The sequence below is a fragment of the Bowmanella dokdonensis genome (assembly GCF_017254865.1).
GTDB lineage: Bacteria > Pseudomonadota > Gammaproteobacteria > Enterobacterales > Alteromonadaceae > Bowmanella > Bowmanella dokdonensis.
On the sequence record NZ_JAFKCV010000007.1, the window covers coordinates 115,344 to 172,375 of the forward strand.

The following is a 57,032-nucleotide window of genomic DNA, read 5'->3' on the forward strand; positions in this document are numbered from 1 at the left end:
CCCTATTACGGCCAGATGCAACAGACCGGCCTGGATATGCTGGCCGTGGTCGGCGCCACATTGTACAAGCTGGAAGCCATTCACCGGGAAACTGACCGTGAGGAATTTTATGCCCTGACTGCGGGTTTTGAGTATACCAGTATCGGAGTGCTCAACTCAGTGTATGACATTGGCTGGCTGATGGAATACCAGTATGACGAAAGGGACGAACAGGCCACCAGCCTGGGCCAGAACGACCTGATGGTCGGCAGCCGTATCGTGTTTAACGATATCGACGGTACCGAGGTGCTCATCGCCTTTATCCAGGATTTGGACAACAGCAGCAGCCGCTCCGGCTATATCGAAGCCTCCAGCCGCATCAACAACAACTGGAAATGGCGGGTGGACGGTTGGTTCTTCAGCTCCGACCAGCCCACCGAACCCACCTATCTGCTGCGACGTGACGACTACGTGCAGCTCAGCCTGGAATATTATTTTTAGTGACAGGTGACAGGTGACAGGTGACAGGTGACAGGTGACACTGATTACTCGTCACTCGTCACTCGTCACTCGTCACTGGCTACTTCCCGACCTCTGATACGCTGATTTCAAAATAAGATGCAGGGAAGTAAACCCCTGCTTCCCGCCGTTTCCACCAGCGTCCGGAGTCTGCTTTTTCCGCAAAATCGGTAAATTCATAAATAAACAGACGGGCGCGGACAAACTGTGGTCGCCGTTCGGCAAAGGGGTTGTGCTTGAATAAGCCCAGTGCGTCCTGATTATTAAACAGCAGACTGATCATCAGGGTACGGAACCAGGCAGGGGGCGGCTGGCCTTCCAGCGCGGCAAACCAGAGCTGCCAGTCCAGTCTGGGTTGATGGGGCAGGATCCAGTCCGGGGGAGAGGCCGGGTCGCCAGGCTTGGCGGGCAGGGGGTAAGGCCGCCATTCCCGGCCGTCATGGGACCCTTCAATGATGATTTCAATTCTTTGCCTGGTCACAACGGCAAACAAGCCATAGGCATTGACCACCCGCCAGGGCGCTGCCAAATCCTGCAGGGAATAGACCCAGGTAGGGGGCTGCCGGCTGATGCTGCTCCAGCATTGGAGCAATCCCAATATCAGCAGCAGGCAGCTGAACACGGCCAGTCCCTGTCGGCGCCAACGTCGTGCGGACAGGCGTTCATGGCCGATAAACGACGGCATCCACCAGCGCAGGGCCCGATCGTCAAACAGGAACAGGCACAGCACCAGCGACAGCAGGTTGAAGAAGTTGTAGTTACCGGTAGCCAGGATTGCCGCCTGGAACAGCATAAACAACACGGCGGCGGCCTTTCTTGGCTTGCGCGGCAGGAAGAACAGCCAGGGCAGGAGGAGTTCCAGGCTCAGTACCATCAGCGTCATGGCCTGCAAACACCAGTCAGGCAACTGGTGGGCATACCAGGCAAAGCTGGTGGGCAGCGGTTGGGTCTGGAAATAAAACTCCAGGGCAGTCAGTCCGCCCCAGGCAGGGTCGCCACTTTGCAGTTTGGCCAGACCGGAGAAGAAGACAAAGCGAAACAGTAAAAAGCGATACAACCAGACAACCGGCAGATTGCCCTTGCCGAGGAAAATGGCCAGAAAGCCGGCTTCGAGTAGCAGCAGGTCCCACTGGTAGAGCATAAAATCCTGTCCGGCATGCACCAGTGACAGGTAAGCCAGGTACAGCAGTATCAGACTGAGCCGGGCCAGACAGTTGAACAGCAGCAACAGGCTGACCAGCATACCCCCCAGGCATAGCCAGCGGATGGTGCTATCCGAGGCGTCCCACCAGAACAGCATGGGCAATCGCCAGTATGCCGAGCCGCCCAGTTGCTGGCGGACCTGGTCCATAAACTCCGTTAGCGGTAACAGTCCGTTGCTGCCAATCAGTCCCTGGCTCTGGCTGAAAAAGGACAAAAATGCACAAAAATACACCAGGGCCAGTAAACGCAGGAACAGCCAACTGACCTTCTGGTACTGATCCCGGTGCAGGCTTTCCCCCCACAGGAGTTTCTGCCCGGTATAGGCCGCCCCTCTGTGCCTGGCAACCCAGTCGTAAATCCCCTCGCTGAGGGGGGCAAAGCCCGGGATGTTGTTGTACAGCCACCACCAACCACCTTTGCCGGGAATGCGCTTTTGTACCTGAAAGGCCGCTGCCGCGCCCTGATAGCGCTGACCCTGTTCGTCGAAGAATTGGATATGATTGCGAAACTGCGCTTCGTTCAGTTCAGGAAAGTCGCAGGCCACCTCCTGATATGGCCGGAAACGGATCAGATCACCGGTTTCATGGGCCCAGTACCGCACCCAACTGCGGCAGAAGCGGCAATCGCCATCATAAACGAGCAAAGATTGTTGTTTCATAACCACACTATAGCCAAGCTTTTGAAAGCAGGGCTAATTTGCCATAAAGTCCAGACTCGCAAGCAGTCCCTGCCGGCCTGTGGCAAAATAGGCGGCTGATATCAACAGGACAGGAAATCATGCAGCACAGCCACTCACTGCAATTGCTGGTGGGCTCCACCAATCCGGTCAAGATCAACGCAGCCAGCGAGACGTTCCAGGCCCTGTTCCCCGACACCGGGATTATCTGCCAGGGAGTCTCGGCCCCCTCAGGGGTGGCCGGGCAACCCATGAGTGAAGCCGAAACCCGCACAGGGGCCATTAACCGCGTGCGCTATTGCCAACAGCACCGGCAGGCCGATTTTTACCTGGCCATGGAAGGGGGCGTGGATCTGTTTGAGCATGGCCCGTCGACGTTCGCCTATGTGGTCATCGCCAACAGTCAGCGACAGTCAGTGGGACGAAGCGCCAACCTGCCCCTGCCAGCTCCTGTCTGGCAGGCTCTGCAGCAAGGCGAAGAGCTGGGGCAGGTGATGGACAGGTTGTTTAATACCCGCAATATCAAGCAGCAGGGCGGCGCCATCGGGCTGCTGACCAATGGTCGCGAGAGCCGTGAAAGTGCCTACCGGCAGGCCCTCACCCTGGCCATGGCGCCTTTTTTATATCCCGAACTTTACGAGGAATGACATGCAGTACCAATGGATCCTGTTCGATGCTGACGAGACCCTGTTTGACTTCGATGCGTTTAATGGACTGAAACTGGCCTTTGACCAGTTCGAACTGGAGTTTGCCGAGCAGGATTTTGACTTGTTTCTTGAAGTCAGCCTGCCGTTATGGCGTGACTACCAGGACGGGCGTATCAGCTCTACCGAATTACAGCGCCGGCGTTTTTTGCATTGGGCTGACAAACATGGCCTGGATGCCGAACACATTAACAGCCAGTTTATCCTGTCTATGGCGCACAGCAGCAAGCTGCTCCCCGGCGCTGCAGAATTGCTGGATACCCTGTCCGGCAGGGCTACCCTGGGCATTATCACCAACGGTTTTACCCAGATGCAGCAGATCAGGCTGGACAATAATAAAGTGAGTCATCACTTTACCCATCTGGTTATCTCAGAACAGGTGGGGGTGGCCAAGCCACACCCTGGCATTTTTGAGCATACCTTCCAATTGCTGGGCAATCCGCCCCGCGAACAGATCCTGATGGTGGGAGACAACGTTCATGCCGATGTGCTGGGCGGCATCAATGCCGGTATCCATACCTGTTGGCTGAATCATCATGGCCAGCCCAGGCCTGAGGGCATTGAGCCACACCATGAAGTGAAGGATCTGTATGAGCTCAATAACTTGCTGACCAGACTCTGCCGTTAGTCATATTGCAGGGATAGATTATTTTGGTGGTTTTATTCAGCCACGTCAGAAAGCTTTACAAAAGCATAAGTCTTAAATTAATGATTCAACATAAGTTACTGATAATAAGGTAAAATAAGTTTTGGCTCATCTTTTGCTTTGAGAGCTTTATCTTGAAAAAAACCTCAGTTTTTCAAGCCGTTCAATAGTAACTATTACACTTTTTGTTGGAGATATAGGTGATGAAGTCTAGTTATTTCAGAATAGCGCTGGCCGGTCTGCTTCTTTCGATTGCGGGTATGGCGAATGCCACTTTGATAGTCGGTAATTCCTATCTGGACGGCGAGGGTGTCGCCTGGGAATATGTCGGTTCATTCCAGGTCAGCGATGGACCAAACTGGAGCTCCACAGTAGAACTGTTTAACGGCCTGGAAGCAGCAGAAGAGGTATTTGGTGCCCTTGCCGATAACATGCGTTACGCAATCAGTACCCTTGACACCGGATTTGTAAACCATATGGCCAATTATGATGGTTACGGCCAGGCCAATCATGTACTGCCGGAAGATATCGTTACCGATATCAATGGAGACGGCTTCTACAACTGGGCAGGCAATGGCCTGGGGGACTGGTCTGCTTATATCATGGATCATAGTAACAATAATGTGAACTATGTATTCAAAGCCGCAGTGGCAGTTGCCCAGGTGTCCGAACCTTCTGCATTGGCTGTCATTGCCCTGGGTCTTATGGGTTTTGCCGCCAGCCGGGCAAGAAAGAAATAAGCCCATTGCACCAGACAAGAAAGCGCCGGTATCACCCGGCGCTTTTTTACTTGGGTTGCCTGATCGATACCTCTGTGTGTTCCGCTATCTGTGCCGATCAAATCTGTCCAGGTTCATCACCTTATCCCAGGCAGCGATAAAGTCACGGACGAATTTTTCCCTGGCATCGTCCTGGGCATAGACCTCACAAATTGCCCGTAACTGGGAGTTGGAGCCAAAGGCCAGATCCACCCGGCTGGCGGTCCATTTGGTTTCACCGCTATCGCGGTCGGTGCCGTTATACAGGTGCTTATTGTTTTCTTGCACCTTCCAGGCGGTACTCATATCCAGCAGATTGACAAAAAAGTCATTGGTGAGCTGGCCCACCCTATGGGTAAATACCCCATGCTGCTGACCCCCATGATTAGCCCCCAGCACCCGTAAACCGCCCAACAGCACCGTCATCTGCGGCGCTGACAGGGTCAGCAGTTGCGACCTGTCGATAAGCAGTTCTTCCACCGGCATCAGTTGTTCGGCCTGTACATAATTACGAAATCCGTCGGCTTTGGGCTCCAGGGGCTCAAAAGACTCGGCATCGGTTTGTTCCTGACTGGCATCCATACGGCCGGGACTGAAAGGGACGGTGACCTTATGGCCCGCGTCCTTGGCGGCTTTCTCCACCGCCGCGCAGCCACCCAGTACAATCAGGTCGGCCAGGGAAATTTTCTTGCCGCCGGACTGAGCCTGGTTGAATGTCTTTTGCAGCGCTTCCAGTTTGCCCAGCACCCTGGCCAGCTTGTCCGGTTCATTGACCTGCCAGTCTTTTTGCGGGGCCAGACGGATGCGGGCACCGTTGGCGCCGCCGCGTTTGTCGCTGCCACGAAAAGTCGAAGCAGACGCCCAGGCGGTACTGACCAGCTCAGAGACCGATAAGTCCGAATCGAGAATCTGTTTCTTCAGTTCGGTAATATCCTGCTCGCTGACCAGCTTATGATCGACCGCAGGAATGGGATCCTGCCAGATTAGATCTTCCTGGGGCACTTCAGGACCCAGGTAGCGGACTTTAGGACCCATATCCCGGTGGGTCAGCTTAAACCAGGCACGGGCAAAGGCATCGGCAAATTCCGCCGGGTTCTGGTGAAAGCGCCGGGAAATCTTCTCATAGTCAGGATCCACCTTCAGGGCCAGGTCCGTGGTGAGCATAATGGTACTGACTTTTTTGCTGCCGTCATGGGCATCGGGGGCTTGCTTGTCGGCCGGGGCATCTTTCGGCACCCACTGCCAGGCCCCCGCCGGGCTTTTGGTCAGCTCATACTCATAGTTAAACAGCATGTCGAAGTAACCCATGCTCCACTTTGTCGGGGTGGGCGTCCAGGCGCCTTCCAGGCCACTGGTGATGGTATGCCCGCCTTTGCCGCTTGCATGCTTGCTGGTCCAGCCCAGGCCCTGTTCGGCAATATCAGCCCCTTCCGGCTCCGGACCTACTAAAGAGGCATCTCCGGCGCCGTGGCATTTGCCGAATGTATGGCCGCCGGCAATCAGTGCCACGGTTTCCTCGTCATTCATGGCCATACGGGCAAAGGTCTCGCGAATGTCCACTGCGGCTTTGGCCGGGTCCGGCTCACCGTTGGGGCCTTCGGGATTCACATAGATGAGGCCCATTTGCACCGCGGCCAGGGGATTCTCCAGGGCCCGGCCTTCGCTGTAGCGCTTATCGCCCAGCCATTCCTCTTCGGTGCCCCAGTAAATATCCTTACCCGGCTCCCAGGTGTCTTCCCGGCCGCCGCCAAAGCCAAAGGTTTTAAAGCCCATGGACTCCAGGGCACAGTTGCCGGTGAGGATCATCAGGTCGGCCCAGGACAGGCTGTTGCCGTATTTCCGCTTCACCGGCCAAAGCAGCCGCCTGGCCTTGTCCAGGTTGGCGTTATCCGGCCAGCTGTTCAGCGGCGCGAAGCGCTGGGCGCCGGTGGACGAACCGCCGCGACCATCCGCCACCCGGTATGTGCCGGCACTGTGCCAGGCCATACGGATCATAAATGGCCCGTAGTGGCCGTAATCCGCCGGCCACCAGTTCTGGGAGTCGGTGAGCACGGCAATAATGTCCTCTTTGACGGTATCCAGATCCAGTTTCTGGAAGGCTTCGGCGTAGTTGAAATCATCACCCAGTGGGTTGGACGCCGGCGGATGCTGATGGAGGATGTCCAGGTTGAGCTGGTTCGGCCACCAGTCCCGGTTGGTTCTGCCACGATGGCCGTGCATGACAGGACATTGTTTTTCATTCTCCATGGGATCTCCTTTTGATAAACACAGACAGGGTTTCTTCGACACCTGAGTATAGAAAATCTGCAGGATTTACCCTTAATACGCGACCCTGGGGTAGGAGATCAATAGGGGGTTGGGTCTGGCAATTGTATCTGAATGGTCCCGGCGCTCTGATTAGTCAGCATCTGTATGCAGGCTTGTTGATCATTCTGGGCAATGTTCAGCCGGACACTGACTTGCTGGCCGTAGTCTATCTGTTCGTTGTCCGTATCGAACTGGCCAAGGATATGCCGTACCTGGGATTCAAGGGCATAATCAAATGTCAGCATCAGGGCCGAGCGGGGCACCCGCAGACGGGTGGGCAGATCCTTGAGTGCCCCGGTTACCGCATCGGAATAGGCCCGTTGCAGGCCGCCGGTACCCAGTTTGATACCGCCGAAATAGCGCACCACCGCCACAGCGATTTCCCCCAGCCCTGAATGCAGCAGTACGTTGAGCATGGGCCGGCCGGCAGTGCCGCTGGGCTCACCATCGTCGCTCATGGACATGACAGTGGTGTCAGGGGCCCCGGCGATATAGGCCCAGCACACATGGGCGGCCTGGGGGTGCTGGCGGCGCAAGTCCCGGATAAAATCCTCAGCCTGAGGCCTGCTTTGAGCCTGCCCGACAAAACAGATAAAGCGGCTGCGCTTGATATCAAACTCGTATTGATGAGATCCGGCGGGAATCGGATAAGTGGACATAGTATAGGTTGTTGAATCTGCCTGGCATTGATTATGCCATACTCGAATGGTGAGAATACCCATTGCATCCACAAGGAGCCATTTGATGAGACGGAAAACACGTTGGCCGATCAGCGGTGCAGTGCTGGCCGTGGTGCTGTCTGCCTGCTCAACCACCTCCCATGTGATGCTGGGACAGGCGCGGACCCCTGTGCCGGTAGAACAGGTGGTGCTGTATCGGAGTCCACCGCAACACTATGCTGAAATTGCCCTGATCAAATCCTCCAGCCGGCATTCCTGGACGGTGACGGAGCAGGGGAAGCTGAATAAGGCCATCGAGCGGATGAAGGCCGAGGCCGCTGCCTTAGGGGCCAATGGTCTGTTACTGCAAAGCACCCAGGATGAAGTCTCGGGGTCCCTCGGCTCGGGCTCGTCCGGTGTCAGCGGCAATGTGGGAATCGGCATCGGTTTGTCCGTGCCCATTACCAATATTGCCACTACCGCCCTGGCCATTCATGTGCATCCCGCCGACGAAGAACATCCGCCACAATGACCGCGGCTATACTGTGCAGTGCGTTGATTCCAATAGCTTCAACATGGAGGATGAACCATGAAACTTTCCCTGCTGGTTAGTATTTGTCTGAGCTGCCTGCTATTGCTCCCGCCGACCTTGGCGGCATCAACACCGGTGGCCAAGATTCAGGAGTGGCAGGTACCCTGGCCTGACAGCCGCCCAAGAGACCCCTATGTGGCAGGCCCGGATAGGATCTGGTTTGTCGGCCAGAAGGGCGATTATGTGGCCAGCTTCAAGCCTTCAGACGAAGACTTTAAGCGCTATGATCTTGCGCCCGGCACAGGGCCCCATAACCTGATAGTGGATAAGCGGGGTGTCTGGTATGCGGGTAACCAGGCCGCCCATATCGGCCTGCTGGAGCCGGATACGGGTAATATCGACAAGTTCACCCTGCCGGGCGAAGGCCGTCGCGACGTGCATACCCTGCACTTCGACAGCAAGGGCAATATCTGGTTTACCGTGCAATGGGGAAACCAAGTGGGCTATTTTGACGCCAACAGCAAGACCTTCAGGACGTATGAGGTGGCCACCGACAGTGCCAGGCCCTACGGCATCATCGTGCATCAGGACCAGCCCTGGATTGCCTACTTCGCCAGCAACAAACTGGCCACCATCAAAAATGACCAACTGGTGGAGCTCCCTCTTCCGCGCAAGCAGACCCTGCCACGCCGCCTTGCCGTTACGCCGGATAACAATATCTGGTATGTGGATTACGGGGCAGGGTATCTGGGCAGGGTTAACCCGGATTCAGGGGCGGTGAAGGAATGGCGCACCCCGGCGGCGCAGAATTCCCGGCCCTATGCCATGGCCTCCGACAGCAAGGGCTGGCTGTGGCTGGTGGAAACCGGTGTACAGCCCAACCGACTGGTGGGCTTTAACTCCCAAACTGAAACCTTTTCCGAGCCGGTGCCCATCCCAAGCGGCGGCGGCGCCATCAGGCATATGGTTTACGATGCCGACAGCCACAGCCTGTGGTTTGGCACTGATGCCAATACCCTGGGGCAGGCCAGGCTGAATAACTGACAGTCAGGGAATGGCCGTCTTGAGTGCGGCCTAATCCCGATGCTTATGCTCTTCTTCCTGCTTCATCAGCACGAAGGTCAGATACATCTTGGTGGGCAGGGAGAGGATCATGCCGATGGCCACACAGGCCGCACTGATCACAATGCCTTTGACCCCCAGCGCCGTGACGTGCTCGCTGAAATGCAGATAAACCCCCAGTAGGATCAACGAGATGCCGATAGTCATCAGGATCTTCAGTAGTCTTATCAGGCTGGTATCGGTCATACGCTTTACCCTGGGGCCGGAACGCTGGTAACAGTCTAACCTGCATGGCGTGGCCGGCATTTGATTTCTATCAACCCTGGCTGTTTATACCAATCGGATTAATCTTTAGTGCATTCAGAGCTGCCCAGGAAGGATTAGTTCAAGGCGCGGCTTCGAAGACATAGTGGTGCTATGTCGAGAAGTCGAAACGCAGAAATAATCCTTCCTGGGCGCTCGCTGTGGGCGAAGTCAAAATGCCCGCTACCTGTGTTGCTCGCATTCGATTTAGCGCCACTAGACCTTCATACGAGCGCCTTGGTATCGAACATTTTGTCTTTCGCTGAATGCACTAAAGATTAATCCGATTGGTATTACGCCTGGGCATCGAAAGGGGAGGGCTGGTGAAGCTCGGCGTCTTCCTCCTGCCAGGCCTGCCAATAGGCCGAGTAGCACTTTGCTGTTTGCCGGGCATTCAGCACAAAAACCTTGCGGCCCAGATTAAAAGCCCGACTGCGCAAAGCGGCGCGACGGCGGTCAATCATGCCAAACAGCAGTTGCAGGTCGGCAAACTGGCCAAACTCATGGGGGGAGGCCAGTATTGTGCCCCGCAGTACGGCCAAATCGTGCTCTTCCCCCAGGGAGTCGGACAACTGATGAACCTGTTCGGCCAGCGGTGCCAGTACCGGCGCCCAGCAAGGGGTCAGCAGACGCAAGTGATACCAGTGATACTTGCACCTTTTGCGCCACTGGTGAAAATTTTCCGTGCTGGGGCTGGCATGGGCCTTGGCCATGGCCTTGAGTCCCCGCTGGTAGGTTTTGGCAAGGCCGCCGCTCAAGGCTTTGGAGCCGGCTTGTTTCAGTTGCCAGTCACCGATTTCCTTGGCGGCTCTTTCGATACGCTTTTTAAATTTGGCCAGTTTGCTTTGGATGCCACGCTTATCTTTGCTCAGACGCTCGCGCCTGTTCAGTAAAACCTGCTTAACCGACGCGAAAGCAGGTCCCTTCAGTTGATTATCAAAGGCCTCCATCAACTTATCAAAGGTGTCGATAACCGACTGGGCATCCCGGAGGGGGGAAAGCAGGCGGGGCGCATCGCGAAATGCTTGGTTGGCTTGCTGATACTGCTCGAACTGCGGCCTGACCAGCCGCACCAGGCCGCGGATCTTCTTGCAGCGTTTACGTACCTGATGGACCTTGTCATGGTGGCTTAATGCCTCGTCAGACAAGTCAGCAAAGATCTTTTCTGTCTGCGCCTTTGCTATGCGTTTGATGCCATCTTCTACCGGCTCATCCACTTTCAGTTCGAATCCCATAGTCCCCCCTGCTTAGTCAATAAGGGTAGACCAGAGTTAAAGGCTAGGTCGTCTGTTGTGCCTGAACCACCACTTACGGGTTATGAATACGATTGCGGCTGGTTAACGAAATGTTATCCGTGCATTATGATTCTTCACTTGACCGCCATTGCCCGGCACAACTGATTGTATGCTGGGGCGCTTGGTCTGGGCGAAAACGTTCATGCCTGACAATAACAACAACAGAGGAATTTGCAGCTTGGAAAATCATCACCCCACCCCCTCCCATGACAGTGAGGCAGAGAACCGCCTGTTTATTGTCTTTATCAGCATTATCGCCACTATCGGCGGCTTCTTGTTCGGTTTTGACAGTGGCGTCATCAACGGCACGGTGGACGGCTTGCAGGCCGCCTTTAACTCCGAAAGCATTGGCACCGGCTTTAATGTGTCCAGCATGCTGCTGGGCTGCGCTATTGGCGCATTTTTCGCCGGACGTTTGGCTGACTGGTACGGCCGTCGTGCGGTGCTGCGGGTCGCGGCGGTGTTTTTTATTGTCAGCGCCTGGGGCTCGGGTATTGCCGGCTCGTCACTGGAGTTTGTGATCTACCGGGTGCTGGGCGGTTTGGCCGTGGGCGCCGCGTCGGTGATGGCGCCGGCTTATATCAGTGAAGTGGCCCCGGCCCGTTACCGGGGCATGCTGACCACAGTGCAGCAGATCGCCATAATCAGCGGGCTGTTTATCGCCTTTGTCAGCAACTATTCGCTGGCGGCCACCGCAGGCGCCTCCACCAACGCGCTGTGGATGGGCTATGAGGCCTGGCGCTGGATGTTCTGGATAGAGCTGATCCCGGCGCTTCTGTTTCTGCTGATGCTGCTGTTTATTCCCGAAAGCCCGCGCTTTTTGGTGGTCAAAGGCTACCGGGAACGGGCCTCTGTAGTGTTGACACGCCTGTACGGCGGCGGCATTGCGGTGCGTAAGGTGGAGGAAATTGAGCTGTCCCTGGCCAGCGATCATCACCGTCCCCGTTTTCGTGACTTGATCGACAAGCAAAGCGGCAAGGTGCGCAAAATCGTCTGGGTGGGCATAGGCCTGGCCACCTTCCAGCAACTGGTGGGTATCAATGTGGTGTTTTATTACGGCGCGGTACTGTGGCAAGCGGTGGGCTTTTCCGAATCCGATGCCTTGCTGATCAATGTAATCAGCGGCGGCCTGAGTATCGCCGCCTGTGTGATCACCCTGATGGTCATCGACAAAATCGGCCGCAAGCCCCTGCTTAAATGGGGTTCGGTGGGCATGTTCGTGACCCTGAGCCTGATGGTGGTGGCCTTCTCCAATGCCGGTCAGGATGCCTCCGGTCGCCTGATCATGGGTGACTGGGGCCCCCTGGCGCTGATTGCCGCCAATGCCTATGTGTTTTTCTTTAATATGTCCTGGGGTCCGGTGATGTGGGTGATGCTGGGGGAGATGTTTCCCAATCAGATCCGCGGCTCAGGGCTGGCGGTCAGCGGCCTGGCCCAGTGGGGCAGCAACTTTCTGATTACCATGACCTTCCCCATGCTGCTGGCCGGTATCGGCCTGGCCGGCGCCTATGGTCTCTATGCGCTTGGCGCGCTGCTGTCCATCTGGTTTGTGGTGAAGATGGTGCATGAAACCAAAGGCACGGAACTGGAGGATATGCAGGGGTGAAGCGAAACGAATGTCCGGTGGACATTCGCAGTTCGCTGAACGACATTCATGGATGAATGGCTGGACCCATGCCCCAGGGATGGGTGACACAGATCTGCCTCAACAAGAGATCTACGCGAGGACAGAGGACGTCCGAGCTGGGTGACATTCATCATGGACGTATATTAGACCAACCTGATATTAGCGCTGCACAGTTCCCAAAGATGACTATAGCTCTGGCAGAGTCGGCTTTAGCCGACTTTGTTTTTTGGTCGAAGACAAATAAAGAAGCAAAAAGGCAGCGCCGGATTGGCCTTCGCAGACACGCCGTAAACCCTTTTATTGCAGGCTTCCTGCCTTCATAAAAGCCCAGGTCGGGCTTCCTCTGCCCTTCCGTAAAAGGCTAAACGAGCTGTGCGCTCGCGCTCGTTTCGATACGCCTTTTACCCCTGTACGCTCTTCGTCGAAGTCCCTTTCTCCGAAGGTCAGCGAAGGCCAACCCGGCGCTGCCTCCCACCCATTTCTCTATCTGTCAGTAACGGGTTTCCAGTCAGACCGCCTGCTGAGGCAGACGGCAGTTGAAACTTTGCCGCTGGGTGAGAGATATTCGATCTTTATGACACTTATGGGGCAGCTATGAGCGAGTTTCGGTCTTTACTGAGACCAGGTGTGGCCGTCTGCTTCAGACAAGGAGCGGACATTAAACAGTCAAATGATGCGGACCCTAAGAACCGCATATTAATTTTACATGTTTTACGCCCACGTTACCCCCTGCGGTAACTCATAGCTAATGTATTCGAGGTGTATTACCCGCCTCTGTGACGGATTTGCCGCCTTACTCGATGAATGCAGTATATGTGGCCGCATCACCAAAGCAGAACCCGCCTTAGCTTCGCAACTCACTGGACTATGATCTATGACATACTGCTGTATTTCAGATTGTCTGAGTAAACCAAGATCATGACTCTTGGGAAAAATCTTTAGACACCCATTTTCAATTGAAGCGTCATCAAGATGGATGCGAATAGTGACCATCTGATTAAGTACAGAAAGGGGCGGTTGCACGTGATCTGTATTGTCTTTGACACTCCATGGCCCCCAGCCAGATTGCTCAAATCTTTTGGATACAGCCACGGTTCTATCTTGGTGCCATGTAACCAACCAGTTACTCTCTTCGGTTTTATTGAATAAGATTGCGCGAACCAATTTGGGTGTTCCGGTTAAATAACTCCCCACTTTGCGTAACAAGCTATCAGATAACGCAAGAGCACCAATGGAAGAAAATTTCTTCTCGGCATTACGAATACCACCTACCTTCGAAGGAAAGCTAACGGACGAAAACTCTTCACGAAAAGACTGTACCTCTCCTTCTGACAGGAGATCATTAATTAACTCAAATCCATTCTCAAGAACTGGCACAATACTTAATCCTTGGCCGACATGTAACGAATGATATGGACTCCCCCTTTCCCGGGGCTCTGCCAAGCTTATGTGGCAACCTATGAGGAGAACCGTCCATGTCAGATTTCAACTATTTCTATGGCATTGATTTGGCCAAACTGAGTTTCAGTATCCACGGCGAAGACCGCCATGGCAAGCCGCTTATCCACAAGACTGTGACCCGCGCCAAGGTGTTAAAGGAAATGGCCAATCTGCCTGCGGGCCTGGTGGGATTGGAAGCCTGCAGTGCCGCTCATTACTGGGCCAGGGAATTGGAGAAGCTCGGTCACAAGATGGGGATTATGGCGGCCAAGTACGTCACACCCTATCGCACCGGGGCCAAGAATGACCTGAATGATGCCAGTACTCATGGGGTCAGATCTTGCACCGTGCAGAATGGCCGTAACCATCGTACTCATGGGGTCAGATCTTGCACCGTGCAGAATGGCCGTAACTGCCACAAACCAACCCTTCCAATAAGTCCTCTAAAGACGACTCTCCCTGGGGCAGGCCGAAGTCTGGCCAGGGTGCTGGTGCATTTATTGGGGAAGGCGATAAACCCAAGGCTAGGAAACAGGGGCGATCCTTCGCCCCGATCCGTTAACGAAAATCCGGCGTTTCGTTTAACTGCCGTCGATACACCAGCTTGTACAAGGCCGGCAGGACCAGCAGGGTCAGCAGGGTGGAGGAGAGGATCCCGCCTATCACCACGGTGGCCAGGGGGCGCTGCACTTCGGCGCCGGTGCCCAGGTTAAAGGCCATGGGCACAAAGCCCAGGCTCGCCACCAGGGCGGTCATCAGTACCGGCCTGAGCCGCTGGCTGGCGCCCTGTCGGATGGCCTCCAGCAGGGGATGTCCCTCGTCCCGTAGCTGGCGGATAAAGGACAGCATGACGACACCGTTGAGCACCGCCACCCCGGACAGGGCGATAAAGCCCACCGCAGCGGAGATGGAAAAGGGCATATCGCGCAGGCTCAATGCCAGCACCCCGCCGGTCAGCGCCAGCGGCACGCCGCTAAACACTATCAGCGCATCCCGCAGCGAGCCAAAGGCGCTGAACAGCAGGCCCAGGATCAGCAGCAGGGTCAGGGGCACCACCAAAGAGAGGCGGCGGCTGGCCGACTGCAGTTGCTCAAAGGTGCCGCCGTAATCCAGCCAGTAGCCTGGGGGCAGGCCGAGCTGGGCGTTCATCACCCTTTGGGTTTGCTGGATAAAGCCGGCCAAATCCCGCTCTGGCACATTGGCGGTCACCACCACATTGCGCTTACCGCTTTCACGGTTGATTTGGTTGGGCCCCTCGACGATGCGGATATCCGCCACCTCACCCAATGGCACATAGGCCAGCTCCGGATTGGCTGATTGGGGTACCGCCACCGGCACCTGGGCCAGGCTGTCGGTATTGTTTGACCAGCGCTTGTCCATCCTCACCACAAGCTTAAAGCGCTTATCGCCCGCATAGATAAGCCCGGCCTGCACGCCGCCGACCGCTACGCTCACCGCCTGCTGGATATCGGCGATGCTCAGCCCCAGCAGCGCCATGTGGTCGCGCTGAGGCTCCACCACCAGGGTCGGCAGGCCGGATAACTGCTCCAGGCGAACATCGGTGGCACCCTCAATGCCGGCCAGCAGCGCGGTGGCTTTTTCCCCGTAGGTTTTGAGCCTGTCCAGGTCGTCGCCGTAAATGCGCAGGGCCACATCGGCCCGGACCCCGGCAATCAGCTCGTTAAAGCGCATTTCGATGGGCTGGGTGAACTCATAGTTATTGCCCGGCACATCCTCCACCTGCTGCCGGATTTTGTCGATGAGCGCGGCCTTGGACAACTGTGGGTCCGGCCACTGTGCACGGGGTTTGAGCATAATAAAGGTATCGGCCACGTTGGGCGGCATGGGGTCGTTGGCTACATCCGGGGTGCCGATTTTGGAAAATACCCGCTCGACTTCCTCGATATTACTGACCACCTGTTCCAGTTGCCGCTGCATGGCCACCGACTGGGCCAGGCCGGTGCCCGGAATCCTCAGGGCATGCATGGCGATATCCCCTTCGTCCAGTTGCGGCAAAAATTCGGCCCCCATCTTACTGGCGTGCCAGCCCACCCCCACCAGCAGTGCCAGGGCCAGCAGCACCAGCAGCGCCGATTGTTTGAGGGAGAAGCTAAGCAGCGGTTGATAGAGTCGTCTGGCCGCCCGCATCAGGCGGTTTTCCTGCTCCACCACTTTGCCGCGCACAAAGATGGCCAGGGCCGCCGGAACAAAGGTGAGGGCAAACAACAGGGCGCCCAGCAGGGCCGCTACCACGGTGAAGGCCATGGGATGGAACATTTTTCCCTCCACCCCGGACAGGGCAAAGATGGGCAGATACACCAGCATGATGATGAGCACCCCGAACACCGCAGGGTTGAAGACTTCCTTGGTGCCCAGGTACACCTCATGCAGGCGCTCCTGCAAGCTCAGCAGTCGCCCGGCCCTGTGCTGTGCCATGCCCAGGCGGCGCAGGGCGTTTTCCACCACGATCACCGCCCCATCCACGATAATGCCAAAATCGATGGCCCCCAGGCTCATCAGGTTGCCCGACACCCGGTTGGCGGCCATGCCGGTCACCGCAAACAGCATACTGAGCGGGATCACCAGCGCGGTAATAAGGGCCGCAGTGACATTGCCAAGCAGCAGAAACAGCACCAGGATAACCAGCACGGCGCCCTCGAACAGGTTTTTCTTTACCGTTTCGATGGTCTTGTCCACCAGGCTGGTACGGTCATACACCGCTTCCACCCGGATCCCGGCGGGCAGGCTCTGCTGAATTTGCACCAGTTTATCGGCCACCTGCTTTGCAACAATGCGGCTGTTCTCACCCAGCAGCATCATGGCGGTGCCCATCACCGCTTCTTCTCCTTCGTAGGTGGCTGCCCCGGTGCGCAGTTCCTCACCGAAATAGACCTCGGCCACATCCTTGATGCGCACCGGCGCATCGTCGCGCTTGGTCACCACCAACTGGCGGATGTCCTCCAGAGTGTGCAACTGACCCGGCGTACGTACCAGATACTGCTCACCGTTACGCTCGATGTAGCCGGCGCCGCGGTTAAGATTATTGCGCTCAAGAGCCTGCACCAGGTCGGTGATACTGAGCTTATAGGCCAGCAGCTTGCCGGGAATGGGGGCAACCTGATATTCCCGTTCAAAGCCGCCGACGCTGTTGATCTCCGTAACCCCGGGCACCTTGAGCAGTTGCGGCCTGACCACCCAGTCCTGCAGGGTGCGCAGATCCTCGGCGTTATAGGGTTGGCCGTCGGCTTTACGGACATCCGGTATGGCATGGATGATATAGGTGAATATCTCACCCAGGCCTGAGGCAATGGGCCCCAGGGTCGGCTCGATGTCATTGGGCAATTCGCCGCGGATGGCCTGCAGGCGTTCGCCTATCTGCTGACGGGCCCAGTAGATGTCGGTGTCTTCCTTGAAGGTTACCGTCACCTGCGACAGGCCATACCGGGACAGGGAGCGGGTATAGTCGAGCTTAGGCAGACCGGCCATGGCATTTTCGATGGGGTAGGTAATGCGCTGCTCCACCTCCAGTGGCGTATAGCCCTGGGCGCTGGTATTGATCTGCACCTGGATATTGGTGATATCCGGTACTGCATCAATGGGCAGGCGCAGCAGGTTATACACCCCCAGGGCGGCGATAAGGCCCGTTAGGGCCAGGATCAGCCAGCGCCTTTTTATGGCAAAAGAGACAGTGCTATCAATCATGGCTGACCTCAGTGTGCATGGCTGGCGCCGGCTTTGAGTACATCGGCCTTGAGCACATAGCTGTTGGTGGTGACATACTCGGTACCGGGCTGCAGGCCGTTCAGCACTTCCACCCAGTCCCCGTCCGCCTGGCCCAGTTCAAGGGGACGGGCCTCGAAGACATTGCCGTAACGGGCAAATACCACGGGTTTATCGAACAACTGCTGGATGGCCTGGCGGCTGACCCGCAGGGCCACGGCTTTATTGCCGGTGATAATATCGGCCTTCACATGCATGCCGGGGCGCCAGTGTCCCTGGGGGTTATCGATGGCCAGCCTGGCCCTGGCGATATGTCCGCCCGTCATCATGGGCGCCAGGTAAAATACCTCTGCCTCGGCTTCCAAATGGTGGTGCAGGTCATACACCCGGGCCACCTGGCCCACGGCCATCTGTTCGATGTTTTCCGGAAAGGCTGACAACTCCACCCAGACCCTGGACAGGTCAGTGATCTCCAGCAGGCCCTGGGTGCCGGCCAGTTCGCCGGCATTGACCCATTGCTCGGTCACCTGACCGCTGGCCGGACTGTCGATGGTGAAGCGCTGCAGGGTCTGGCTATTGCGCACACGCACCAGGGGCTGGCCTTTACGGACCTGATCGCCGACGCTGACCATCACCTGCTCCACCACGCCCTGGTAGGGGGACATCAGCACAAATCGCCGGTCTGTGGTGGGGGCAATGACGCCAAACAGGGTTTGCTTGAATTCCAGTTGGCCCGGCCCGGCAGATTCGGTTTGCAGTTGTGTGGCGCGGATCGCCCGGTCGGATAAGCGAGTGCGTCCCTCATACTGCTCATAGTCCCACTGGTAGCGCTGATCCTGCCAGTTGGCCGTCACTGTTACGTCGAAGGAATGGGGTTCCCCCACACTCTGGTTGCTGACCTGATAGTCCTGCTCGGCGTGAAAATCCAGGGTCTGAGGCTCACCGCCCAGCCGGTTGAGGACAACCGCCAGTCCGACCGAATCGGGGGGCAGCGGAGCCTCATCCTGATAGGCGTAGACGCGCATCTGGGGCGCCACGCCGATTTCATAGAAGGTGATTTCCAGGGTCAGTTCACCCTGGCTGAGCAGCTTGCCGCCATGGGGGCCGACCGGGGTTTGTTCTTCGTGTTCGTCGCCGTGCCCATGGTCACCGGAAGCCAGAGCCGGCAATGCCGGCAGCAGCATCAGGGCCAGCCACAGGCTGGTAAAAGCGTTTCGGATTAGGTTTGTCATGCTGATTGTCTCTTATTCATTGTCTGCGCTGCCAAGCAGGGACTGACCTGTGAGGCCCTGCATGGCCAGAAGGAGTTGCAACTGGCTGATACGGGTTTCCAGTAACTGACGTCTGGCCTCGAACAGGGCCTGCTGAGCATCGAGCAGTTGCAGTACGGAAATCTGCCCGTTCTGATAGCTTTGCCGGCTGTCCGTAAGCAACTGTTCGGCGCCTGGCAGCAGAGTCTGTTGCAGTTGTTCGGTCAGCCTTGCGGTGGTTTGCATCTGGGCGTATAGGGCGGCTACCTGGCTGCGCAGGGACTGGCGCAGCAATGCCTGTTGCTGCGTCAGGCCATCCATTCTGGCGCGGGCCGCGGCAATATTGCCCCGGTTGGGATCCTGCAAATGCAGCGGCATGGAAAAGCCCAGTACCAGAGCACTGTCGTCGCTACCGGCGTTGTGGCGAAGTCCGGCGCTGACCGTCATATCCGCCACTCCTCTGGCCTGCTCCAGGGCCAGTTGGGCCTGTTGCGAGCGGACCTGCTGTTCCAGCAGTAAAAAGTCAGGGGCGCGGTTTACCGCCTGCTGCCAGGTGGTCTCATCTGGAAGAGTTGGCAGTTGCGTGGTATCGCCCTCCACCTGCGAAAAATCCGCCGGGCTCAGCCACATCTGGCCCAGTTGAAAACGGGCCGCGTCGAACTCTCCCTGCAGCCGGGTATGAGCCAGTTGCATCCGGGCCAACTGGTAGGCCATACGCGAGACGTCGGCAGCCGAGACGGCGCCGGCATCTGCCCGTTTGCGGATAGTCTCCAGCAGTTCACGGGACTGCACCAGCCGTTGCTGATTCCAGTCCAGCAACTGCTGCCATTTCAGCACCTGATAGAACTTAGCGGCGGTGTCCACCAGTACCTGCAGCCGATCCGCCTCATAGCCAACGGCAGCTTCGCGCAGCCGTTGCTGAGCCAGGGTCAGGCGTTGCTGACGTTTGTCGCCCAGCTCAATCAACTGGCCAAAAGACAGGGTCAGTTGGGCCGAGGTCAGGCCCCGGCTGTCGCCTGTGCCCAGTACATTCTCAATCTCGGCACTGAGGGTGGAGTTGGGACGCAGATCCGCCTGCAGGCGTTCGGCCTCCAGTGCCCGCACTTCATAGGGGTAGGTCTGCAGTGTCGGGTGGTGCTGCAGGGTGTTTTGTAAGGCCTGTCTGAGGCTTAAGGAGGTATCTGCCAGTACCTTACCAGGTAGCAGCAGCCAGACCATAGTCAGCAGAGCCAGGCGGGGTCGCCCGGCACGTGAAAATATCCGTTGCATAAAGAATTCTTCGCTGTTGTTGAACGGTTGGGTTGGGCCAGAGGCCCGCCATCATCAATCAGGTCAGCGAAGTATCCGGCGGCGGCACCGGCGGCTGGTAGTAGAGATTCAGGTAGCTGAAGAAAACAGGAGCCGGCCTGCAGGCCGGCGCGAAGATCGGGCAAAGCTCGCTGCCATAACCGGTGTGACAACTTAAGTGCACATGGAGTTGATGTTCAGGGTCGCCGTCCGATGTACCCGACTGATGCTGTCCATGCCCTTCCAGATGCTGCAGGTGCGAATAGCCATCATGCTCGGCATCGGCAGCGGAAAACGGCGCACCGGCACAGGCAAAGAAGCTGTGCATGGTCATCAGCAGCAAGACATAGATCAGTGGTTTAATGTTCATCCCTTAGTGATTTATCCGCAGCAGGAGTCGGGGACCTTGTCAGATTCGTTTGTCGTCGCCTTGGCGGCACGGATAATACGCACCGCCGAGGTCATGATGATCAGCGCAATCACAGTCCCTATCAGCCAGTCCGGCCAGGCGGCGCCCAGCCAGGTGACCAGGAAGGCAGACAATATGACGCCGCCGTTGGCCAGCATATCATTGCGCGAACAGATCCAACTGGCGCGCAGGTTAATATCGCCCTGGCGGTGCTGGTAAAGCAGGGCAAAACATAGCACGTTGACCAGCAGGGCCACAAAGGCGATGCTGAACATTATGTCGGCATTGGGGCTGGCGCCGGTCAGGATATTTTGTATCACATCCACCAGCACCAGAGTACCCAGTGTCAGTTGCAGGGTGCCGTTGAGCATGGCGGCCCTGGCTTTATGTTGCAGGGACTTGCCCACCGCATACAGGCTGACCCCGTAGACCAGGGCATCGGCCAGCATATCCAGTGAGTCGGCCAGCAGGCCGCTGGACTGGGCCAGCCAGCCGGCACAAAACTCCACCACAAACATGACAGCGTTCAGGATAAGCACTGTCCAGAGCAACTGACGTTGTTGCCTGTCACTGGCTTTGGGGGCGCAACAGCCTGCCATAGATGAACCTTTTGATGTTAAAGCACTCACACAGGCCATAGAATAAAGGTTCCAGCAACTGGAAGGTCAAGATGAAAATCAATCAACTCGCCACCGCCAGCGGCATCCCGGCCAAAACCATCCGCTACTATGAGCAAATCGGTCTGCTTGAGCCCGCCGAGCGGGCGCAAAACGGCTACCGGCTGTATAGTCAACAGGATGTGGACTGCCTGGTGTTTATCCGCCGCTGCCGGGATCTGCAGATCCCGTTGGAGGAAGTCGGGCGTTTGTTGCAAGTGCAGCGTCAGCCCACAGACTCCTGTGACGAAGTGGAAAATATCATTAAACGCCAGCTGCAGCGGGTACAGCAAACCCGGGAGGAACTCAGTAAGCTGGAGGCCAGCCTGACGGCGCTGGCCAACTGTTGTGACAATAACCAGGTCAGCAAATGCGGCATCCTCAGTCAGCTTAAGCCTTAGCTTTGGTTACTCCATCGACAGCTCTGCCGCGAGCTGGCGCTTTTGTTGCTCTGAGAAGTCCGAGCATTGCTCAAATACCTCACCGACCGCCTGTTTGGCGGACTGGCCCTGGCTGCGTTTGGCCAGGGTATCGGCGATCAGTTGAGCGGCCAGGGAGTCGCTCTGTACCCCCATATTCAATACAAGTTCCTGTTCAGGCAGGCTGTATTGGTCAAACACAGCCCCCAGCAAGGTGGAACAGGCCATCAGCTGTACCTGGGTATTGCCGTCCTCAGCAAAAAAGCTTTGCTCTTTATCCAACTCTGCTGCGGGCAGGCTCTGGCAATGTTGATGCAGGGCCTGAGTTACAGCGGCCTCGTCCAGTCCCTGTTCCAGTCGGTCGAAGGCCAATCGCACCAATTGAGCATCTGTCCCTTCCCTGACCAATCCGAGCAGGTCAGCGCTGAGATTGGCCGGATAGCCCAGCTGATGATAGGTCAGTGCCGAGAAGGTCAGGTTCTGGGCCCGTTCTTCACAATCAAGCCAGGATACCTGGGCGAGAACAGATACTGGGCTTAATAAGGCAATCAATGAAAGACAAGCGAGTGGGGTGTTCATGCAATCCTGGCTCCTGCTTAACGTGGAATACAAGCTGTCCTTTGTGCTGCCGTCTGTTTTGAGCGCATTGGCAGACAGGCAAATCATACTCACTTGCTAAAGAAAGGGAATGGGCAGAGTGGGGGGCGGACCACAAAATTTGTTCCAGCCACACGCCGGCTATTTTGGCGGCACCCCGGGTATCCGCGCCAGAATGGCTTGTAGTTGTCTCTGACATTCCAGACTGGCGGATAAGGGCATGCCAGGGGCTTCCAGTCGTCCTTCGCGGATAGCCTCAGTGGCCGCCTGGATCTCAAACTCAAAGCCACTGCCCAGGCGGTTATCCTCAAAGTGCTCCACCCGCTGGTCCAGTACATAGAGGCTGGCCTGACTGGCACGGAAGAAATCCGGAATGGCGATATAGCCGTTGTCGCCAATAATAAAGGCCCAGTTGGGCAAGCGGCAGCGAAAGGAGGTACCCAGGCTCGACACACTGTCCGGGTATCGCAGTGTCCAATTGACATCATCTTCCACACCATTGGGGGCCTGGTGATAATCGACCGATAGGCTTTGGTAGGGTGCTGGTTTAAATAACAAGTTCAGGGCTAATGGATAGATCCCCATATCCAGCAGGCAGCCGCCGGCCAACTGTGGATTATAGGTGCGGGCATTGACGTCATAGGGCTGCGGATAACCAAAATCGGCTTTGATGTGCAGGATGCGACCAATACGACCTTCATCCACCCATTGTCTGGCTTTGCGGATAGCCGGCAAAAACCAGGTCCACATGGCTTCCATCAGGAACAGGCCCTGGGCTTTGGCCAGGGCAATCAAGTCTTCACACTGCTCTGCCGATACGGTAATCGGCTTTTCACACAATACGTGCTTACCGGCCAAAAGCGCCTCCCGGACCTGTCCGTAATGCAGATTATGGGGGGTCGCGATATAGACGGCATCCACCTGCGGGTGATCAAACAACTGCTGGTAACCTTCCAGGGGTACAGGAATCTGATATTGCCGGGCAAACTCCCTGGCATCCTCCAGGTTTCTCGAGGCCACTGCATACACTTGACTGTTGTCGACATGGCGCATGTCACTGGCAAACGTATGGGCAATGCGTCCGGCACCGACAATGCCCCAGTGCAGGTGTTTGTTTGTGCTCATGGCTGCTCCTTTGTTAAAACCCGTGATGCTTAAAAGGCCCGTATCTGCCAGGGTAGTGTTGAAGACAGACTAACCCTAAGTCTTGTCATTGACGACCCCACACAGAGATTTGATCAGGTGAATATGGGATAAAGTAAAAGCTCTGGCTTAGGGCGTGTTTATCTTTATATTGACGCTTTGCTGGAGGCCATTTTTTTGCCCAGCAAGGAAGAAGGAGTGCAGTTTAGTGAACCTAAATAAGCGACTGACCAATGGGAATGGAACCCATGAGAACAGCTTGGTTCACCGCTTATCGGCGAGTATCAGAGATGACATGAGTAAAAATGACCCCAGCCTGAAGGGTTGAGGCTAAAAAACCTCACTCTGCGTTGCTCCCAACTTGTTTAGATGACTAAAAGGCATTACTCGCGCATTGATTGAGGGGGGCTCTTAACAAAGACCAATATGAAAGATAAACACGGCCTAGGGAATCCCGGCCTGCCTGAGCTGATAATTCAGGAAGTCTGAGACGATTTCCTCGGGGAGGGCAGTTGGCAGGCGAAGCCTTTTTCATTCAGCCAGTCGATGGCGGCCCGGGGATTCTGGGTATAGAGCTGGGTCTGGGTATCATAGCTGGAGACTTCCCCAACGATGCGTTTTTGCATGTCGAATTTGCAGACGGTGGCCTCATGGGTCTGATTGTTGGCTGCGCACCATTCGTAGATTTGAGCAAAGCCCTGCTGAGCTTCCAGGGTGGGCATAATCCAGTTGCGCATATCCACATAGGCGGCCCAGGGTTTATCCTGAATGGGGGCGACCTTGACCTGCACTTCGGCAAACACTTTTCTGACGGTGGAGGCCGACCAGACCCCGGTCAGGCGGACAAACAACACTTGTCCCACCACTTCCAGTTTGTATAGATCTTCTTGCCGCATCGGTTAATAAGTTGTTAATGCTTGTCTTTATCGACTATACCCCAGCCAGACACAAACCCCAAATTCGAGCATAAAAAAGCCCGGCAAGCCGGGCAAAAGACACACACATCACCAGAAAGCGTCAGCCATATATTGCCTGGTTTACCAGATTCTCCAGCAGCTCCTGCCGGCCACTTACATGCCGGGGCGACAGACCCTTGTCATTGACGAGGGAGGCGAGGGATTCCAGACTGTGCTGGCCGCCCTGAATGGCCTTGCCCAAATCGCCATTCCAGCCCGCGTAGCGCTTGGCTTTAGCATTGCCGAGGAAGTCATTTTCCAGCATCGCGGCAGCGCGCTTGAGCGCCATAGCCAGATGGTCCATGCCACCGATATGGCCATGGAACAGATCGTAGCGGTCTGAGCTTTGGCGACGGAGCTTGGCGTCAAAGTTGAAGCCGCCGGTGGAGAATCCGCCGGATTTGAGGATCTCGTACATGACCAGGCTCAGCTCTTCCACTGAATTGGGGAATTGGTCCGTGTCCCAGCCGTTCTGTGCATCGCCGCGGTTGGCGTCGATACTGCCGAAAATGCCCAGGGAAATGGCAGTGGCGATTTCATGGTGGAACGAGTGGCCGGCCAGGGTGGCGTGGTTGGCCTCGATGTTCATGCGGAACTCATCTTCGAGGCCAAACTGCTTAAGGAAGCCATATACCGTAGCCGAGTCGTAATCGTACTGGTGCTTGGTGGGTTCCTGTGGCTTGGGCTCGATCAGCAGGGTGCCCTTGAAACCAATCTTGTGCTTGTGTTCCACCACCATCTGCATAAAGCGACCCAACTGTTCCCGTTCCTGGCGCAGATCGGTGTTTAACAGGGTCTCGTAGCCTTCTCGGCCACCCCACAGTACATAATTCTCACCGCCCAGGCGCTTGGTGGCATTCAGGGCATGGAATACCTGGGTAGCGCCGTAGCTGAATACTTCCGGATTGGGGTTGGTGGCGCCGCCGGCTGCGTAACGGGGATGGCTGAACAGGTTGGCCGTGCCCCACAACAGCTTGACGCCGGTTTCTTCCTGTTTCTGCTCCAGTACATCCACCATGGCAGCAAAGTTGTTGATGTAGTCCTTAATACTGTCTCCCTCGGGTGCCACGTCAATATCATGGAAACAGTAATAGGGGATGGTCAGCTTGCTGAAGAACTCAAAGGCCACGTCAGCCTTCTGCCGGGCCTTTTCCATGGGCTCACCGGCTTCCAGCCAGGGGCGGTTGAAGGTGCCGGCGCCAAACACATCCTGGCCGTTCCAGCAGAAGTTGTGCCAGTAACAGGCGGCCATACGCAGATGCTCTGCCATGGACTTACCCAGAATCACTTCCTCGGCGTTGTAATGTTTAAAAGCCAGGGCATTCTGGCTCTTTGGACCCTCGAAGGGAATCTTGTCTATCTGGTCGAAATACTGAGCCATGGGTGCTCTCCGGTTTAAAGTCGTGCCGTCATCTTGGCCTTTGCCAGGGGGGCGGACAATTATGTTTTTTCGGCTGCAACTTGTGCTTTTTGCCCGCCGGGAAGTTACATTAAAAATGCGCTGACAGGCTCTGGTAGAGGCCTTTGAAGCGGGCAAACCGTTCCTGCAGCATTGGGTGACGGAGGGGATCCGGCTGATGCACCTGAACCAGCTCCGGTGCAGGGCAGATGTCCTCCAGGGCGGTTTCGGGTTGTACCGCCAGTTGGGCCAGTCGAGCGGCCCCCAGGGCAGGCCCGACTTCGCCGCCGCGCCTGTAAGTCAGTGGTCGGTTAAGGATGTCGGCCAGCAGTTGACGCCAGTAGGCGCTGCGGCTGCCGCCGCCAATCAGGCTGATCTCATCCGGCACCAGCCCGCTGGCATGTAGGACCTCGGCGCCCTGTGCCAGGGCGAAACCCACCCCTTCCAGCACCGAGTAGGTCAGACTCTGCTGATTGCTGTCATGATCCAGGCCAAACCAGACACCTTTGGCTTCCGGCCGGTTATGGGGCGTACGTTCCCCTGAAAGATAAGGCAGGAACAGGGGGGCGGTGGCCGGTTCAGGCGGGCTTTTCTGCAGCGCATCGAGTAACTCGGCCACCGGAGCCCTGCAGACCGAATCCGCCAGCCATTGCAGACAACTGGCCGCACTGAGCGTCACCGACATCAGGTGCCAGGTGTGGGGCAGGGCGTGACAGAAACTGTGCACGGCCGATTCAGGATTGGCCAGAAAGCCGTCGCTGACTGCAAAGTACACGCCCGAAGTGCCCAGAGACAACATGGCCTGGCCGGGTCTGACCAGACCCACCCCCACCGCACCGGCAGCATTGTCACCGCCGCCGGCCACCAGCGGCACTGGGTTCATGCCCCAGCGACTGGCCAGTTCCGGCAACAGGGTGCCTGTGATCTGGTTGCCCTCAAACAGGGCCGGCATCTGTTCTGTGCCCAGACCACAGGCGTTCAGCATCTCGTCACTCCAGTCCCGTTTGCCCACATCCAGCCACAGGGTGCCGGCCGAGTCGGACATATCCGAGGCAAAGTCGCCGCTCAGACAAAAGCGCAGGTAGTCTTTGGGCAGCAGCACCTTGGCAATCTGTGCAAAATTGTCGGGCTCAAATTGCTTCAGCCAGAGCAGTTTGGGGGCGGTAAAACCCGGCATGGCCAGGTTTCCGGTAATGCGCCGGGCAGCCGGCACGGCGTCTTCCAGTTGCCGGCACTGGGCGGCACAGCGGCCGTCGTTCCACAGGATGGCCGGACGGATAATACGCTGTTGCTTGTCCAGCAGGGTAGCGCCGTGCATTTGTCCGGACAGGCCAATAGCCCTAACCGCGCCCAGGGACTGACGTGAGGCCAGTTCATCCAGGCATAGTTGCAGGGCCTGCCACCAATGCAGTGGGTCCTGTTCAGACCAGAGTGGATGAGGACGGGAAACAACCAGGGGCGCATTGGCCTGATCCTTCACATGACCGTCCTGCCCCAGCAGGATAACCTTTACTCCCGACGTGCCCAGATCGATTCCAAGATACATCAACGCTTACCTTTCACGCTTGAAAATATCCTGCAATCCTTGGTCACGGGAGCCTCGGCAGCAATTACGATATTTCATAATCCTCTGTCGAATTATGGTTCAGGTCTTTTCTGAAATGCTCTGGAAGCTATGATAGCAAAGGGTTGTTAATATTTGGTTAAAACCAAAAAAGGTAATCGCTATATGTTTAAGGCCAAACATAGCATCACGCTGTTATTCAATGCCAACAAGGTATACGACCGTCAGGTGATCGAAGGCATCGGTCATTACCTGCAGTCATCCAAAGTGGACTGGGATCTGTACCTGGAAGAGGACTTTCTCTGTCGTCTTGAGCAGATCCGAGACTGGAGCGGCCACGGCATCATTGCTGACTTTGACGATGTGGACATTCAGCAGGCGTTGCAGGACAGTGAGAAGCCAGTGGTCGGTGTGGGAGGCTCCTATGCCAATCCGGCAGACTATCCTGCGGTGCCCTATGTGGCCACCGACAACCTCGCTCTGGTGCGGGCCGCCTATGAGCATCTGAAACAAAAGGGCCTGGAGCGTTTCGCTTTTTACAGTCTGCCTTTTGATGAGCATCACCGCTGGGCCCGGGAGCGGGAAAAGGCCATCCTGGAACTGGTAGCGCAGGACGGTTACGACTGCCAGATTTACCAGGGCCACTGTACCCGGCCTGAAACCTGGCACTATGCCATGAACCGGCTGACTGACTGGATCCAGTCGTTACCCAAACCCATAGGCATCATTGCCGTGACCGACTCGCGGGCCAGGCATCTGTTGCAGGCCTGTGACCATATTGGCCTGGTGGTGCCGGATAATGTGGCGATCATAGGCATCGATGACGATGACATCGCCCGTTTCCTCAGCCGTATCAGTTTAAGCTCTGTGACCCAGGGATGCTTCGAGATGGGCTACCAGGCCGCCAAGCTGCTGCACAGACAACTGAGTGACAGCAGATCGGGTAACAAGCAGATACTGATCCCGCCAGCCGGGGTGGCGGCCCGTCAGTCCACCGACTTCAAGGCGCTCAAGGATCCCCATGTCATACAGGCGATGCATTATATCCGCCAGCACGCTACCCGTGGCATCAAGGTGGAACAGGTGACCGATTATGTGGGTATTTCCCGTTCCAATCTGGAACAGCGTTTTCGCGCCGAACGGGGACATTCCATCCATACTGAATTGCATAACCAGAAGCTGGGCCGGGCTTGCAAGATGCTGCTCGACACCCAGGTCAGTCCGGCCGATATTGCCAGTGTGTGCGGCTATCCGTCCTTGCAGTACATGTACGCCGTATTCAAACGGCACTTCGAGCAGACGCCCACCGAGTACCGCCATCAACATCAGTCTTCAGGGACAAGCCAGGTGGTAAATTTTTAGGGAATGACTGAGATTCTCTTATCCTGAGTTTTAAAGAGCCTTCCTAAAGTCAGGCACGTTCCTTGCCTAGGGTTTTCTGACAGACAAGAACTGACTTGAACGACCCTGCAAGGCGCTAAAACAGGGCCGTCAGTCAGGTGAGCCTGTTTAGGCTGTCGTCAGATGGCAACAACCCAGGGAGGGAGCATGACACAGGCAAGGGAAAACTGGATAGATGGGGTCAAGGGGCTGACCATCAGCCTCGTGGTATTGCATCATGTGTTGATGGGCATCAATGCCGGCCCTGGATTTCCCGAAGGTCTGATGGAAATCTATCTGCTGACCACTCCCATTCGTATGCCGCTGTTTTTTCTGGTGGCCGGCTTTTTTGCCCGTCAGGCGCTGACATCCGACCTGGCCGCCTTCGTTGATAAAAAGGTGCTGTATTTCGCCTATTTCTTTCTACTGTGGAATAGCATCAGTGTGGTCAGTCGTTATCTGCTTGGGAACTTTACCAATAACCAGGTCGAACTGGCTCAGTTGGGGCGTTTTCTGTGGGAGCCCTCCTATACCCTGTGGTTTCTGTACGCCCTGTTGCTGGCCTTTTCAGTTGCCCGGCTGACCCGCTCCGTTCCTTTCTGGCTGCAACTGGCAGGTGCGCTGTTGCTGGCTTTTGTGGTCGGATTTGGCCAGTCTGACGCTCTGCCTTATGTGTTTACCGGCACAATCCGGTTTTATCCCTTCTTTCTCTGTGGCTGTTATGGTTCAACCATGATCCGCAGGGCAGTGCGCAGTGGAACCTGGAGCGATATCCTGTGCTTCACTGTTGGCTACCTGGGTCTGGCGTTTCTTGCCTACCGCTTCTTTGCGGTTGCCAATCCGCTGCTCTACTACCCCATGGCGATACTCAGCAGTGCCGCCATCATGTGTCTGGTCTGCAAACTGGACCGCACTGCTCCGGGTCGTTTGTTGCAATACGTCGGGGAACGCAGTCTGCCCATCTACCTGATGCACTTTATTCCCGCCGCCGGGGTACGGGTGGTGGCCACCAAACTGGGTTTTGCCGACTATCCGGTGATGATCCTGTTGGTGGGAACGCCAGTGGCTATCCTGGCCTGCCTAGGGGTTAACGCCTGGCTGAAGCGAACCCCCAGGCTGACTTTTCTGATTCGGCGGCCCGATTGGTGTCATTACCGTCCTGCCTCCAGGCAAATGGCTATCTGAGCCGATTCAGATGGACCGCGTGGAAACGCAGGTGATCCTCAATAAAGCTGGCGATAAAGTAATAGCTGTGGTCATAGCCCTGGTGATAACGAAACTCGCCCGGGTAACCGCATTCGATACAAAGCCGCTCAAGAGGACGGGTCAGCTTCTGGCTGGCGAGGAAATTGTCTTCCAGTCCCTGATCAATCAGTATCGGCAGCCTGGTTTTCGGGTTTGACTTGCTCAGCAGGTAACAGGCGTCATATTGCTGCCACCTGCCTTTATCCTCGCCCAGATAGGCCGTGAAGGCTTTTTGCCCCCAGGGACAATCCGCCGGGTTGACGATAGGCGCAAAGGCCGACACCGAAGTGAACCGCTGTGGGTTACGCAGGGCCAGCACCAGGGCGCCGTGGCCGCCCATGGAGTGACCGGCAATGGCGGCTTTACCCAGCTTGAAACTGGCTTGCAACAGGGCGGGTAACTCGTCCATCAAGTAGTCGTACATCCGGTAATGCCGATCCCAGGGAGACTGGGTGGCATTGAGATAAAAGCCGGCACCTTTGCCCAAATCATAGGCTTCGTCGTCCGCTACCTCTTCCCCTCTGGGGCTGGTGTCAGGGATCACCAGCATGATGCCAAGCTCGGCGGCCACTCTCTGTGCCCCTGCCTTGGTGGAAAAATTCTCATCGTTGCAGGTCAGCCCCGACAGCCAGTAAAGCACCGGTAAGGGTTCATCCTGCTGTGCCTGGGGTGGCAAATAGACAGAAAACTGCATCTTGCAGTTAAGAACCCTGGAGTCGTGCTCGAAGCGCTTCTGCCAGCCACCAAAACATTTAAACGCGGATTTCTCACTAAGTTGGCTCATCCTTTTCTCCTTCCTCCTCAGTCTGTCAGTAATGGATCACGCTGCGGATGGACTCGCCGTTGTGCATCAGGTCAAACGCCTTATTGATGTTTTCCAGCGGCATGGTGTGGGTGATAAAAGTGTCCAACTCGAACTCGCCGTCCAGATAGCGCTGTACATAGTCGGGTAACTGACTGCGTCCCTTGACGCCGCCAAAAGCGGTACCGCGCCATACCCGGCCGGTCACCAGTTGGAAAGGACGAGTGGAGATTTCCTGGCCGGCCCCGGCGACGCCGATGATCACCGATTCGCCCCAGCCTTTATGGCAGCATTCCAATGCTGAGCGCATCACATTCACATTGCCGATACATTCGAAGGAAAAGTCCACTCCGCCGTCTGTCATTTCGACTATGACTTCCTGAATGGGTTTGTCATATTGTTTGGGATTCACCATGTCGGTGGCGCCCAGTTGTCTGGCTATCTCAAATTTGTCTTCATTGATATCGATGGCGATGATGCGACCAGCCCCGGCCATACGTGCACCGATAATCACCGACAAGCCTATCCCGCCTAAACCGAACACGGCTACCGTATCGCCGGTTTTGACCTTGGCTGCATTGACCACGGCGCCCATACCGGTGGTGACGCCACAACCGAGCAGACAGACCTTCTGCAATGGCGCTTCCTTGGGGATTTTGGCCAGGGCAATCTCAGGCACTACGGTATGTTCGGCAAAGGTGGAGGTGCCCATATAGTGATAGATGGGCTGGCCATCCTTGCTGAAGCGGGTAGTGCCGTCGGGCATAAGGCCCTTGCCCTGAGTGGCGCGGATGGCCTGGCACAGGTTGGTCTTGCCCGATTTGCAGAACTTACACTGGCCGCATTCCGGCGTATAGAGAGGGATCACATGATCCCCTACGGCCACGCTGGTCACCCCTTCGCCGACGGCTTCGACCACGCCTGCCCCTTCATGGCCGAGAATGGCCGGGAAAATGCCCTCCGGATCCTCTCCAGAGAGGGTAAAGGCGTCGGTGTGACAAACGCCGGTGGCAACGATGCGCACCAACACTTCGCCTTTTTGTGGCGGCATCAGGTCCACTTCTTCTATGGACAAGGGTTTGCCGGCTTCCCAGGCGACGGCGGCGCGGGTCTTGATTGGTTGCATGATATCTCCCTGCTCACTTTGGCATTAATTGGCGTATTTATGTTGAAGACTAAGTCTATCAAGCATGACGGCGTTTGGAACGCGACTAATCTGATGATTTGAAGGGTCTGCCAGTAATCTTTCACCTCTTTGGATGTCATGCAGGCCGATGCAATACAGCTTGAGGCTGGCGGACGGATTAATGGTGAACCCGATTTGCCTGTCATGTCCGCCCTTGGAGATGGTGCCGACATCTTTGTCGGCCATCAGGCTGGCGATATCGACCAATGAGGTACCGGAATCGCACCATTCGACTCCCTGATGCTTTGCGCCTCTTACTTTCATGCTGTTCGCCTTTTCACTGAAACAGGTGACTGAACATCAGGTTGAACACTTGGTTCAATCTTTCACTGGTAAGGTTATTAAAAACCGGCAGGCACTGCCCCGGGCTGTGCCTGCAGCACTGAAAATGCTGGTCTCCGGCTGGCTGAAGTTCGCTGAAAGGCAGCTACCTGTTTGGCCTCCCGGGAAGTTCTGTCGTCAGTGGTGGGACAGTGCAGGGCAACATGGGAAAGGGGAAAACACCATGGCCTTCCAGCCCCGTTAAGTAACTGTATCTTGGTGTTTTTATGTGTCTGCGGGCGGCTGCCGGTTGTTATTCCAGCGTCATCTGCGTATCATCCGCGACCTTGCAAAGATTGACAGAAGCCTGATTCGTGCTGCTTACGCCACCCTAGAACTGACCTTTCCTTTGGCTGCAAACTCTGCCCTGCGGGCAAAAATGCCAGCCGCACTTTGTCTCCGGACTATCCTTAGAATCGGCCGCCTGGTCGTGTTTTCAGTTAAAAAGAAGAGATTTATTATGCTATTACACTCAACCAAGCAGGATTGGCTGGGCAATATCCGTGGTGATCTGCTGGCCGGCCTGGTGGTTGCCCTGGCTCTGATCCCAGAAGCTATCGCCTTTTCCATTATCGCTGGTGTCGACCCCAAAGTCGGCCTCTATGCCTCATTCTGTATTGCCGTGATTATCGCAATAGTCGGCGGGCGTCCCGGTATGATCTCGGCCGCCACCGGCGCCATGGCCCTGGTCATGGTGACGCTGGTCAAGGAACATGGTCTGCAGTATTTACTGGCAGCGACCCTGTTGACCGGGGGGCTGCAGATACTGGCCGGTTATCTGAAACTGGGCAGTCTGATGTCCTTTGTGTCCCGCTCGGTGGTCACAGGTTTTGTCAACGCCCTGGCTATTCTGATTTTTATGGCCCAGTTGCCCGAGCTGACCAATGTGACCTGGCATGTGTATGCCATGACCGCAGCCGGCCTGGGCATCATCTATCTGTTTCCCTATCTGCCGGTGGTGGGTAAGGTGATTCCCTCGCCGTTGGTTTGTATTCTGGGGTTGACCCTGGTCGCCGTGTTCCTCGGCCTGGATATCCGTACTGTGGGGGATATGGGCCAGCTACCGGATACTTTGCCGGTATTCCTGTGGCCCGAGGTACCCTTGAACTTCGAAACCCTGGCGATCATCTTCCCTTATTCGGCTGGGCTGGCCGTAGTCGGTCTGCTGGAATCCCTGATGACCGCCACCATAGTGGACGATCTGACAGACACGGACAGCGACAAAAACCGTGAGTGCAAGGGGCAGGGGATTGCCAACATCGGCGCAGGTCTGTTGGGCGGTATGGCCGGCTGTGCCATGATTGGCCAATCCATTATCAATGTGAAATCCGGCGGAAGGGGACGCCTGTCGACGCTGGTAGCAGGGATATTTTTGCTGATCATGGTGGTTTTCCTGTCGGACTGGCTGAAGCTGATACCCATGGCGGCGCTGGTGGCGGTGATGATTATGGTGTCCATTGGTACGTTCAGTTGGGAGTCTGTGCGCAACCTCAGATCTCATCCTCTGTCCTACAATATAGGGATGCTGGCGACCGTGATGGTGACGGTGGCGACCCACAATCTGGCCTACGGTGTGTTTGTTGGGGTGCTGTTCGCCTCGGTGTTTTTTGCCAACAAAGTCAGCCACTTTATGTACATCGACAAAGAACTGAATGAACAGGGCACTATCCGGACTTACCGGGTCATCGGCCAGGTATTTTTCAACTCTGCGGATAAATTCAGCGCCGGCTTTGATTTCAAGGAGGTGGTTGATAAGGTGGTCATAGACCTGCATCGGGCGCACTTCTGGGATGTATCGGCGGTGGCGGCCCTGGACAAAGTGGTTATCAAGTTTCGTCGCGAAGGAGCCGAAGTGGAACTGATTGGTCTCAACGAGGCCAGCGAAACCATAGTGGATCGTTTCGGGGTGCATGATAAACCGGAAGAAATTGAGAAGGTACTGGGAGGACATTAATGACCGAATCAACTACCCCTGTGGTGTTGGCCGGAATCGACGGTTCCAACATCAGCCATGCGGTGGCGGATTATGCAGGCTGGATCGCCGCCAGGGTCGATGCGCCGCTCAAGCTGCTGCATAATCTGGAACGGCTCGAAACCCCCATGGTCGCCGATTTAACCGGCAGCATCGGCCTGGGCACCCGCGAAACCCTGCTCGAAGAACTGACTGAAGTGGAGTCCAGGCGCAGCAAGATTATGCTGGAGCAGGGCAAGCTGATGCTGGAGGAAGCCCGCAAGCGGGCCACGGCCTTTGATGTCCAGCATACCATTCTCTGCCAGCGTCACGGCGGCCTGCCGGAAACCCTGGTGGATATGGAAGAGGATATCCGCGTGCTGGTGCTGGGCGTCCGGGGTGAAGCACACGACAATCAGCAGGGTCTGGGCAATCAACTGGAAACCGTGATCCGTGCCTTGCACAAGCCGGTGCTGGTGGTCAACCGCAACTTTGAGCGGCCCGAACGTATTATGCTGGCCTATGATGACAGCGAAGCGGCGCAAAAGGCGCTGAATATGCTGGTCACCAGCCCCCTGTACAAAGGCATGACCTGCCATGTGGTACATGTTGGCAAGGATGATCAGCCGACCGAAGAGCTGCTGGGCAGGGCCAGGCAGCGGCTGGAACAGGCAGGCCTGGATGTACGCGTGGCGAAGCTGAAGGGCACGCCGGAGGAGGAGCTGATCGGCTATCAGGAGCAGCACGGCATACAGATGATAGTGATGGGCTCTTTCGGCCACAGCCGCCTGCGGGAAATGCTGCTCGGCAGCTTTACCCTGAAGATGCTGGAGAAGGTGAAAATCCCCTTATTGCTGTTACGCTGAGTAATCCAGCAATATAAATGAAAACGGCCCGGTAGGGCCGTTTTGCTGTCCGCGATCAGAACTGACCGATCAGACTTAAACCATAGGTCTTGTAATCTGAATCGTCGGTGGCACCACTGTAATTGACCGACATGGCCAGGTTTTCGGTGAAGTAGTGCTTGCCGGCCAAACTGAAGCTGTTGTCATCGCCGCAACTGACGCCGACCGAGCTGGTCTGGCTAAAATAGTAATCCAGCGTGGCTGACCAATAATCTTCATCCGAGTATTCGAGATCGGCGGTTGACAGCTCTATTTTTTGGTAGCTGAAGCCTACTCCCAGATAACGTTCGTCGCCTAGGTGGGTAAAGTAGCGGCTGCTGAAGCCAGGTGCATCCAGATCCTCATCCAGGGTTGCAGTAAAGCCGAGATAGTCTTTTCCCTGCAACTGGTGGGTATAACTGGCGGTGACACTGTAGTGGGTATCACTGCGCTCAGGTGCCACGGCCTGCAGTTTTACCAGCAGGTTGGGGCTGAGCAGATAACCCACAGAGAATGACTTGGTGTCCGCGCTACCCTGATCGTAATCTGACTTGTAGTACTGGGCGCCGAGCAGAAGGTTGCCATAAAACAGCTCACCGCCTACGTTCCAGGAATCGTAATAATCATTGTCCGCGTAACCAGCTTTGACATTGCTTTTGCTGTTGATGTAATCGAATTCGGCAAGGGGACCGAGGGTTTGCTTGGGGCTGAAGTAGTATTGACTGCCCACAGACCATAACTCGGTATCCTGATAATCTGAATCAATCTTCTGCACGTATAGTTGAGTGAACGACTGGTAGCTCTGGGCCGAGGCCAGGGTGGAGCAAAGCAGCATGGAAGCGAGTACCGTCAGTTTTTTCATGAGACTGTCCTTTGTCTTTTTAATCAGGCTGCGGATGTTACCCGCAGGGTCGGAGCAGGCAAAGGAGGCAATTGTAAAAAACTGTTCAGTTGATCTGAAATTGACGCGGATCAGTAAAAAAATACCTAAGTTGCTGATAATTAGGTTTCTTTGAGCGGGTTTGTACTATGCTGAATAAATCCAACGATTTCTTTGTGACAAGAGAAAATCAACCATGCTGAACCAATACTCAGTGAAGATCCGCCTGACTGTTCTGGTGGTTCTGCCCATTTTGTTTTACATCCTTTCCGCCACCAGTTATCTGACGACCCTGGGCGATATGAACCAGGGCATTGGTAGTCTGTATGACGACAGGGTGGTGCCCCTGAAGCAGATTAAGGTGGTGTCGGACAACTACGCTGTCGAGATAGTCGATATCCTCCATAAATACCGGGCCGGACTCATCACTGAGGGTGAACTCCGCCAGCGCATGGATGCGGCTGAGAAAAAGGCAGATGAGGAATGGAAAACCTACAAGGCGACCAAACTGACGGATAGGGAAGTGGAGTTGGCTAAACAGGCTGAAACCAATCTGGTGCCCGTGAAGCAAAAAATTGAGCAATATCGTGGCCTGTTGAGCGCCGGTACCCTGAAGAGTCAACCGGCTGAAACCTTTGTCAGGGAACTCTACCTGGCATTCGATCCGTTGAGCGCAAGCTATCAGGAACTGATTGAATTACAATTGGATGAGGCGGACAAATTCCGGCAGCAGGCCGATGCAAGCTATACCAGCACATTGAGCTGGATGATCGTCAAAATGGTCGCGCTGTTGTTGATTATGCTGGGAGTGGCGTGGTTTATTTACCGCTCCATTCAGAATCCCCTGACCGACCTAAAAAATACCATTACCCGAATCGCCGCCGATGCGAACCTGACCTTGCGGGTGAGGGCGGTGGGCAGGGATGAGTTTGCCGAAACCGCCGGTGGCTTTAACCAGATGCTGGAGCGTATCCACGCGCTGGTCAAGGATGTCGCGCAGGCCTCCACCACATTGTCGGCGGCCGCGGAAGAAATGCATTCCATCAGCACTCAGGTCGCCAGCACGGCGACGGAGCAGGAGCATCAGACTACCCAGATCGCCACGGCGGTGACCGAAATGACGGCAGCGATCCAGGAAGTGGCGCAAAATGCCCTTAACACCTCGCAAAAGGCCAATAACGCCGATCAACAGGCGCAACTGGGCCAGTCCAAGGTACAGGAAAATATCCAGTCTATCGACGAGTTATCTAAGGTGGTCAATGACTCCAGCGGGGTCATTCAGCAACTGCATAGCCAGGCCAATGAAATTAACCAGGTGGTGCAGTTGATCCAGAGCGTGGCCGAGCAGACCAACCTCCTGGCGCTGAATGCCGCCATTGAGGCGGCCAGGGCCGGGGATTCAGGGCGGGGATTTGCGGTGGTAGCCGATGAGGTGCGGCAACTGGCCCATAATACCCAGAAAGCCACCGAATCCATCAGCGACATGATTAGTAAACTACAGGTGGCCGCCAAACAGGCGGTAGACAGTATGGGTAAGGCTCAGGAACGGGCCGGCGACAGCGTCGGTCACGCCCAGGAGTCCTCCAGGGTATTGCAGGATATTCTGGATGCTGTCACCGAAATTGCCGATATGAATGTGCAGGTCTCCACCGCTACCGAGGAGCAGACCACGGTGGCCAATGAGATCAGCGCCAATGTCAACGAGTTCAGTCTCAGCATTGCCAGCGTGACGGAAAGCTCACAGCAAAATGCCGAGGCCAGCAGCGAACTGGCCAAGCTGGCGGAGCAGTTGCACCAGCAGGTCAGGGCTTTTCAGGTCTGAGATTGCAAAGAGACTTTCTCTGGTGCCCGTATACCGGGCACCAGGTACTCCACTATTACCACATCCAGCCATTTTCCGTTGAGCTGGCCATGGCGCTCGTACACTCCCACTTCACGAAATCCAAGCTTCTTGCAGAGGGCGCGGCTGGCGGCATTAAAGGTAAAGATACGCGACAATACCTTATGGAATCCCCAGGCTTTGGCGGCCACCAGCAACTCGCCCAGTAGCTTAGTGCCGACGCCTTGCCCCTGTGCGTCTTCGGCCAGGTAAATGGAAAATTCCGCAATGCCCTTATAGCAGTCCCGTGGACGATACTCGAATAACCTGGCAAAGCCCACAACCCGGCCTGCCATCTCCGCCACCAGCACCGGATACAAATCATCGGCCTGCAGCCAGGCGGCGATATCCCGGTGGCGGCGAAGGGCAGTATCGAAGGTGCCGGTGCCGGAGGTGATACCGGTATTGTAGATATCTGTAATGGCGGTGACATCTTCCCGCCCGGCGTAGCGAATCTGCATCCTGTTCCTTTTTTCGATAGCCGTACCCTATTTACAATCAGCGTATCCTTTCATGACAACTGACAACTGACAACTGACAACTGACAACTGCATTCAGGCAAACCAGTGGCGGGTCCGGTTGGCAAACCAGACCAGCGACAACATCACCGGCACTTCCACCAGTACGCCCACCACCGTGGCCAGGGCGGCGCCCGAGTGCAATCCAAATAATGAGATTGCCACGGCTACGGCCAGCTCGAAGAAATTGGACGTACCAATCATACAGGCCGGTGCGGCCACATTGTGGGGCAGCTTCATCTGCCTGGCAGCCACATAAGCGATGGCGAAGATACCATAGGTCTGTATCAGTAGGGGAATGGCGATAAGGAGTATGACCAGCGGCTTTTCCAGAATGGTCTGCGCCTGGAAGCCAAACAACAGCACTATAGTGGCCAGCAGGCCGATAATGGACCAGGGCTTGAAGGCGGCAATAAAGGCATTCAGGCGGCTGTGATCGTTTGCCTTGTCCAGTCTTTTGCGGGTTACGGCGCCGGCAACCAGGGGCAGTAACACATACAGTATCACTGAGAGCAAAAGGGTCTCCCAGGGCACCTGGATATCACTGATGCCGAGCAAAAAAGCGGTGATAGGCGCAAAGGCGAAAATCATGATGATGTCATTGATGGAGACCTGGACCAGGGTATAGTTGGCATCGCCCTTGGTCAGATGACTCCATATAAACACCATGGCCGTACAAGGAGCCACGCCCAGCAGGATCATGCCGGCGATATATTCTTCGGCAGATTGGGGCTCCACCCAGTCAGCGAACAGGCCCTTGAAGAACAGCCAGCCTAACAAGGCCATGCTAAAAGGCTTGATCAGCCAATTGATCACCAGGGTCAGGATCAGTCCTTTTGGCTTTTCGCCCACATGCCGCAGGGAGGCAAAATCGACCTGCACCATCATGGGAAAAATCATCAGCCAGATCAGTACCGCTACCACCAGATTGACGTGGGCATATTCGATTGCGGCAATCTGGCCGAAGAGATCCGGGGTCAGATTACCCAGCAATACCCCCGCGCCGATACAGAGTGTCACCCAAAGCGACAGATAACGTTCAAACAATCCCATTCTGCATAACCTCCAAAATGACAAACACCAGTTTTACATACCCCGTTGATTTACCCGTTGCATCAGTTGTTCTGCACTCTCGACCCGCTCAGAGTAGCGGTCGACCAGGTAGGCACTGTTGTCACGGGTGAGCAGGGTGAATTTCATCAGCTCTTCCATCACATCGACGATACGGTTGTAGTAGCCTGACGGCTTCATCCTGTCGTTGTCGTCAAACTCAAGGAAGGCCTTAGCCACCGATGACTGATTGGGAATAGTGATCATGCGCATCCAGCGTCCCAGGACACGCAACTGGTTTACCACGTTGAAAGACTGGGAACCGCCATTCACCTGCATCACCGCCAGGGTCTTGCCCTGGGTGGGACGCACTGCACCCAGGGACAGGGGAATCCAGTCGATCTGCGCCTTCATGATACCGGTCATGGCGCCATGGCGTTCCGGCGAACACCAGACCTGCCCCTCGGACCAGATCACCAACTCGCGCAGTTCCTGCACTTTGGGATGCTGCTCGTCGTCGCCATCGGGAAGGGGCAGTCCCTGGGGATCGAATATTTTCACTTCGCCGCCCATGCGGGTCAGTAGGCGGGCGCATTCCTCTGTGACCAGGCGGCTGAAAGAGCGCTTGCGCAATGAGCCGTAAAGCAGCAGAAAACGCGGTTTATGTGCTGAAAATTGGCTGCTGAGCCGCTCCATATCGGGGACCTTGAACTGGCTTTCGTCCGGATTGGGCAGGGAGAGATCGGTGACGCGCATTCAGTACGCTCCGTGCTTTTTCAGGGCATCGGCCCAGTCTTTCTTATCCAGCCCGGCAACCTTTTTCAGGGCTTCTACCCGTTCGCCAATCAGATGGATGGTATGACGAAATGCCTCGGCTTTTTGCGCGTCAGAGCCGGTCAGCTTGGAGGGATCTGCCAGTCCCCAGTGGACTTTAAGGGATTTGCCAAACCAAACCGGGCACGTTTCGCCGGCGGCGGAATCACAGACTGTCACCACGAGATCCGGGGCGAAGTCTTCAAATTCGTCCCAGGACTGGCTTTTCAGGCCTTCAGTGGAGATACCCGCCTCCACCAGATACTTCAGGGACAGTGGATGTACTTCACCGGATGGCTGGCTGCCTGCACTTCTGGCTTCAATAAGCCCCCTGGCCTTGTGATTGGTAATGGCTTCAAAGAGGATGCTGCGACAACGGTTATGGGTGCATATGTACAGAATTTTCATCTTATGACTCGCAGTTTGAATTACAGGAATGGGATAGCCGGGAGAGACAGTCAGCCAGATAGTCCTGATTGTGGGTAAAGGTCTTATCCAGCACCCCATGAATCCAGTCGGGCAGGGCTGGATGCAGACGGTAATAGACCCATTTGCCGCGACGCTCATCCTGCAGCAGGTCGCATTTTCTAAGCTCGGCCAGATGCCGGGAGACTTTTGGTTGACTGAGTTGCAGGGCATCCTGCAGATCACAGACGCACAACTGATGTTTATGCCGGATCAGCAGCAACGACTTAAGACGGGTGTCTTCCGCCAGACATTTATATAGGTTCAGGGGGTTCATGGCTGCCTCTTTAATACATGCGGAATATCATATATATGATATTCCGCATGTAAAGGGCATCCATACTGTTCCAGAACAGCAACGCCTTAACTCTTTGATATTTATATAGATCGAGCTATGTGTTAAAAATTTGTTGTGATATGACGACAGTCAATCCGGACGGAAAATGCCCCTTAACTTCCTTTTGTTCTGTAACTTTTTGATATTATTGATTTTTTAAATTCTGGCATTGTCCTTGATATACCTTAACCATGAACCTTACACAGCCAGGACGGCTGGTCGGCAGGAAGCCAGTAAAGGTTTCGAAGTTTCCAGTCCACAGGATGGTCAAAAGCGGCAGGAGGTCGCGGAAGTTTCAAAGCCTTTAATAAGCCAGGGACGGCAGCGGCAGGATGCCAGACAAGTTGAACATCTTCTATATCATCGTACAGGATGATGTGGCAGGAGGCCCGGGAAGATCAATACTTGTCATGACAGCTTGGATGCTGAGCCCGGCAGGATGCCGGGCAAGGTTCACCCAATCTGCCTGCAAATGGATAGCAGGATCAGATAGTCTTTTGAATGAAAAAGGAGATTGATATGAAAAAGTTCGCATTTGTTCTGTTCTTGGTTCCTGCTATGGGTGCATTTGCCGCAGGAGATCTTTTCTCTACCCTGGATAAGGATGGAAATGGTTCGCTGAGCGCCACTGAGGCTGCAGCTGAAAGCCGTCTGTCCGCCAATTTCGACAAGTACGATACCGACGGTAACGGTGAAATTTCCAGAAGTGAATTTTCCAAGTACAAAGGTGAGTAAGACTAAATTACTTTAGTCACTAGTTCCTGACCAAAAAGCGCACCTATGCATAGGTGCGCTTTTTATGTTCAGGAAGAACGGTATGCCGCGATGGCAAGAATGCCAGGGAGCGGCGATGTTCAGGAAGAACGGGCAGAAAATTGCGTCCTGCCTTTTCTGCACTTCCGCCTTCCTTGGCGGTCGTATACCCGGGATGCCCCGGGAGCGGCTAACCCAAAAAGTGGTTCTATTGATGTTCTGCTTTATAAAGACGGGTGAAGAGTTGATCTTTCAGCTTCAGGCGTTTTTTCTTCAGGGCTTCCAGATAGTCTTGATCGGCAGGCTGGTGCCCCAGCTCAATGTCATACACTTCTTTATCCAACTGTTCGTAATGTACAGACAATCGGCTGAAGTCCTTGTCCTGTTGTTCAAGTATCTGAATAAGTTCCTGATGTTGGGGAAATTCGAAAGTCAGGCTGTGGCGCTTGGCGGGCATAAATGGCTCTCCTATGTTATGAATCTCAGCATTAATCCTAGTTGAAATGGACAGAAAAGTTCAGGCAGGCACACTTACCAGTCAATCTCACGTTTGTCACGGAACAGCTTACCCGTGGGGCCTTCATCGTCTAGGGTGGCCAGCCAGATTGGGGTCTGTGCTCCTTCTTCGGCAGAGCGGGGCGCTTCCTCCCCACCCATACGGGTTCGCACCCATCCCGGGCATGCCGCATTGACTTTAATGCACGGGCCCAGGGCCCGGGCAAAACAGACAGTGACCGCATTCAGGGCGGCCTTGCTGATGGAGTAGGCGGCGGGGCCCTCCAATCCTTCATAAAAGCAGCCCCAACCCGAGGACAGATTGACGATTCGTCCCCATTGCCTGGCCTGCATACCCTCTGCAAATATCTGGCTGAGAGTAAAAGGCCCAATGGTGTGGGTGGCCAGGGATTGATTGAGATTATCCAGGCTGGTTTGCATGGCGTCACCGGGCAGCATCACGCCGGCGTTGTTGACCAGGATGTCCACCGGACCCAGTACCTGCTGGATAGCCTGAGCCTGCATTCGGGTCCTGTCGGTGGAATTGAGGGTCAGTTCCACTCCCACTGCACTCCTGCCAATTCGCTTGGCGGCGGCTTCAGCATCCGGCTCATGGCGCGCGGCCACCAGTACGCGGATATGACCCAAAGCCGCCAGCCCCTTGGCTATCTCATATCCTATCCCCCGATTGGCGCCGGTAATCAATGCGGTCCTGGTGTAGTGGTCCACGCGAACATCCTCTTTGTTCTTTCTGACTGGATTTTAGTTTATTGCTGGAAAGAGGACCGCGCTGCGGTGAAATCATCAGCTTCGGTCACTTCCAGTTTATCCACCACCCGTTCGACATCGTTGGTATTTCTGGCGATAACAACCGCGAGATCCTTCTCGGCCTCCGAGTAGACGGAGCCATCCAGCGTGACGACGCCTTCGCTCACATCCACATCGATATCTGAACCGGCTACCTGAGTGTCCATCAGCAAGCGGGTCTTAACTACCGATGCAACCTTGGAATCGGTCAGACTCTGCAGCATGAGCCGGGTGGTATCCTTTGTCGCTTCCCTGACCTGAATGTTGTTTTCGACTCGCTGTACACCATCAATTCCCTCAACCAGTTCTTCCGCCAGAGCCCGGTCAACCTTGCTGGCTACCAGGCCGTTCAGGGTAACCACACCGTTGCGGACGTCAGTACCGATATTGAAGGAGTTCAGATTGGCATTGAGCAGCAGTGTGGTTTCGGCCTTGCCGTCAATCCAGGCATCCTTGCTTTGGTCCTGCCAGTTGTTGGCCGCGGCGGATAAAGTAAGGGTTGCCGTCATTAACAGCGTGTATATTTTGAGCATTTTCATTGGTACCTCCTACGGTCGCTTAAACCCGTCGTCAGAATACAATGCGAATTGAATGCCAGCGTCCTCTGTCCATCCAACCTGGATTTCCGCTATTCTCCCTTGCTGGCAGAGTAATATTTACTCTTCTTGTGTAGAAGTTTCAGTACAGATCCTGGTTGGTCCGGGTCAGATATTTACCCTGGTGATGATGCTTCAGACGGTCCAGCAGAATCTGCATCCAGGCCGTATGTTCGGATAACTGCAAGGCCAATTGTCGATGATTCAGTGTCCTGAGCACCTGTTTATGTAAGGTCAGCAGATGTTCTTCTACTCTGGCCAGTTCAGCTAACATACCCTGTTGCAGCCGGTTGTTGAGCTGTTCCCGGACCTTGTCGTAGAAGACGTTGAAATCGTGGCTGTCACTGGCAACAGGCCGAAGATCTGTCAGGTTTTTCAGAATCAGATCGATAATGCTGCGCTGGATACCCGCCATCTGCCTGAACCTCTGGACCACTGAGGAGTCTGACACTGCTTTGCTGGCTTGCAAGTAAAAGCCTTCGCCTGCAAAGCTCGCCGCCAGCAGCCGAGCCAAGAGTGCAAGATCATGCTCAGTGATCGGATTGCCCGAGGATTTCCGTTGAAAGGGCATGCCGGGTCTCCTGTAGATAATTGAAAGACTGATTTTTCAGGGTTTACCTAGTTGTCTCTTTCAAACTCCATACCATTTCTCCCAGGTTGACGGGCTTGCCCTATTTCCTGTGTTAAACTTGATGATGAAAAAGGATTTAGCTGACTGAATTAAAACTCGATCTGGATCCGGGGGTCTAACCGCTCGGCTTCTGCAGACCTAAAAGGAAACGGTATGGGATCTACCTCTATTTTGCTGCGCGTGTTGGACAAGTCTCTGATGAACCAGATTTTAAAGGCACATCAAGGATCTGAGCCGAGTTGTTATGCCTGTCCGGAACCCCGGGACTGGGTAGAGGAATTGCTCACAGGTGAGTACGCGTTGGCCGTGGTCGAACTGGATGACCTGAGCACAGAGCAATGTCAGCGGCTGTGTGATGCCCCTGCACTCCTGCAAACGGAGTGTATTTTCCTGAGTCAGGGCAAGCCCAATCCCCTGATCGATCAGCTAATGATGAAAAGTGCCGGGTTTCACTTTCGTCGCCCCTTTCATGTCGAGGACATTCTGGAGTGCATACAGGACGCCCTGCGGGAACTGGTTGCTGATCGCCATTCACCCCAGGAGGTTCTGTCCAGTGAGCTGGATCAGTTTGGCCTACTGGTGGGTTCCAGCAAACCCATGCGGCGGCTTTACCGGCTCATTCGCAAGCTCAGCGGGGTCGATACCAATGTATTGGTTATTGGTGAAAGCGGCGTGGGCAAGGAGTTGGTGGCCAACACCTTACATCTGGCCAGTCCCCGTTCGCAGAAACCCTTCGTCGCCATCAACTGCGGCGCCCTGAGTCCTGAGCTGATAGACAGTGAGCTGTTCGGTCATGTGAAAGGCGCCTTTACCGGAGCACACAAAGATCACATGGGGGTGTTCGAACAGGCGGCCGGAGGCACCCTGTTTCTGGATGAGGTGACAGAGATGCCCCTGGAGCATCAGGTTAAATTGCTCAGGGTACTGGAGTCGGGGGAATTTCGTGCCGTTGGCAGTCACCGGGTTCGCTTTGCCAAAGCCAGGATTATCGCCGCCACCAACAGGGAGCCGGTGCAGGCCTTGGCGGAAAACTGTCTGCGTGAGGATCTGTACTTCCGACTGGCCGAGTTTCCCGTGCACGTGCCGCCGCTCCGGGAGCGGGGTTCGGATATCGTAGGGCTGGCCAGGCATTTTCTGGCTTACCGGAACGCCCGTGAGAGCCAGCATAAGAGTATCGCCCAGTCAGCCTTGGATAAACTGGTTCGGCATAGCTGGCCCGGTAATGTCAGGGAACTGAAGCACGCCATCGAGCGGGCGTTCCTGCTGGCAGATGGATGCATTGAGGCCAGGCACCTGGTATTGGAAGAACAACTGGACAGCCCATTGGCCAGTGGCGCCGTTCCGGGGGGGATGGCCCTTGAGGATATTGAGAGGATGGCTATCTTCAAGACCCTGGAAGAGAACGGCGGCAATAAGAAAATGGCGGCAGAACTACTGGGGATCAGTGTCAAGACACTCTACAACAAGTTGGAAAAATACCAGAAAGAAACAGATTGAGAGTTTATCTGGTCCCTCGCCGACTCAGGGTTCGGGGGCCAGTACCTTCAGTGAAGCCGGACGGATTTGTATATCCAACGGAAAATCGGTGAAGATCTCTCCATCCAGCACATATTTGTCCAGTTTGTCGCCGCTCACCCTGACCCGGTTAGCCCGGCGGTGTTTGACCTTGGACTGCAATGCCGTATCCGTGAGGCCCGAGAACACCAGTTCGGCCATGCTGAACAGATGTTGCTCAGGGACCTCGGTCGCATCCAGCCAGGTAATATCCAGCTTGCCGTCCGCCAGATCCGGTTGGCCTCGTCCCTGTGCCAGCAGGGTAGTGATGGGGGCGGCATTGGCAATCGCCAGGCTTTGGGTATGGATGATCTGTTCTTCTTCATCATCAAACTGTACTTTGAGAAAATAGTCCTCATTCTGGTTGATGGCTTCCCATAAGCCCAGCAGATAAGCACCCTGGCCGAGCATGTCCTTTTCCTTACGATTGGCGGCATGGACCATCTTATGTTCGAAACCAATAGCAGCCAGCAACAGCATCAGTTTGTCGTTGCAATTGGCTGTATCGATGATGCGGATATCGCCTTCTATTAAAGTGTCACAGGCCGTTGACAGGGGCATCAGTTTGCTTCGCGGTCCCATCAGGGCGTGGCTCAACGCATTGGCAGTGCCCAGCGGAATAATTCCCAGTACCGCAGGCTTGTCGATCAGGGCCTGGGCGACTTCTGTGATGGTGCCGTCCCCCCCACAGGCGATAACCAGATCGGCACCGTAGTCCACCGCCTCCCTGCCCAGTTCGGTGCCGTTTGTTTGCCTGCTGGTCAGCTTGAAAGTGAGGTCAAAATGCTGTTCCAGTCTTTCTCTTATTTCGGCTTCGCAGTTCTTCCATTTTCCGCCCCCAGCTATGGGATTGGCGATGATCCAGGCCGATTTGTCCAGCACCAGTCGGCCCTCCTTGTGCAGTGACTCGAGGCGCTTGAACTGATAGCGATTGAGCCGGGCAGTCTCACGGATGGCATTAATGCCCTCCAACACTTCGGTTGCCGATCCTTTGCCACGTTTCGCCAGCAGATAGGCGGCCAACACCAGTACAGAACGCCCCCGCCCCAATGCACAGTGAATCAGTACTTTTCTGCCCCGTTTATGTTGGTGGTGGATCCAGTGCAGGGCTTGGTTCATCTGGCTGCTTCTTGGAGCAGCATGGTCGAGCACGGGGATATTGAGATAGGCGATGTCTTCGCCTATCAGTGACCAGTCGAGGCCATCGAATTCACAGGTAACGTCCAGTATTGCGCCGACCTTCTCCTGTTTGAGGTATTCCACATCGGTAGGAAACAGGCGACAGCCGAGATACAGATCCTCCTCTATCTGCTGCACAGGCGGAACGGTGTCACGTTTACGTACCCAGGCGTTATAAATCTGGACGCCAAGTAAAAAGGGAATGAAAATCCAGCGGATGTAGGCAGGAATCCTTCCGTCCTTACGCTTGCGGAAGATTTGCCCCGCATTTGCCAGATAGGCGAGGCTGACGGCAAAGAGGGAAAGACCGCCCCAGCCCAGAGGAATCTGGACCAGGACGGGCGAACTCAGGGTGGCCAGGATGGCCAGCGCTACGGCCCCTGAGAGATAGTAAAAAGCAGCGGATGTGGCTGTCATAGACTTTGGGACATCGACTGGGACTAACAGTCTTCGTCTTCAGCATCCATGTTTTCCTTAGTCTCTTCACAAAGGTCTTCCACTTCGTTGCCCGCTTCGTCAACGGCATCCTTGACCCCTTCCTTGGTCTCCTCTACCGCCTCACTGACTTCCTCGCCAGCTTCTTCGGCGTCATTTTCCGTACAGGCCCCGAGACTGAGCAGACCAGCGGAAAACAGAGCTGCGATGGTCATTTTCGTGAGTTTCATAGTTATCTCCTTGTCTTTCGTGCTGTTTAAGGATCTAAACCCTTGGACGTCTGCCACGAATTGCTCCGGCTACCAGTGAGATCACCAGCAGTACCAGGAAGATGAAAAAGATGATTTTAGCTATCCCTGCTGCTGCGCCGGCAATACCACCAAAGCCAAACAGGGCGGCTACCACTGCAATAATAAAGAAAGCAAGAGCCCAACCTAACATAATTCCTCCTTTGTCTGTTCGGCCGAATTTCCTGATGGGATTGGCCGGTTGGTTCCACACTGTTTAAGCTATCCTTATGCCAGACTTTAGGTGAAAAAAATAACTTCATGATATTTAAGAAATTATTTTTTAATCCAATAAGCGGGATACCATTCAGTGAAATACCCGCCTGGGGTAATTTTTACAGCGGCCCTGGTAAGGCTTTCATTTTTCAGTAATTTTTGTCTCGTCCCTGATACTTCTTAAACCACGGCGGTGATCTAGTATTAAATGACTGTCTGCAAAGGAGAACAGTCATGCAGTGGTTTCGAAGGATTGTCGCAGTACTGGTGAGTATGCTGGTGGCAGGATTGCTGATAGCCGGGCTGGAAGGACTGGGTAAAGTGTTTTTTCCACCTCCGCAAGGGCTGAACTGGCAGGACGCTGAGCAAATTGAGCTGTATATGCAGGGTATGCCGGTTGCCACGCTGTTGTTTGTGCTGGCGGGGTGGTTGCTCGGCACTTACTGCGGCGGGCTGGTAGCCAGCCTGATCGGCAGAGGCCATGTCGTTTTCTATTGTTGCCTGATCGGCGGCCTGGTGCTTCTGTGTGCAGCCAGCACCCTTTTTCTTCTGCCTCATCCCTGGTGGTTTGTTGCGCTGGCATTGCTTGGCATTCCCCTGGCTACCTGGCTGGCGATTCGCCGCATGCAGCGATTCTTTGCCAGGGAAGTACCCCCTGACTAACCGGAGTTTCCTCACTTTATAGTTCTCCGTATCTCTGCCCGGTAACCCCGTCGCTTCTTTGAAAAAATCTGTTTGACCTTAAGTCTGCTTGAGGTTTTAACCTTGCTTGCAACTGATTCCCAAAGTGAAAAACAAGGAGAGAAAATGACACAGACACTTCGTATCGCCATTGTTATGGGTAGTATTCGTGACGGACGTCTCTGTCCAGCAGTTACTGACTGGCTGATGACCGAACTGGGCCAGTTCAGGGAACTGGAACTGAGCCTCATCGATCCGGCGGATATCCCCATGCAGACATTTGCCGATCCGCTGGCCAAGCCGATTCTGGAAGGGATGCGGCGTGAGTTGGCGGCTGCCGACGCGTTTATCCTGGTGACTCCCGAGTACAACCACAGTTACCCAGCGGCACTCAAGTTCATTATTGATTCCGCTTACGAGGAGTGGCAGACCAAGCCGGTGGGGTTTGTCAGTTACGGGGGCGTATCGGGTGGCATACGGGCTGTGGAGCATCTGCGCCAGGTATTTGCCGAGCTGCAATCGGTCAGTATGCGTGATGCAGTCAGTCTGGCGAATGTGTGGGAATTGTTTGATGAGCAGGGTCAGTTGATTGACCCCAGGCGCCCGCAAAGAACCTTGCACAAAATGCTCGAACAACTGGGCTGGTGGGCCGTCGCGCTGAGAAATGCCAGAGCGGCTGATTGCCTCACACCCAGATTGTCGCCAAAAGGAGCGGGGCTGAGACTGAGCTGCACATGACTCCTGATTCAAAGTGGGCCAGCATCGCAGAGGCTGTTTGCATGGACGGCCCCTCGATTTGAGCGAAACCATTGCCCATTATTTAAAATAACCTATTGATTTTAATGAATTTGAGCCTGAGTTTTCCGCTAAAAATGAAACTTTTGTGACAGGCAGGTGATGTAACAAAAGTGTCACTCTCCTTGGTTACCCTTGCTGGCGTTTAATCAAACCCATTATATTTTGGAGAGCTCAATGGAACTCAAGTCCCTGTTTAAGGCGTCTGCCATCGCAGCCGCTTTGGCCCTGGCAGGCTGTGGCGGTGACATCGTAATCAATGAGGGAGATGTGAATACCCCGACTCCCACACCCACACCTACCCCCACGCCTACGCCGACTCCAACCCCCACGCCTGATATGCCAAGCAGTGCACTGGAACAGGGCCTGGCGACAGATGTTTCCGCTGAGTATCCCGAAATTACCGATAAGCCGGTTTATCGCCTGGCTGCAGACACCACCTTTACTGCCGATGTGTCGCTGACCAATGACGCCCACTGGGTACTCAATGGCCGTACCGCAGTAGGTGGCGACAATGAAAATAGCGCTACTCTGGTCATCGAAGCCGGTACCACAGTATTTGGCACCTCAGGGGATGACTTCCTGGTGGTGCGCCGTGGCTCCATGATCGAAGCCGAGGGTGCCGCCGATGCGCCTATCATCATGACCTCTGTACAGGATGTCACCGGTGCTGAAACCGATATCGGCCAGTGGGGAGGCCTGGTGCTGCTGGGTAATGCCCCGGCTAACTCCTGTGGCGATCAGGTAGGTGAAACCACCGCCGATGAACTGGCAAACTGCGGTGTGTCTGCCGAAGGTGACGCCGGCCTGTTCGGTGGTAACGATCCACAAGACAATTCCGGTATCCTGAAATATGTAGTGGTCAAGCACGCAGGTAAGACGCTGGGCAACGGCGATGAGCTTAACGGCATCAGCTTCGCCGGTGTGGGTTCAGGCACCCTGGTTGACTATATCCAGGTGCATCAGAACCTGGACGATGGTATCGAATTCTTCGGGGGAACGGTTAACGTCAAGCACGTGGTCCTGACCTCTATCGGCGATGATTCCCTTGACTGGTCTTTCGGCTGGACGGGTAAAGCCCAGTATGTGTATATCCAGCAAAGCTCAGTAGACGGTGACAATGCCTTTGAAGCCGATAACAGCGAATTTGATGCTGCCGCTACCCCGCTGACCAAACCCACTGTGTCTAATGTGACCGTGGTAGGCGCCAACGGCGTGAACGGTCTCCGTCTGCGTGCCGGCACCGCCGGTGTGCTGAAAAACGTGCTGGTGACGGGCCCTGCAGGCTATGAAAACTGCCTGCGTGTCAATGGTGCCGAATCCATTGCCAACGCCGAAGCCGGTGAACTGACCGTCACCCACTCCGTCATTGCTTGTGACAACGCCGACAACAACTTCGGCTCCGATCAGATTAGCGGACAGAGTACCCAGGCCTGGTTTGAAGGCCAGGAAGGCAACCAGGTACTGACGCCCAATGCGTTGGGATTGTCGGCTGACGGCTATACGCCACAGGCAGGTTCGGTACTGGCCGGCAGCGGCTTCGATGCGTCAGGTCTGGACAGTTTCTTCGATTCCACCAACCATATCGGTGCATTCAGCACCAACAACAACTGGATGGCTGGCTGGACTGTTGGCGTGCAGGGCGGCTTCCCCTCTGACGTGCAAAACGCCTTTGAACAAGGCCTGGCCAGCGATGTCTCCGCAGAGTATCCGGAGATCACCGATAAGCCGGTTTATCGCCTGGCGGCCGACACCACCTTCGTGTCTGATGTGACCTTTACCAACGATGCCCACTGGGTGTTGAGCGGCCGCACAGCGGTGGGTAATGACAACGAAGACAGCGCCACTCTCTACGTTCAGGCTGGTACCACTGTTTTCGGTACTTCCGGGGATGACTTTTTGGTCGTACGTCGTGGCTCCAAGATTGAAGCTCTGGGCTCTGTGGGCGCACCTATCACCATGACCTCCGTTGAGGATATGTCCGGCGGCGAGACCGGTGTCGGTCAGTGGGGTGGGCTGGTGCTGCTGGGTAACGCACCGGCCAACTCCTGTGGTGACCAGGTGGGTGAAACCACTCAGTCTGAACTGGACAACTGCGGCGTTTCGGCCGAGGGGGATGCGGGCCTGTTCGGTGGCAACAACCCTGAAGATAACTCAGGTACGCTGAAGTATGTGGTGGTTAAGCATGCCGGTAAGACCCTGGGTAACGGGGATGAACTCAACGGTATCAGCTTCGCTGGTGTGGGTTCAGGCACCACGGTGGATTATATCCAGGTCCATGAGAACCTGGACGATGGCATCGAGTTCTTCGGTGGGGCGGTGAGCGTGTCTCACGTGGTGCTGACCGATATCGGTGACGATGCCTTTGACTGGTCTTTTGGCTGGACGGGTAATGCCCAGTATGTCTACATCCGTCAGAGCTCTGAACAGGGGGATAACGCCTTTGAGTCCGATAACAGCGAATTTGATGCCGGTGCCACACCGCTGACCAAGCCAACAGTGGCTAACGTCACTGTCATGGGGGCCAACGGCGTCAATGGACTCCGTCTGCGCGCCGGTACGGCCGGTAATCTGAAAAATGTTCTGGTAACAGGTCCTACAGGTTACGACAACTGCCTGCGTGTCAATGGTGCCGAGTCCATCGCCAATGCGGTGGCCGGTGAACTGACTCTGACCCATTCTGTGGTGGCCTGTGCCGATGGCGCGGATACCTTTGGTTCCGACCAGATTGGCGGTCAGAGCACCCAGGCCTGGTTCGAAGGGCAGGAAGGCAACAGCCTGATGGGGGTAAACGAGTTGAACCTGGCCAACAACGGCTTTATGCCTGAGCCAAGCAGTCCACTGCTGGGCGCCGGCTTCGATGCGTCTGAGCTGGGTGTGTTCTTCGGTGAAACCGATTATGTGGGCGCCTTCGACGGTGCTAATAACTGGATGGAAGGCTGGGCCTTCGGTGTCGACAGCGGTATTCCTGATGACGTACAGACCCCGGCAGAGCTGGGACTGGCCAGCCTGGATAACAGCTATGCCCTGGACAAGCCGGTATACCGACTCAACGCCGATTTGACCATGACCCAGGACATGGTGCTGACCAACGACATTCACTGGTTGATCAAAGGTCGTACCGCAGTGGGGAACGACAAAGCCGACAATTCCACCTTGTATATCCAGCCTGGCACCACACTCTTTGGGGAAGACGGCGATGACTTCCTGGTGGTGCGTCGCGGCTCCAGGATTGAGGCTGTGGGCACAGCCTCCGCGCCCATCATCATGACCTCTGGGCAGGATATGACAGGCGATGAGACAGGCATTGGCCAATGGGGCGGTCTGGTGCTGCTGGGTAATGCCCCGGCTAATTCCTGTGGCGACCAGGTGGGTGAGACCACACAAGCCGAACTGGACAGCTGCGGTGTGTCTGCCGAAGGGGATGCGGGTCTGTTCGGTGGCAACGATGCCAACGACGATTCCGGCACTCTTAAGTATCTGGTGGTGAAGTACGCCGGTAAGACGCTGGGTAACGGGGATGAGCTCAACGGCATCAGCTTCGCCGGCGTCGGCTCAGGCACAGTGGTGGATTACATTCAGGTGCATGAAAACCTGGATGACGGGGTCGAATTTTTCGGCGGCACGGTCAATGTCAAACACTTGGTGCTGACCGCTATCGGTGATGATTCCCTGGACTGGTCATTCGGCTGGACAGGTAACGCCCAGTACGTCCTGATCAAGCAATCCTCGGCTCAGGGCGACAATGCCTTTGAAGCTGATAACAGTGAGTTTGATGCCGCCGCCACGCCGCTCACCAAGCCTACCGTTGCCAACGTCACCATTCTGGGCGCAGAGGGGGTCAATGGTGTCCGTCTGCGTGCCGGTACGGCCGGGATCATCAAAAACCTGGTGGTTACAGGCCCTGCGGGATATGACAACTGCCTGCGCGTCAATGGGGCCGAGTCCATTGCCAATGCCGAAGCGAGTGAGCTGACTCTGACCCACTCTGTGGTGGCCTGTGAAGACGGTGCCGATACCTTCGGCTCTGACACCATCGCCGGCGGCACGACCCAGGCGTGGTTTGAAGGTCAGCAGGGCAACAGCGTGATGACCCCAGCCACTCTGGGTCTGAACGGTTATCAGCCAGCAGCGGGTTCCGCCCTGCTGGGGGCGGGATTCGATGCGGCCGGGTTGGGTGCCTTCTTTGACAGCGTCGATTATATCGGTGCCATGAACGCGTCCAATGACTGGACAGCCAACTGGGTGACTGTGGGTCTGAACGACTAACCAGGCCTGGTCAGAAAGTAATCTAAGGACTAAGGCGCTGACAGGGCGCCGTAAGGGCGTGTTTGTCTTTCATATTGACGCTCTGCTGGAGGCCATTTTTTTGCCCGGCAAGGAAGATGGAGTGAAGTTTAGCGAGCCTAAATAAACGACTGATGACGACGCTGGACGGAAAAATGGGCCCAGCCCGAAGGGTTGAGTCTAAAAAGACCTCACTCAGTGTTGCTCACAACTTGTTTAGATGGCTAAACGGCGTTACTCGCGCCTTGATTGAGGGCTTTTTAGCTCTCAACAGAGGTCAATATGAAAGATAAACACGCCCTATGTTCCTGAAAAACGCATTCGAAACGCACAGTTGCATTGGAGTTTCTTTATCATGAATTCTACACAGAATTGGCTGCCTAACCGACTGAGTCTCGCCGTGATCACTGCCCTGGTAGCTGGCAGTGCCGTGCCGGTAATGGCTCAAAGCGAAGACGAAGACAAAGTCATTGAGGAAGTGGTGGCTACCGGAACACGTCTGAAAGGCACGGCAGCGGCCGTGATGCAGGAGCGACAGAATCAGGCCTTTGTGGCCGACATTATGGGCGCCGAGCAGATTTCCCGAACCGGTGACGGCGATGCCGCCTCCGCCCTACGTCGTGTGACCGGTCTGACCCTGGTGGACGGTAAATTTATCTATGTGCGGGGGCTGGGGGAGCGCTATTCCAGCACCCAGCTCAACGGCATGATGGTGCCCAGTCCTGATCCCACCCGCTCGGTGGTGCCCCTGGATCTATTTCCTTCAGACATTATCGAAAGTCTGAACGTACAGAAGTCTTTTTCACCCAATATGCCGGCCCACTTTGGCGGCGGTAACGTGAACATCCGCACCAAATCCATACCCAGCGATTTTATCTTCAAGGTCAGTGGCAGCCTGGGCTGGAATACCAACAATTCCGACGATGGCTATTTCTATGAAGGCGGCGATGACGACTGGTCCGGCCGTGACGACGGCACCCGGGCCTTGCCTCAGTTGTTTGTTGAAGCGTTCAGGGATTATCAGTCAGCCGGCATCGAAGGTTCGTCCCGCAACCGTCTGACTCTGGAAGACCGCCAGGCGCTGCTTGGCTCAATGAACTGGGATATCGGGCCCGATACCAAGTCGGTGGATCCCAATATGAGCCTGGGGGCGACCCTGGGTAATGATTTCGAGCTGGAACAGGGAGTGTTGGGCTTCCTGGCTGCTGTGTCTTACAGTAATGAGTGGCTGGTGGCTAATGAGTCCAATGGCACCAACCTGGGCACCACAGGCTGTAGTGAGGCCGGTGAGAAATGTTTTGCCCAGTTCTATGAGGGCGTCTCCACCGAACAGAACGTGCGCTGGAGCGGCATGTTCAACATAGGTTATGAGTACAACAATAATCATAAGATCGAGCTGACCAATATCATTTTGCATGACATGTCGGATGAACTGCGTAACCGCCTGTTTACTGATGTGAATGAAACGGAAACGGGCAAAACCGAATTACGCCGTGTGGATCTTCAGTATGAAGAGCGTCGTATGACCACGTCACAGATCAAGGGAACCCACAATTTCCCTGAGCTGAATTTTGCCTATCTGGATTGGTACGCCGGCACCAGCCGCGCCAGTCGTGACGCGCCGGGGGCACTGGATGTGATATTCCAGCAGAACTTTGTCGACGGTGTGTTTGAGTCGGAGCAGTTGCAGGACGTCTCGGCTACTAACCTGACCCGCGAATATCAGACGCTGAGTGATGAAGCCGACACCTGGGGCTGGAACTTTGGCTACCCCCTGCGGACTGGCAAATGGGACATCGAACTTAAGGCTGGCGGCGATTTCTTTGAGAAAGCCCGTACTGCGGAAAACATTAAAATAGGCGTGCCGCATCGGGCGATTGCCGATGATGCCACCTTCGGTTCGCGTATTGACGAGATCTTCTCGCCAGAGAACCTCAACAGCGCCGATTTCTACAACAGCAGCACAGGGGCCGGGATTTTTGACGACGGCACCACTGACGGTGACAAATATGCCGCCGGCAGCATGCTGGATGCTTACTACCTGATGGCCGATGTGTTCTATGACAATAAGTGGCGCTTCAGTGGCGGTGTGCGTTTTGAAGACTTCCGCCAGCTGTCCATCCCGTTTCAGGCCCACACCGGCCTGTTTGACGTGAACAGTGAAGAGATTGCCGCCCTGTCGTTCCAGGAAGACGACGTATTCCCGTCCCTGGCCATGACCTACATCATGGATGACGAGATGCAGTTCCGGTTGAACGTCAGCCAGACGGCCATCCGACCCGATATGCGGGATATCAGTACGTCCTTCTTCGTGGATCCGCTGACCGAGTTCCTGGTCCGTGGCTCACCGACGCTGCAAAGCGCCAAGCTGGACAATATCGATCTGCGCTGGGAATGGTACATGGCTGACGGAAATAACCTGTCCGTGGCCCTGTTTTACAAGGATATGGAAAACCCCATCGAGATGGTGGAATTGGCCAGTGTCGGTGGCGCCGCCCCGTCACTGCTGACCGCCAATGCCCAGGAAGGTGAACTCAAGGGGGTGGAAGTGGAGTTCCTGCATGACCTTGGCTTTATGGGTGACTGGGGCAACGCCTTCTTTATGACAGGTAACCTGACCTTCTCCGATTCCAGCGTGAATCTGGGCATTGCCGATGATGGTGTGGACTCCCTGTTTGAGCAGCAGCTCAAGGACGCCCTGGACGCCACCACGGTGTCCAACATTGTGACCAACAACGAACGTCGGCTGGTGGGGCACTCTGAGTGGGTGGCCAATATGCAGTTCGGTTGGGATTCTGACAATGGTGAGCACTCAGCGTCATTGGTTTACAACGTCTTTGGTCCACGTATTATCGTGCCCGGAACACGTGGCAATGCCGATGCGGAAGAGGAATCCTTCCATTCGCTGGATCTGGTTTACACTTACTACCCGACCTTTGAGACCACCTTCAAGATCAAGCTGCAAAACCTGCTCGGTGAAGACAAGGAAATCACCCAGGAAGGTCTGTTCCTGTGGAAAAAAGAAGTGGGCACCAGCATCAGCGCCAGTTTTTCCTGGGAATTTTAATGCCCTGGCCCCAAGGGGCCATCTCTTTGTGAGCCCCGGCTGCGGGGCTCCCGTCTCAAACTGTCATAATCGTCATATTGCAGTCATATAAGCGTAATAAATCTGTCACAGATAACCCCTATCCTGAGCGCGAATTTCAGGATCAGTATTCCACTGGTCTTTTTTAATTAGGGTTAGACAGTATGAGGCTTTTGACACTACTTCCGCTGGCCATCCTGGCCACCTCCATCGCAATAGCCAATCCGTCCCTGGCGCAGCAGGATCAATATCTGGAGCCTGTGGTCAATGAGGCGGCCAAGATCAATGAATCCGCGGCCGGCTCGCAGCAAAAAATCAATAAGATGACGGATCAGATAGACAGCAAGATGCAGCAGTTCAAGGTTCTGAACAAGGAGATTGAAGGCCTGAATGTCTACAACAGCCAGTTG

52 protein-coding genes and 1 pseudogene (2 of these 53 cut by a window edge) are annotated in these 57,032 nt (G+C 55.5%); 21 read left to right on the forward strand and 32 right to left on the reverse strand.

The genetic code is table 11. The annotated features are described in order from the left end of the window. A protein-coding gene (locus J0A66_RS13425; RefSeq protein ID WP_241264192.1) for a hypothetical protein crosses the window boundary here: on the forward strand, positions 1-480 show its 3' portion. 705 nt of this gene lie to the left of the window's left edge; 480 of the gene's 1,185 nt are visible here — the last part of the coding sequence; its start codon lies beyond the left edge, outside the window; the stop codon is at positions 478-480. Between the two features lie 79 nt (positions 481-559). Here the strand turns inward: J0A66_RS13425 and J0A66_RS13430 are convergent, their stop codons facing one another. Next, the gene (locus J0A66_RS13430; RefSeq protein WP_206574345.1) at positions 560-2,359 is read right to left on the reverse strand and encodes a lipase maturation factor family protein; all 1,800 of its coding nucleotides are present in this window, start codon (positions 2,357-2,359) and stop codon (positions 560-562) included. Between the two features lie 119 nt (positions 2,360-2,478). Between J0A66_RS13430 and yjjX the strand changes: the two genes are divergently transcribed. From yjjX to J0A66_RS13445, 3 genes are all read left to right on the forward strand, one after another. Next, positions 2,479-3,024: an inosine/xanthosine triphosphatase gene (gene yjjX / locus J0A66_RS13435; RefSeq protein ID WP_206574346.1), complete on the forward strand. Its 546-nt coding sequence runs from the start codon at positions 2,479-2,481 to the stop codon at positions 3,022-3,024. A 1-nt stretch (position 3,025) separates the two neighbouring features. Continuing rightward, positions 3,026-3,709: a pyrimidine 5'-nucleotidase gene (gene yjjG / locus J0A66_RS13440; protein WP_206574347.1), complete on the forward strand. Its 684-nt coding sequence runs from the start codon at positions 3,026-3,028 to the stop codon at positions 3,707-3,709. A gap of 221 nt (positions 3,710-3,930) precedes the next feature. Further along, positions 3,931-4,467 carry a PEP-CTERM sorting domain-containing protein gene (locus J0A66_RS13445; protein ID WP_206574348.1) on the forward strand — a complete coding sequence of 179 codons (537 nt, stop codon included), beginning with the start codon at positions 3,931-3,933 and terminating at the stop codon, positions 4,465-4,467. Positions 4,468-4,551: 84 nt separating this feature from the next. Here the strand turns inward: J0A66_RS13445 and katG are convergent, their stop codons facing one another. Further along, entirely contained in the window at positions 4,552-6,732 is a 2,181-nt protein-coding gene (gene katG / locus J0A66_RS13450) for a catalase/peroxidase HPI (RefSeq protein WP_206574349.1), read from the reverse strand. Positions 6,733-6,830: 98 nt separating this feature from the next. After that, positions 6,831-7,451 carry a YigZ family protein gene (locus tag J0A66_RS13455; protein WP_206574350.1) on the reverse strand — a complete coding sequence of 207 codons (621 nt, stop codon included), beginning with the start codon at positions 7,449-7,451 and terminating at the stop codon, positions 6,831-6,833. 85 nt (positions 7,452-7,536) lie between these two features. Between J0A66_RS13455 and J0A66_RS13460 the strand changes: the two genes are divergently transcribed. Together J0A66_RS13460 and J0A66_RS13465 are read left to right on the forward strand one after the other, a co-directional pair. Further along, positions 7,537-7,983, forward strand: a complete 447-nt coding sequence (locus tag J0A66_RS13460; RefSeq protein ID WP_206574351.1) for a DUF4156 domain-containing protein — start codon at positions 7,537-7,539, stop codon at positions 7,981-7,983. A gap of 57 nt (positions 7,984-8,040) precedes the next feature. After that, a complete protein-coding gene (locus J0A66_RS13465; protein ID WP_206574352.1) occupies positions 8,041-9,027 on the forward strand; it encodes a Vgb family protein in 987 nt (328 codons plus the stop codon). A 30-nt stretch (positions 9,028-9,057) separates the two neighbouring features. On the opposite strand, the gene J0A66_RS13470 is transcribed toward J0A66_RS13465, so the two are convergent. After that, complete coding sequence (locus J0A66_RS13470; RefSeq protein ID WP_206574353.1) at positions 9,058-9,291, reverse strand: hypothetical protein; 234 nt, start codon at positions 9,289-9,291, stop codon at positions 9,058-9,060. Positions 9,292-9,641: 350 nt separating this feature from the next. Further along, positions 9,642-10,583, reverse strand: coding sequence for a CHAD domain-containing protein (locus tag J0A66_RS13475; protein WP_206574354.1), 942 nt, complete (start codon positions 10,581-10,583; stop codon positions 9,642-9,644). A gap of 238 nt (positions 10,584-10,821) precedes the next feature. On the opposite strand from J0A66_RS13475, the gene J0A66_RS13480 reads away from it, so the two are divergent. Continuing rightward, positions 10,822-12,249, forward strand: coding sequence for a sugar porter family MFS transporter (locus J0A66_RS13480; RefSeq protein WP_241264193.1), 1,428 nt, complete (start codon positions 10,822-10,824; stop codon positions 12,247-12,249). Between the two features lie 732 nt (positions 12,250-12,981). On the opposite strand, the gene J0A66_RS13485 is transcribed toward J0A66_RS13480, so the two are convergent. Beyond that, positions 12,982-13,647: a phytanoyl-CoA dioxygenase family protein gene (locus J0A66_RS13485; RefSeq protein ID WP_206574356.1), complete on the reverse strand. Its 666-nt coding sequence runs from the start codon at positions 13,645-13,647 to the stop codon at positions 12,982-12,984. Between the two features lie 98 nt (positions 13,648-13,745). On the opposite strand from J0A66_RS13485, the pseudogene J0A66_RS23410 reads away from it, so the two are divergent. Further along, a pseudogene (locus J0A66_RS23410) lies at positions 13,746-14,030 on the forward strand (IS110 family transposase); the annotation flags it as partial. Between the two features lie 238 nt (positions 14,031-14,268). Here J0A66_RS23410 and J0A66_RS13490 read toward each other — a convergent pair. Genes J0A66_RS13490 through J0A66_RS13510 form a run of 5 tightly spaced genes read right to left on the reverse strand, consistent with a single transcriptional unit; the run spans position 14,269 to position 20,975 of the window. After that, positions 14,269-17,412 carry an efflux RND transporter permease subunit gene (locus J0A66_RS13490; protein WP_206574357.1) on the reverse strand — a complete coding sequence of 1,048 codons (3,144 nt, stop codon included), beginning with the start codon at positions 17,410-17,412 and terminating at the stop codon, positions 14,269-14,271. Between the two features lie 8 nt (positions 17,413-17,420). Beyond that, positions 17,421-18,662, reverse strand: a complete 1,242-nt coding sequence (locus J0A66_RS13495; RefSeq protein WP_206574358.1) for an efflux RND transporter periplasmic adaptor subunit — start codon at positions 18,660-18,662, stop codon at positions 17,421-17,423. A gap of 12 nt (positions 18,663-18,674) precedes the next feature. Then, positions 18,675-19,949: a TolC family protein gene (locus tag J0A66_RS13500; protein WP_206574359.1), complete on the reverse strand. Its 1,275-nt coding sequence runs from the start codon at positions 19,947-19,949 to the stop codon at positions 18,675-18,677. Positions 19,950-20,007: 58 nt separating this feature from the next. Beyond that, positions 20,008-20,337 (reverse strand): hypothetical protein, encoded by a 330-nt coding sequence (locus tag J0A66_RS13505; protein ID WP_206574360.1) that lies wholly within the window; start codon positions 20,335-20,337, stop codon positions 20,008-20,010. A gap of 11 nt (positions 20,338-20,348) precedes the next feature. Then, positions 20,349-20,975, reverse strand: coding sequence for a cation diffusion facilitator family transporter (locus J0A66_RS13510; RefSeq protein ID WP_206574361.1), 627 nt, complete (start codon positions 20,973-20,975; stop codon positions 20,349-20,351). A gap of 71 nt (positions 20,976-21,046) precedes the next feature. Here J0A66_RS13510 and J0A66_RS13515 point away from each other — a divergent pair, with 71 nt between their 5' ends. Further along, positions 21,047-21,433 (forward strand): MerR family transcriptional regulator, encoded by a 387-nt coding sequence (locus J0A66_RS13515; protein WP_206574362.1) that lies wholly within the window; start codon positions 21,047-21,049, stop codon positions 21,431-21,433. A gap of 6 nt (positions 21,434-21,439) precedes the next feature. Here J0A66_RS13515 and J0A66_RS13520 read toward each other — a convergent pair whose 3' ends face one another. The 5 genes from J0A66_RS13520 to xylB form a co-directional block, all read right to left on the reverse strand. Then, complete coding sequence (locus J0A66_RS13520; RefSeq protein WP_206574363.1) at positions 21,440-22,030, reverse strand: hypothetical protein; 591 nt, start codon at positions 22,028-22,030, stop codon at positions 21,440-21,442. Positions 22,031-22,189: 159 nt separating this feature from the next. Then, entirely contained in the window at positions 22,190-23,173 is a 984-nt protein-coding gene (locus J0A66_RS13525) for a Gfo/Idh/MocA family protein (protein WP_206574364.1), read from the reverse strand. A 494-nt stretch (positions 23,174-23,667) separates the two neighbouring features. After that, the gene (locus tag J0A66_RS13530) at positions 23,668-24,087 is read right to left on the reverse strand and encodes a hypothetical protein (protein WP_206574365.1); all 420 of its coding nucleotides are present in this window, start codon (positions 24,085-24,087) and stop codon (positions 23,668-23,670) included. 121 nt (positions 24,088-24,208) lie between these two features. Continuing rightward, positions 24,209-25,528, reverse strand: a complete 1,320-nt coding sequence (xylA, locus tag J0A66_RS13535) for a xylose isomerase (RefSeq protein WP_206574366.1) — start codon at positions 25,526-25,528, stop codon at positions 24,209-24,211. A gap of 109 nt (positions 25,529-25,637) precedes the next feature. After that, the gene (gene xylB / locus J0A66_RS13540) at positions 25,638-27,092 is read right to left on the reverse strand and encodes a xylulokinase (protein ID WP_206574367.1); all 1,455 of its coding nucleotides are present in this window, start codon (positions 27,090-27,092) and stop codon (positions 25,638-25,640) included. A 183-nt stretch (positions 27,093-27,275) separates the two neighbouring features. Here xylB and J0A66_RS13545 point away from each other — a divergent pair, with 183 nt between their 5' ends. Next, on the forward strand, positions 27,276-28,472 hold the full coding sequence (locus tag J0A66_RS13545; protein ID WP_206574368.1) for a XylR family transcriptional regulator: 1,197 nt from the start codon (positions 27,276-27,278) through the stop codon (positions 28,470-28,472). Positions 28,473-28,658: 186 nt separating this feature from the next. After that, positions 28,659-29,675, forward strand: a complete 1,017-nt coding sequence (locus J0A66_RS13550; protein WP_206574369.1) for an acyltransferase family protein — start codon at positions 28,659-28,661, stop codon at positions 29,673-29,675. On the opposite strand, the gene fghA is transcribed toward J0A66_RS13550, so the two are convergent. The 3 genes from fghA to J0A66_RS13565 are packed head-to-tail and all read right to left on the reverse strand — an operon-like array spanning position 29,668 to position 31,987. Then, positions 29,668-30,519, reverse strand: a complete 852-nt coding sequence (gene fghA, locus J0A66_RS13555) for an S-formylglutathione hydrolase (protein ID WP_206574370.1) — start codon at positions 30,517-30,519, stop codon at positions 29,668-29,670. The genes J0A66_RS13550 and fghA overlap by 8 nt on opposite strands. Positions 30,520-30,544: 25 nt before the next feature. After that, entirely contained in the window at positions 30,545-31,663 is a 1,119-nt protein-coding gene (locus tag J0A66_RS13560; RefSeq protein ID WP_241264194.1) for an S-(hydroxymethyl)glutathione dehydrogenase/class III alcohol dehydrogenase, read from the reverse strand. A gap of 24 nt (positions 31,664-31,687) precedes the next feature. Beyond that, on the reverse strand, positions 31,688-31,987 hold the full coding sequence (locus tag J0A66_RS13565) for a CBS domain-containing protein (protein WP_206574371.1): 300 nt from the start codon (positions 31,985-31,987) through the stop codon (positions 31,688-31,690). Positions 31,988-32,504: 517 nt separating this feature from the next. Here J0A66_RS13565 and J0A66_RS13570 point away from each other — a divergent pair. Beyond that, on the forward strand, positions 32,505-33,998 hold the full coding sequence (locus J0A66_RS13570) for a SulP family inorganic anion transporter (RefSeq protein WP_206574372.1): 1,494 nt from the start codon (positions 32,505-32,507) through the stop codon (positions 33,996-33,998). Next, positions 33,998-34,861 (forward strand): universal stress protein, encoded by an 864-nt coding sequence (locus J0A66_RS13575; RefSeq protein ID WP_206574373.1) that lies wholly within the window; start codon positions 33,998-34,000, stop codon positions 34,859-34,861. The genes J0A66_RS13570 and J0A66_RS13575 overlap by 1 nt, the downstream gene beginning before the upstream one ends. Positions 34,862-34,916: 55 nt before the next feature. Here J0A66_RS13575 and J0A66_RS13580 read toward each other — a convergent pair whose 3' ends face one another. Continuing rightward, the gene (locus J0A66_RS13580; protein WP_206574374.1) at positions 34,917-35,741 is read right to left on the reverse strand and encodes a putative porin; all 825 of its coding nucleotides are present in this window, start codon (positions 35,739-35,741) and stop codon (positions 34,917-34,919) included. 214 nt (positions 35,742-35,955) lie between these two features. Here J0A66_RS13580 and J0A66_RS13585 point away from each other — a divergent pair, with 214 nt between their 5' ends. Further along, a complete protein-coding gene (locus tag J0A66_RS13585) occupies positions 35,956-37,581 on the forward strand; it encodes a methyl-accepting chemotaxis protein (RefSeq protein ID WP_206574375.1) in 1,626 nt (541 codons plus the stop codon). Here the strand turns inward: J0A66_RS13585 and J0A66_RS13590 are convergent. The 5 genes from J0A66_RS13590 to J0A66_RS13610 form a co-directional block, all read right to left on the reverse strand. Next, positions 37,572-38,099: an arsinothricin resistance N-acetyltransferase ArsN1 family A gene (locus J0A66_RS13590; RefSeq protein WP_206574376.1), complete on the reverse strand. Its 528-nt coding sequence runs from the start codon at positions 38,097-38,099 to the stop codon at positions 37,572-37,574. The genes J0A66_RS13585 and J0A66_RS13590 overlap by 10 nt on opposite strands. 93 nt (positions 38,100-38,192) lie before the next feature. After that, entirely contained in the window at positions 38,193-39,209 is a 1,017-nt protein-coding gene (gene arsB / locus J0A66_RS13595) for an ACR3 family arsenite efflux transporter (RefSeq protein WP_206574377.1), read from the reverse strand. Between the two features lie 33 nt (positions 39,210-39,242). After that, a complete protein-coding gene (arsH, locus tag J0A66_RS13600) occupies positions 39,243-39,962 on the reverse strand; it encodes an arsenical resistance protein ArsH (RefSeq protein ID WP_206574378.1) in 720 nt (239 codons plus the stop codon). Further along, complete coding sequence (locus J0A66_RS13605) at positions 39,963-40,427, reverse strand: arsenate reductase ArsC (protein WP_206574379.1); 465 nt, start codon at positions 40,425-40,427, stop codon at positions 39,963-39,965. It abuts the gene before it with no gap. Position 40,428: 1 nt separating this feature from the next. Further along, positions 40,429-40,761, reverse strand: a complete 333-nt coding sequence (locus J0A66_RS13610) for a metalloregulator ArsR/SmtB family transcription factor (RefSeq protein WP_206574380.1) — start codon at positions 40,759-40,761, stop codon at positions 40,429-40,431. Between the two features lie 579 nt (positions 40,762-41,340). On the opposite strand from J0A66_RS13610, the gene J0A66_RS13615 reads away from it, so the two are divergent. Continuing rightward, complete coding sequence (locus tag J0A66_RS13615; protein WP_206574381.1) at positions 41,341-41,556, forward strand: EF-hand domain-containing protein; 216 nt, start codon at positions 41,341-41,343, stop codon at positions 41,554-41,556. A gap of 226 nt (positions 41,557-41,782) precedes the next feature. Here J0A66_RS13615 and J0A66_RS13620 read toward each other — a convergent pair whose 3' ends face one another. The 4 genes from J0A66_RS13620 to J0A66_RS13635 form a co-directional block, all read right to left on the reverse strand. Then, positions 41,783-42,031: a DUF465 domain-containing protein gene (locus tag J0A66_RS13620; protein ID WP_206574382.1), complete on the reverse strand. Its 249-nt coding sequence runs from the start codon at positions 42,029-42,031 to the stop codon at positions 41,783-41,785. Between the two features lie 74 nt (positions 42,032-42,105). Beyond that, a complete protein-coding gene (locus J0A66_RS13625) occupies positions 42,106-42,798 on the reverse strand; it encodes an SDR family NAD(P)-dependent oxidoreductase (protein WP_338143894.1) in 693 nt (230 codons plus the stop codon). A 38-nt stretch (positions 42,799-42,836) separates the two neighbouring features. After that, on the reverse strand, positions 42,837-43,415 hold the full coding sequence (locus tag J0A66_RS13630) for a BON domain-containing protein (RefSeq protein ID WP_206574383.1): 579 nt from the start codon (positions 43,413-43,415) through the stop codon (positions 42,837-42,839). Between the two features lie 139 nt (positions 43,416-43,554). Beyond that, positions 43,555-44,043: a hypothetical protein gene (locus tag J0A66_RS13635; RefSeq protein WP_206574384.1), complete on the reverse strand. Its 489-nt coding sequence runs from the start codon at positions 44,041-44,043 to the stop codon at positions 43,555-43,557. 213 nt (positions 44,044-44,256) lie between these two features. On the opposite strand from J0A66_RS13635, the gene J0A66_RS13640 reads away from it, so the two are divergent. Next, positions 44,257-45,600, forward strand: coding sequence for a sigma-54 interaction domain-containing protein (locus J0A66_RS13640; protein WP_206574385.1), 1,344 nt, complete (start codon positions 44,257-44,259; stop codon positions 45,598-45,600). A 24-nt stretch (positions 45,601-45,624) separates the two neighbouring features. On the opposite strand, the gene J0A66_RS13645 is transcribed toward J0A66_RS13640, so the two are convergent. From J0A66_RS13645 to J0A66_RS13655, 3 genes are read right to left on the reverse strand one after another with little or no spacing between them, the layout of a single operon-like run. Next, positions 45,625-47,253 (reverse strand): diacylglycerol kinase family protein, encoded by a 1,629-nt coding sequence (locus tag J0A66_RS13645; protein WP_206574386.1) that lies wholly within the window; start codon positions 47,251-47,253, stop codon positions 45,625-45,627. A gap of 23 nt (positions 47,254-47,276) precedes the next feature. Then, a complete protein-coding gene (locus J0A66_RS13650) occupies positions 47,277-47,501 on the reverse strand; it encodes a hypothetical protein (RefSeq protein WP_206574387.1) in 225 nt (74 codons plus the stop codon). Between the two features lie 34 nt (positions 47,502-47,535). Then, positions 47,536-47,712 (reverse strand): DUF1328 domain-containing protein, encoded by a 177-nt coding sequence (locus J0A66_RS13655; protein ID WP_206574388.1) that lies wholly within the window; start codon positions 47,710-47,712, stop codon positions 47,536-47,538. A gap of 296 nt (positions 47,713-48,008) precedes the next feature. Between J0A66_RS13655 and J0A66_RS13660 the strand changes: the two genes are divergently transcribed. From J0A66_RS13660 to J0A66_RS13680, 5 genes are all read left to right on the forward strand, one after another. After that, positions 48,009-48,437 carry a hypothetical protein gene (locus tag J0A66_RS13660; RefSeq protein WP_206574389.1) on the forward strand — a complete coding sequence of 143 codons (429 nt, stop codon included), beginning with the start codon at positions 48,009-48,011 and terminating at the stop codon, positions 48,435-48,437. A gap of 144 nt (positions 48,438-48,581) precedes the next feature. Then, positions 48,582-49,193 (forward strand): NADPH-dependent FMN reductase, encoded by a 612-nt coding sequence (locus J0A66_RS13665; protein ID WP_206574390.1) that lies wholly within the window; start codon positions 48,582-48,584, stop codon positions 49,191-49,193. Between the two features lie 234 nt (positions 49,194-49,427). Continuing rightward, the gene (locus tag J0A66_RS13670; RefSeq protein WP_206574391.1) at positions 49,428-53,519 is read left to right on the forward strand and encodes a beta-helix domain-containing protein; all 4,092 of its coding nucleotides are present in this window, start codon (positions 49,428-49,430) and stop codon (positions 53,517-53,519) included. Between the two features lie 373 nt (positions 53,520-53,892). Then, positions 53,893-56,604: a TonB-dependent receptor domain-containing protein gene (locus tag J0A66_RS13675; protein WP_206574392.1), complete on the forward strand. Its 2,712-nt coding sequence runs from the start codon at positions 53,893-53,895 to the stop codon at positions 56,602-56,604. Positions 56,605-56,786: 182 nt separating this feature from the next. After that, positions 56,787-57,032: the 5' portion of a DUF3450 domain-containing protein gene (locus tag J0A66_RS13680; protein ID WP_206574393.1), read on the forward strand. The gene runs 525 nt beyond the window's last position; 246 of the gene's 771 nt are visible here — the first part of the coding sequence; it begins with the start codon at positions 56,787-56,789; the stop codon falls past the right edge of the window.

Excerpts from the sequence above, each read along its gene's own strand:
- J0A66_RS13430 (WP_206574345.1), bottom strand. The coding sequence starts at position 2,359 with ATGAAACAACAATCTTTGCTCGTTTATGATGGCGATTGCCGCTTCTGC.
- yjjX (WP_206574346.1), top strand. The coding sequence starts at position 2,479 with ATGCAGCACAGCCACTCACTGCAATTGCTGGTGGGCTCCACCAATCCG.
- yjjG (WP_206574347.1), top strand. The coding sequence starts at position 3,026 with ATGCAGTACCAATGGATCCTGTTCGATGCTGACGAGACCCTGTTTGAC.
- J0A66_RS13445 (WP_206574348.1), top strand. The coding sequence starts at position 3,931 with ATGAAGTCTAGTTATTTCAGAATAGCGCTGGCCGGTCTGCTTCTTTCG.
- katG (WP_206574349.1), bottom strand. The coding sequence starts at position 6,732 with ATGGAGAATGAAAAACAATGTCCTGTCATGCACGGCCATCGTGGCAGA.
- J0A66_RS13455 (WP_206574350.1), bottom strand. The coding sequence starts at position 7,451 with ATGTCCACTTATCCGATTCCCGCCGGATCTCATCAATACGAGTTTGAT.
- J0A66_RS13460 (WP_206574351.1), top strand. The coding sequence starts at position 7,537 with ATGAGACGGAAAACACGTTGGCCGATCAGCGGTGCAGTGCTGGCCGTG.
- J0A66_RS13465 (WP_206574352.1), top strand. The coding sequence starts at position 8,041 with ATGAAACTTTCCCTGCTGGTTAGTATTTGTCTGAGCTGCCTGCTATTG.
- J0A66_RS13470 (WP_206574353.1), bottom strand. The coding sequence starts at position 9,291 with ATGACCGATACCAGCCTGATAAGACTACTGAAGATCCTGATGACTATC.
- J0A66_RS13475 (WP_206574354.1), bottom strand. The coding sequence starts at position 10,583 with ATGGGATTCGAACTGAAAGTGGATGAGCCGGTAGAAGATGGCATCAAA.
- J0A66_RS13490 (WP_206574357.1), bottom strand. The coding sequence starts at position 17,412 with ATGATTGATAGCACTGTCTCTTTTGCCATAAAAAGGCGCTGGCTGATC.
- J0A66_RS13495 (WP_206574358.1), bottom strand. The coding sequence starts at position 18,662 with ATGACAAACCTAATCCGAAACGCTTTTACCAGCCTGTGGCTGGCCCTG.
- J0A66_RS13500 (WP_206574359.1), bottom strand. The coding sequence starts at position 19,949 with ATGCAACGGATATTTTCACGTGCCGGGCGACCCCGCCTGGCTCTGCTG.
- J0A66_RS13505 (WP_206574360.1), bottom strand. The coding sequence starts at position 20,337 with ATGAACATTAAACCACTGATCTATGTCTTGCTGCTGATGACCATGCAC.
- J0A66_RS13510 (WP_206574361.1), bottom strand. The coding sequence starts at position 20,975 with ATGGCAGGCTGTTGCGCCCCCAAAGCCAGTGACAGGCAACAACGTCAG.
- J0A66_RS13515 (WP_206574362.1), top strand. The coding sequence starts at position 21,047 with ATGAAAATCAATCAACTCGCCACCGCCAGCGGCATCCCGGCCAAAACC.
- J0A66_RS13520 (WP_206574363.1), bottom strand. The coding sequence starts at position 22,030 with ATGAACACCCCACTCGCTTGTCTTTCATTGATTGCCTTATTAAGCCCA.
- J0A66_RS13525 (WP_206574364.1), bottom strand. The coding sequence starts at position 23,173 with ATGAGCACAAACAAACACCTGCACTGGGGCATTGTCGGTGCCGGACGC.
- J0A66_RS13530 (WP_206574365.1), bottom strand. The coding sequence starts at position 24,087 with ATGCGGCAAGAAGATCTATACAAACTGGAAGTGGTGGGACAAGTGTTG.
- xylA (WP_206574366.1), bottom strand. The coding sequence starts at position 25,528 with ATGGCTCAGTATTTCGACCAGATAGACAAGATTCCCTTCGAGGGTCCA.
- xylB (WP_206574367.1), bottom strand. The coding sequence starts at position 27,092 with ATGTATCTTGGAATCGATCTGGGCACGTCGGGAGTAAAGGTTATCCTG.
- J0A66_RS13545 (WP_206574368.1), top strand. The coding sequence starts at position 27,276 with ATGTTTAAGGCCAAACATAGCATCACGCTGTTATTCAATGCCAACAAG.
- J0A66_RS13550 (WP_206574369.1), top strand. The coding sequence starts at position 28,659 with ATGACACAGGCAAGGGAAAACTGGATAGATGGGGTCAAGGGGCTGACC.
- fghA (WP_206574370.1), bottom strand. The coding sequence starts at position 30,519 with ATGAGCCAACTTAGTGAGAAATCCGCGTTTAAATGTTTTGGTGGCTGG.
- J0A66_RS13560 (WP_241264194.1), bottom strand. The coding sequence starts at position 31,663 with ATGCAACCAATCAAGACCCGCGCCGCCGTCGCCTGGGAAGCCGGCAAA.
- J0A66_RS13565 (WP_206574371.1), bottom strand. The coding sequence starts at position 31,987 with ATGAAAGTAAGAGGCGCAAAGCATCAGGGAGTCGAATGGTGCGATTCC.
- J0A66_RS13570 (WP_206574372.1), top strand. The coding sequence starts at position 32,505 with ATGCTATTACACTCAACCAAGCAGGATTGGCTGGGCAATATCCGTGGT.
- J0A66_RS13575 (WP_206574373.1), top strand. The coding sequence starts at position 33,998 with ATGACCGAATCAACTACCCCTGTGGTGTTGGCCGGAATCGACGGTTCC.
- J0A66_RS13580 (WP_206574374.1), bottom strand. The coding sequence starts at position 35,741 with ATGAAAAAACTGACGGTACTCGCTTCCATGCTGCTTTGCTCCACCCTG.
- J0A66_RS13585 (WP_206574375.1), top strand. The coding sequence starts at position 35,956 with ATGCTGAACCAATACTCAGTGAAGATCCGCCTGACTGTTCTGGTGGTT.
- J0A66_RS13590 (WP_206574376.1), bottom strand. The coding sequence starts at position 38,099 with ATGCAGATTCGCTACGCCGGGCGGGAAGATGTCACCGCCATTACAGAT.
- arsB (WP_206574377.1), bottom strand. The coding sequence starts at position 39,209 with ATGGGATTGTTTGAACGTTATCTGTCGCTTTGGGTGACACTCTGTATC.
- arsH (WP_206574378.1), bottom strand. The coding sequence starts at position 39,962 with ATGCGCGTCACCGATCTCTCCCTGCCCAATCCGGACGAAAGCCAGTTC.
- J0A66_RS13605 (WP_206574379.1), bottom strand. The coding sequence starts at position 40,427 with ATGAAAATTCTGTACATATGCACCCATAACCGTTGTCGCAGCATCCTC.
- J0A66_RS13610 (WP_206574380.1), bottom strand. The coding sequence starts at position 40,761 with ATGAACCCCCTGAACCTATATAAATGTCTGGCGGAAGACACCCGTCTT.
- J0A66_RS13615 (WP_206574381.1), top strand. The coding sequence starts at position 41,341 with ATGAAAAAGTTCGCATTTGTTCTGTTCTTGGTTCCTGCTATGGGTGCA.
- J0A66_RS13620 (WP_206574382.1), bottom strand. The coding sequence starts at position 42,031 with ATGCCCGCCAAGCGCCACAGCCTGACTTTCGAATTTCCCCAACATCAG.
- J0A66_RS13630 (WP_206574383.1), bottom strand. The coding sequence starts at position 43,415 with ATGAAAATGCTCAAAATATACACGCTGTTAATGACGGCAACCCTTACT.
- J0A66_RS13635 (WP_206574384.1), bottom strand. The coding sequence starts at position 44,043 with ATGCCCTTTCAACGGAAATCCTCGGGCAATCCGATCACTGAGCATGAT.
- J0A66_RS13640 (WP_206574385.1), top strand. The coding sequence starts at position 44,257 with ATGGGATCTACCTCTATTTTGCTGCGCGTGTTGGACAAGTCTCTGATG.
- J0A66_RS13645 (WP_206574386.1), bottom strand. The coding sequence starts at position 47,253 with ATGACAGCCACATCCGCTGCTTTTTACTATCTCTCAGGGGCCGTAGCG.
- J0A66_RS13650 (WP_206574387.1), bottom strand. The coding sequence starts at position 47,501 with ATGAAACTCACGAAAATGACCATCGCAGCTCTGTTTTCCGCTGGTCTG.
- J0A66_RS13655 (WP_206574388.1), bottom strand. The coding sequence starts at position 47,712 with ATGTTAGGTTGGGCTCTTGCTTTCTTTATTATTGCAGTGGTAGCCGCC.
- J0A66_RS13660 (WP_206574389.1), top strand. The coding sequence starts at position 48,009 with ATGCAGTGGTTTCGAAGGATTGTCGCAGTACTGGTGAGTATGCTGGTG.
- J0A66_RS13665 (WP_206574390.1), top strand. The coding sequence starts at position 48,582 with ATGACACAGACACTTCGTATCGCCATTGTTATGGGTAGTATTCGTGAC.
- J0A66_RS13670 (WP_206574391.1), top strand. The coding sequence starts at position 49,428 with ATGGAACTCAAGTCCCTGTTTAAGGCGTCTGCCATCGCAGCCGCTTTG.
- J0A66_RS13675 (WP_206574392.1), top strand. The coding sequence starts at position 53,893 with ATGAATTCTACACAGAATTGGCTGCCTAACCGACTGAGTCTCGCCGTG.